The organism is Streptococcus lutetiensis, assembly GCF_900475675.1.
Classification (GTDB): Bacteria; Bacillota; Bacilli; order Lactobacillales; family Streptococcaceae; genus Streptococcus; species Streptococcus lutetiensis.
Genome location: NZ_LS483403.1, coordinates 1,728,966 through 1,786,636 on the forward strand (window position 1 = coordinate 1,728,966; position 57,671 = coordinate 1,786,636).

General features: G+C 35.9%; 52 protein-coding genes, 7 pseudogenes and 1 other annotated feature (2 of these 60 cut by a window edge). Of the genes and pseudogenes, 28 read left to right on the plus strand and 31 right to left on the minus strand.

The window, feature by feature from the left end; translation table 11 throughout:
- Together DQN23_RS09490 and DQN23_RS08685 are read right to left on the minus strand one after the other, a co-directional pair.
- A pseudogene (locus tag DQN23_RS09490) lies at positions 1-117 on the minus strand (hypothetical protein) (it extends 338 nt beyond the left edge of the window).
- Positions 117-332 (minus strand): HhH-GDP family DNA glycosylase, encoded by a 216-nt coding sequence (locus DQN23_RS08685; protein ID WP_111713050.1) that lies wholly within the window; start codon positions 330-332, stop codon positions 117-119. The pseudogene DQN23_RS09490 and the gene DQN23_RS08685 overlap by 1 nt, the downstream one beginning before the upstream one ends.
- A gap of 321 nt (positions 333-653) precedes the next feature.
- Between DQN23_RS08685 and DQN23_RS08690 the strand changes: the two genes are divergently transcribed.
- From DQN23_RS08690 to DQN23_RS08700, 3 genes and pseudogenes are all read left to right on the plus strand, one after another.
- On the plus strand, positions 654-1,574 hold the full coding sequence (locus DQN23_RS08690; protein WP_020917613.1) for a helix-turn-helix domain-containing protein: 921 nt from the start codon (positions 654-656) through the stop codon (positions 1,572-1,574).
- 20 nt (positions 1,575-1,594) lie between these two features.
- A pseudogene (locus tag DQN23_RS09620) lies at positions 1,595-2,712 on the plus strand (Fic family protein).
- A gap of 182 nt (positions 2,713-2,894) precedes the next feature.
- Positions 2,895-3,704: a hypothetical protein gene (locus DQN23_RS08700; RefSeq protein ID WP_020917614.1), complete on the plus strand. Its 810-nt coding sequence runs from the start codon at positions 2,895-2,897 to the stop codon at positions 3,702-3,704.
- A 939-nt stretch (positions 3,705-4,643) separates the two neighbouring features.
- Here DQN23_RS08700 and DQN23_RS08710 read toward each other — a convergent pair.
- The 3 genes from DQN23_RS08710 to DQN23_RS08720 form a co-directional block, all read right to left on the minus strand.
- Positions 4,644-5,525 (minus strand): diacylglycerol/lipid kinase family protein, encoded by an 882-nt coding sequence (locus DQN23_RS08710; protein ID WP_111713051.1) that lies wholly within the window; start codon positions 5,523-5,525, stop codon positions 4,644-4,646.
- Positions 5,526-5,601: 76 nt separating this feature from the next.
- Positions 5,602-6,654, minus strand: coding sequence for a TIGR00341 family protein (locus DQN23_RS08715; protein WP_020917615.1), 1,053 nt, complete (start codon positions 6,652-6,654; stop codon positions 5,602-5,604).
- A gap of 42 nt (positions 6,655-6,696) precedes the next feature.
- Positions 6,697-7,068, minus strand: coding sequence for a hypothetical protein (locus DQN23_RS08720; RefSeq protein ID WP_111713052.1), 372 nt, complete (start codon positions 7,066-7,068; stop codon positions 6,697-6,699).
- Between the two features lie 698 nt (positions 7,069-7,766).
- On the opposite strand from DQN23_RS08720, the gene DQN23_RS08725 reads away from it, so the two are divergent.
- The 5 genes from DQN23_RS08725 to DQN23_RS08745 all read left to right on the plus strand — a co-directional run bounded on the left by DQN23_RS08725 (position 7,767) and on the right by DQN23_RS08745 (position 9,678).
- Positions 7,767-8,006 (plus strand): GlsB/YeaQ/YmgE family stress response membrane protein, encoded by a 240-nt coding sequence (locus DQN23_RS08725; RefSeq protein ID WP_020917618.1) that lies wholly within the window; start codon positions 7,767-7,769, stop codon positions 8,004-8,006.
- A 61-nt stretch (positions 8,007-8,067) separates the two neighbouring features.
- On the plus strand, positions 8,068-8,634 hold the full coding sequence (gene amaP, locus DQN23_RS08730; RefSeq protein WP_111713097.1) for an alkaline shock response membrane anchor protein AmaP: 567 nt from the start codon (positions 8,068-8,070) through the stop codon (positions 8,632-8,634).
- 11 nt (positions 8,635-8,645) lie between these two features.
- Positions 8,646-8,816 (plus strand): DUF2273 domain-containing protein, encoded by a 171-nt coding sequence (locus DQN23_RS08735; RefSeq protein ID WP_020917620.1) that lies wholly within the window; start codon positions 8,646-8,648, stop codon positions 8,814-8,816.
- Positions 8,817-8,830: 14 nt separating this feature from the next.
- Positions 8,831-9,391 (plus strand): Asp23/Gls24 family envelope stress response protein, encoded by a 561-nt coding sequence (locus tag DQN23_RS08740; protein ID WP_020917621.1) that lies wholly within the window; start codon positions 8,831-8,833, stop codon positions 9,389-9,391.
- Positions 9,392-9,474: 83 nt separating this feature from the next.
- Positions 9,475-9,678 (plus strand): CsbD family protein, encoded by a 204-nt coding sequence (locus DQN23_RS08745; RefSeq protein ID WP_020917622.1) that lies wholly within the window; start codon positions 9,475-9,477, stop codon positions 9,676-9,678.
- 202 nt (positions 9,679-9,880) lie between these two features.
- Here DQN23_RS08745 and DQN23_RS08750 read toward each other — a convergent pair.
- The 3 genes and pseudogenes from DQN23_RS08750 to DQN23_RS08760 form a co-directional block, all read right to left on the minus strand.
- Positions 9,881-11,232, minus strand: a pseudogene (locus DQN23_RS08750) (IS3 family transposase).
- A gap of 78 nt (positions 11,233-11,310) precedes the next feature.
- Entirely contained in the window at positions 11,311-11,664 is a 354-nt protein-coding gene (locus tag DQN23_RS08755; protein WP_111713053.1) for a DUF1304 domain-containing protein, read from the minus strand.
- Between the two features lie 219 nt (positions 11,665-11,883).
- Positions 11,884-14,211 carry a YhgE/Pip domain-containing protein gene (locus DQN23_RS08760; protein WP_111713054.1) on the minus strand — a complete coding sequence of 776 codons (2,328 nt, stop codon included), beginning with the start codon at positions 14,209-14,211 and terminating at the stop codon, positions 11,884-11,886.
- A 131-nt stretch (positions 14,212-14,342) separates the two neighbouring features.
- On the opposite strand from DQN23_RS08760, the gene DQN23_RS08765 reads away from it, so the two are divergent.
- Entirely contained in the window at positions 14,343-14,879 is a 537-nt protein-coding gene (locus tag DQN23_RS08765) for a TetR/AcrR family transcriptional regulator (RefSeq protein WP_171009913.1), read from the plus strand.
- A 104-nt stretch (positions 14,880-14,983) separates the two neighbouring features.
- Here DQN23_RS08765 and DQN23_RS09505 read toward each other — a convergent pair.
- The 8 genes and pseudogenes from DQN23_RS09505 to mnmA all read right to left on the minus strand — a co-directional run.
- A pseudogene (locus tag DQN23_RS09505) lies at positions 14,984-15,548 on the minus strand (IS3 family transposase); the annotation flags it as partial.
- Between the two features lie 138 nt (positions 15,549-15,686).
- Positions 15,687-16,298, minus strand: a complete 612-nt coding sequence (rpsD, locus tag DQN23_RS08775; RefSeq protein WP_004233633.1) for a 30S ribosomal protein S4 — start codon at positions 16,296-16,298, stop codon at positions 15,687-15,689.
- A 256-nt stretch (positions 16,299-16,554) separates the two neighbouring features.
- Positions 16,555-16,827, minus strand: coding sequence for a Veg family protein (locus tag DQN23_RS08780; RefSeq protein ID WP_004233634.1), 273 nt, complete (start codon positions 16,825-16,827; stop codon positions 16,555-16,557).
- A gap of 24 nt (positions 16,828-16,851) precedes the next feature.
- The gene (gene dnaB / locus DQN23_RS08785; protein ID WP_111713055.1) at positions 16,852-18,213 is read right to left on the minus strand and encodes a replicative DNA helicase; all 1,362 of its coding nucleotides are present in this window, start codon (positions 18,211-18,213) and stop codon (positions 16,852-16,854) included.
- A 33-nt stretch (positions 18,214-18,246) separates the two neighbouring features.
- Positions 18,247-18,699, minus strand: a complete 453-nt coding sequence (gene rplI / locus DQN23_RS08790) for a 50S ribosomal protein L9 (RefSeq protein WP_058814338.1) — start codon at positions 18,697-18,699, stop codon at positions 18,247-18,249.
- A complete protein-coding gene (locus DQN23_RS08795; RefSeq protein WP_058832890.1) occupies positions 18,696-20,675 on the minus strand; it encodes a DHH family phosphoesterase in 1,980 nt (659 codons plus the stop codon). The genes rplI and DQN23_RS08795 overlap by 4 nt, the downstream gene beginning before the upstream one ends.
- 109 nt (positions 20,676-20,784) lie before the next feature.
- Entirely contained in the window at positions 20,785-22,689 is a 1,905-nt protein-coding gene (gene mnmG / locus DQN23_RS08800) for a tRNA uridine-5-carboxymethylaminomethyl(34) synthesis enzyme MnmG (protein WP_058832891.1), read from the minus strand.
- Between the two features lie 308 nt (positions 22,690-22,997).
- Positions 22,998-24,119 carry a tRNA 2-thiouridine(34) synthase MnmA gene (gene mnmA / locus DQN23_RS08805; protein ID WP_111713056.1) on the minus strand — a complete coding sequence of 374 codons (1,122 nt, stop codon included), beginning with the start codon at positions 24,117-24,119 and terminating at the stop codon, positions 22,998-23,000.
- A 258-nt stretch (positions 24,120-24,377) separates the two neighbouring features.
- On the opposite strand from mnmA, the gene sdaAB reads away from it, so the two are divergent.
- From sdaAB to DQN23_RS08820, 3 genes are all read left to right on the plus strand, one after another.
- On the plus strand, positions 24,378-25,049 hold the full coding sequence (gene sdaAB, locus DQN23_RS08810) for an L-serine ammonia-lyase, iron-sulfur-dependent subunit beta (protein ID WP_039696101.1): 672 nt from the start codon (positions 24,378-24,380) through the stop codon (positions 25,047-25,049).
- 11 nt (positions 25,050-25,060) lie between these two features.
- Positions 25,061-25,933: an L-serine ammonia-lyase, iron-sulfur-dependent, subunit alpha gene (gene sdaAA / locus DQN23_RS08815; RefSeq protein ID WP_020917633.1), complete on the plus strand. Its 873-nt coding sequence runs from the start codon at positions 25,061-25,063 to the stop codon at positions 25,931-25,933.
- 88 nt (positions 25,934-26,021) lie between these two features.
- Positions 26,022-26,657, plus strand: a complete 636-nt coding sequence (locus DQN23_RS08820) for an HAD hydrolase-like protein (protein ID WP_020917634.1) — start codon at positions 26,022-26,024, stop codon at positions 26,655-26,657.
- 28 nt (positions 26,658-26,685) lie between these two features.
- Here the strand turns inward: DQN23_RS08820 and DQN23_RS08825 are convergent, their stop codons facing one another.
- From DQN23_RS08825 to DQN23_RS08840, 4 genes are all read right to left on the minus strand, one after another.
- A complete protein-coding gene (locus DQN23_RS08825) occupies positions 26,686-27,354 on the minus strand; it encodes a transglycosylase SLT domain-containing protein (RefSeq protein ID WP_111713057.1) in 669 nt (222 codons plus the stop codon).
- A 252-nt stretch (positions 27,355-27,606) separates the two neighbouring features.
- Positions 27,607-28,206: an aggregation-promoting factor gene (gene apf / locus DQN23_RS08830; protein ID WP_020917636.1), complete on the minus strand. Its 600-nt coding sequence runs from the start codon at positions 28,204-28,206 to the stop codon at positions 27,607-27,609.
- Positions 28,207-28,457: 251 nt separating this feature from the next.
- The gene (locus DQN23_RS08835; RefSeq protein ID WP_020917637.1) at positions 28,458-29,627 is read right to left on the minus strand and encodes a tyrosine-type recombinase/integrase; all 1,170 of its coding nucleotides are present in this window, start codon (positions 29,625-29,627) and stop codon (positions 28,458-28,460) included.
- A 130-nt stretch (positions 29,628-29,757) separates the two neighbouring features.
- The gene (locus tag DQN23_RS08840; RefSeq protein ID WP_111713058.1) at positions 29,758-30,336 is read right to left on the minus strand and encodes a helix-turn-helix transcriptional regulator; all 579 of its coding nucleotides are present in this window, start codon (positions 30,334-30,336) and stop codon (positions 29,758-29,760) included.
- A gap of 319 nt (positions 30,337-30,655) precedes the next feature.
- On the opposite strand from DQN23_RS08840, the gene DQN23_RS08845 reads away from it, so the two are divergent.
- The 11 genes and pseudogenes from DQN23_RS08845 to DQN23_RS08895 all read left to right on the plus strand — a co-directional run bounded on the left by DQN23_RS08845 (position 30,656) and on the right by DQN23_RS08895 (position 39,243).
- On the plus strand, positions 30,656-31,303 hold the full coding sequence (locus DQN23_RS08845) for a BRO family protein (protein WP_020917639.1): 648 nt from the start codon (positions 30,656-30,658) through the stop codon (positions 31,301-31,303).
- Between the two features lie 389 nt (positions 31,304-31,692).
- On the plus strand, positions 31,693-31,941 hold the full coding sequence (locus tag DQN23_RS08855; protein WP_020917640.1) for a hypothetical protein: 249 nt from the start codon (positions 31,693-31,695) through the stop codon (positions 31,939-31,941).
- Positions 31,942-32,149: 208 nt separating this feature from the next.
- A complete protein-coding gene (locus DQN23_RS09115) occupies positions 32,150-32,305 on the plus strand; it encodes a hypothetical protein (RefSeq protein ID WP_020917641.1) in 156 nt (51 codons plus the stop codon).
- On the plus strand, positions 32,298-32,438 hold the full coding sequence (locus DQN23_RS09120) for a hypothetical protein (protein WP_020917642.1): 141 nt from the start codon (positions 32,298-32,300) through the stop codon (positions 32,436-32,438). The genes DQN23_RS09115 and DQN23_RS09120 overlap by 8 nt, the downstream gene beginning before the upstream one ends.
- A gap of 4 nt (positions 32,439-32,442) precedes the next feature.
- Positions 32,443-32,718: a hypothetical protein gene (locus DQN23_RS08865; RefSeq protein WP_052317436.1), complete on the plus strand. Its 276-nt coding sequence runs from the start codon at positions 32,443-32,445 to the stop codon at positions 32,716-32,718.
- A gap of 16 nt (positions 32,719-32,734) precedes the next feature.
- Positions 32,735-33,007 carry a hypothetical protein gene (locus DQN23_RS09510; RefSeq protein ID WP_228380503.1) on the plus strand — a complete coding sequence of 91 codons (273 nt, stop codon included), beginning with the start codon at positions 32,735-32,737 and terminating at the stop codon, positions 33,005-33,007.
- A 1,061-nt stretch (positions 33,008-34,068) separates the two neighbouring features.
- A complete protein-coding gene (locus DQN23_RS08875; protein ID WP_020917644.1) occupies positions 34,069-34,491 on the plus strand; it encodes an ArpU family phage packaging/lysis transcriptional regulator in 423 nt (140 codons plus the stop codon).
- Between the two features lie 429 nt (positions 34,492-34,920).
- A pseudogene (locus tag DQN23_RS08880) lies at positions 34,921-35,921 on the plus strand (IS30 family transposase).
- Positions 35,922-36,072: 151 nt separating this feature from the next.
- Positions 36,073-36,972: an IS30 family transposase gene (locus tag DQN23_RS08885; protein ID WP_111713059.1), complete on the plus strand. Its 900-nt coding sequence runs from the start codon at positions 36,073-36,075 to the stop codon at positions 36,970-36,972.
- A gap of 365 nt (positions 36,973-37,337) precedes the next feature.
- Positions 37,338-38,147: pseudogene (locus DQN23_RS08890) on the plus strand (IS982 family transposase).
- A gap of 28 nt (positions 38,148-38,175) precedes the next feature.
- Entirely contained in the window at positions 38,176-39,243 is a 1,068-nt protein-coding gene (locus DQN23_RS08895) for an FUSC family protein (protein ID WP_058814347.1), read from the plus strand.
- Here the strand turns inward: DQN23_RS08895 and DQN23_RS08900 are convergent.
- The 8 genes and pseudogenes from DQN23_RS08900 to yfmF form a co-directional block, all read right to left on the minus strand.
- Positions 39,194-40,880: pseudogene (locus DQN23_RS08900) on the minus strand (IS1182 family transposase). The gene DQN23_RS08895 and the pseudogene DQN23_RS08900 sit on opposite strands and share 50 nt — an antisense overlap.
- A 677-nt stretch (positions 40,881-41,557) precedes the next feature.
- Positions 41,558-42,352, minus strand: a complete 795-nt coding sequence (locus DQN23_RS08910; protein ID WP_020917652.1) for an energy-coupling factor transporter transmembrane component T family protein — start codon at positions 42,350-42,352, stop codon at positions 41,558-41,560.
- The gene (locus DQN23_RS08915; RefSeq protein ID WP_020917653.1) at positions 42,345-43,187 is read right to left on the minus strand and encodes an energy-coupling factor transporter ATPase; all 843 of its coding nucleotides are present in this window, start codon (positions 43,185-43,187) and stop codon (positions 42,345-42,347) included. The genes DQN23_RS08910 and DQN23_RS08915 overlap by 8 nt, the downstream gene beginning before the upstream one ends.
- Positions 43,163-44,002, minus strand: coding sequence for an energy-coupling factor ABC transporter ATP-binding protein (locus DQN23_RS08920; protein ID WP_020917654.1), 840 nt, complete (start codon positions 44,000-44,002; stop codon positions 43,163-43,165). The genes DQN23_RS08915 and DQN23_RS08920 overlap by 25 nt, the downstream gene beginning before the upstream one ends.
- Positions 43,999-44,553 carry a CDP-diacylglycerol--glycerol-3-phosphate 3-phosphatidyltransferase gene (pgsA, locus tag DQN23_RS08925; RefSeq protein WP_111713060.1) on the minus strand — a complete coding sequence of 185 codons (555 nt, stop codon included), beginning with the start codon at positions 44,551-44,553 and terminating at the stop codon, positions 43,999-44,001. Before pgsA ends, DQN23_RS08920 begins: the two co-directional genes overlap by 4 nt.
- A 12-nt stretch (positions 44,554-44,565) precedes the next feature.
- Positions 44,566-45,510, minus strand: a complete 945-nt coding sequence (locus DQN23_RS08930) for a helix-turn-helix domain-containing protein (protein WP_020917656.1) — start codon at positions 45,508-45,510, stop codon at positions 44,566-44,568.
- A gap of 65 nt (positions 45,511-45,575) precedes the next feature.
- The gene (gene yfmH, locus DQN23_RS08935) at positions 45,576-46,865 is read right to left on the minus strand and encodes an EF-P 5-aminopentanol modification-associated protein YfmH (protein ID WP_111713061.1); all 1,290 of its coding nucleotides are present in this window, start codon (positions 46,863-46,865) and stop codon (positions 45,576-45,578) included.
- Entirely contained in the window at positions 46,866-48,110 is a 1,245-nt protein-coding gene (yfmF, locus tag DQN23_RS08940; protein ID WP_111713062.1) for an EF-P 5-aminopentanol modification-associated protein YfmF, read from the minus strand.
- 86 nt (positions 48,111-48,196) lie between these two features.
- Here yfmF and yaaA point away from each other — a divergent pair, with 86 nt between their 5' ends.
- Complete coding sequence (gene yaaA, locus DQN23_RS08945) at positions 48,197-48,580, plus strand: S4 domain-containing protein YaaA (RefSeq protein ID WP_167394769.1); 384 nt, start codon at positions 48,197-48,199, stop codon at positions 48,578-48,580.
- Between the two features lie 2 nt (positions 48,581-48,582).
- On the plus strand, positions 48,583-49,677 hold the full coding sequence (gene recF / locus DQN23_RS08950) for a DNA replication/repair protein RecF (protein WP_020917660.1): 1,095 nt from the start codon (positions 48,583-48,585) through the stop codon (positions 49,675-49,677).
- A gap of 65 nt (positions 49,678-49,742) precedes the next feature.
- On the opposite strand, the gene DQN23_RS08955 is transcribed toward recF, so the two are convergent.
- The 3 genes from DQN23_RS08955 to trpS all read right to left on the minus strand — a co-directional run bounded on the left by DQN23_RS08955 (position 49,743) and on the right by trpS (position 53,582).
- Entirely contained in the window at positions 49,743-50,609 is an 867-nt protein-coding gene (locus DQN23_RS08955; protein WP_020917661.1) for a GRP family sugar transporter, read from the minus strand.
- A gap of 245 nt (positions 50,610-50,854) precedes the next feature.
- Positions 50,855-52,336 (minus strand): IMP dehydrogenase, encoded by a 1,482-nt coding sequence (guaB, locus tag DQN23_RS08960; protein ID WP_043895168.1) that lies wholly within the window; start codon positions 52,334-52,336, stop codon positions 50,855-50,857.
- Between the two features lie 223 nt (positions 52,337-52,559).
- A complete protein-coding gene (gene trpS / locus DQN23_RS08965; protein WP_020917663.1) occupies positions 52,560-53,582 on the minus strand; it encodes a tryptophan--tRNA ligase in 1,023 nt (340 codons plus the stop codon).
- Positions 53,583-53,638: 56 nt separating this feature from the next.
- Positions 53,639-53,845, minus strand: a binding site (T-box leader).
- A gap of 210 nt (positions 53,846-54,055) precedes the next feature.
- Between trpS and DQN23_RS08970 the strand changes: the two genes are divergently transcribed.
- From DQN23_RS08970 to DQN23_RS08980, 3 genes are all read left to right on the plus strand, one after another.
- Positions 54,056-54,928, plus strand: a complete 873-nt coding sequence (locus DQN23_RS08970) for a YitT family protein (protein WP_020917664.1) — start codon at positions 54,056-54,058, stop codon at positions 54,926-54,928.
- A 93-nt stretch (positions 54,929-55,021) separates the two neighbouring features.
- Positions 55,022-56,644, plus strand: a complete 1,623-nt coding sequence (locus DQN23_RS08975; RefSeq protein ID WP_004233679.1) for an ATP-binding cassette domain-containing protein — start codon at positions 55,022-55,024, stop codon at positions 56,642-56,644.
- A 94-nt stretch (positions 56,645-56,738) separates the two neighbouring features.
- Positions 56,739-57,671 carry the 5' end (the start) of a YfhO family protein gene (locus DQN23_RS08980; RefSeq protein ID WP_111713064.1) on the plus strand. Its footprint extends 1,644 nt past the window's final position, so 933 of the gene's 2,577 nt are visible here — the first part of the coding sequence; the start codon lies at positions 56,739-56,741; the stop codon falls past the right edge of the window.

A 57,671-nucleotide genomic window follows, 5' to 3' on the forward strand; every position in this document is an offset into this window, starting at 1 on the left:
TTCTTTAAATTGAGTACCAGTCAAGCTTTCAATTTTTAATCGCCACTTTTTCAGTGTTGAAACTGAGTTAAGACCGTCAACCCTATCCACAACTTCTTGATAATCATATTCATTCATTAGCTTACCTGTGTTTTCTGATTGAGAAAGTCGGTCACAATCTGCAAGGCTCTAGATTCAATCAATCGTTCAAATCCCGTACTCTTGATAAGGCGATAGAGTTCTCTGTCATCTAAATCTTTGCAGTCCTCTGGTTTGATGAAAACTTTCTCTTGTGTCTCTGGCGAGTAGGCAACCCACTCCACCATTTGTAGTTCAATACTTGTTTGATTCATAATTACCCTCTTTTCTGACGTTTGCATCCAACTAGCATTTATCCGAAATATCTGGTATAATTACAGTAATTAGATTTACTGTCCTTGAACGATGTACCAGATTGTTCAAGGATTTTTTCTACCTTCCTTTCTTTTTTGATTGTTAAGTTAGCTCCTTTCTATCAATCATATACGATTTTATATACGATTGCTGTAAATTTTTTGAACAATCCTAATGCTCATTAAAAATGATATACGAAAACATATAAGATGCCAAGTATTAACCACAAAAAATGTACGATTTTATAAACTACTATGTTATAATGGTCTGAGAGGTAACTTATGTTTGAAATACTTAAACCTGATAAAAAGGCTGTTGGGAAAAGATTGAGGCAAGTCAAGGATGAGTTAAATTTGTCTTTTACAGATTTTGGAAATCGTCTTGGACTAAAAAAATCAACCATCAACGCATATGTAAGAGGAGATAACTTAGCGCCTCTTGAAGTTTTAGAAAAAGTATCAAAAATCTATGGAAAACCTGTAGGTTGGTTTTACTATGGAGAATTGGAAGAATATATTGAACTTTACCTTAGAAAACTTGGTTATGGTACATTCCTAGATGAATATCCTGAGACACCGTTAAAGATAAAGGATGAGCTTTTTAGGATTAAAGCAAATCCAAAACAATTAATCACAACTAACGGGGGAGTAACCATTGGAACATTTGAGAATCCTAATTGGGAAAATGACTTTGGTTACCCAAATGAAGGCTACCTAGATGATATCTTTTTTGAAATGCTTTGTGAAACTCTAAAGAACTCAATTAGACAGGAAGCTCAAACCTACCTAAGTCAGCAAGAAGGACTTGACGATACTAAAATCAAAGAACTCTCTAATTACTTTGCCAACCAAATCTACATCTCATATGATTTTGTCGGAAATTTAGAAAATCTTTCTAAAGATAAAATCAAGCAAGAAGTTAAAGAAAGCTATGAACGTCTGCTTAAAGATTCACCTCAAGCCGGTGTAGAAGTTAGCTATGATTCCAATTACCTACTTGGTTTTCTAATAAATACACTTGCGGATAGTCAAACAACAAGGCAATTACTTTCAGATATGTCACAAGCAACAGTCGGTATGCCTTTTTCACAATTTCATGAGGGACATGAATTAGTTGAGGTCATTCAATCCGTTAGACCACGCCTGATAGAACTTTATAACAATACAACCTTTGACGATTGGACTGACTGGTCTGAGAAATAACTTTAGAGAGGAAGATAAAAATGGATAGATTTAAAAATATACCCAAACCACATTTACCACAAAAACTCCCTTTTGACTATACTTCAATATATACTGACCCTCAAATTATTAAGTTAGTCACTAAAGCCAATATTGCTATTGGTACTTATGAAGGATTTTTAGAATCCATCATTAATCCTATGTTGCTGATTTCTCCCTTGCTTAGCCAAGAAGCCGTTCTCTCCTCAAAACTTGAAGGAACTCATGCTACTTTGGAGGACTTACTTAATTATGAGGCAGGCAATAAAGTTGATATTGAGCGTGACGAATTGCATGAGATTATTAATTATCGAAAAGCACTCTTTTACGCCTTAAAAACATCTCTATCATCAATGACAACGATTCTAAAGGCTTGCCTTTATCTAATAGAATTATTAAAGAAATGCACAAAATTCTTCTGGATAATGTTAGAGGTAGTAGTAAAAATCCTGGTAATTTTAAGAGAAGCCAAAATTATATCGGTAGCGTAGCTTCTATATCATATACTCCTGTCCCTGCAGAACAAACACCAGAATACATGTCTAACTTAGAGCAATATATCCATTATGACGACTTAGACTTATTGGTTCAGTCGGCAATTATTCATGCTCAGTTTGAAATGATTCACCCTTTTGAAGACGGCAATGGACGAATCGGGCGATTGCTCATACCACTGTTCCTATATTATCAGGAACTCCTTTCTTACCCAACCTTTTATATGAGTTCATACTTTGAAAAAGATAGGTCTCTTTATATATCTCACCTGTCAAATATTTCAAAAAACAACAACTGGAAAGACTGGTTTAAATACTATCTAGAGGGAGTGATATTGTCCGCAGAAGAGAGCACAAAAAAAGCTCAAGACATACTGAGCCTATATAACATCATGAAGGAACAAGCCATTCCCAATCTTAATTCTGTGTCAGGTATCCAGCTTCTTGACTTTATATTCTCAGCTCCAATCTTTAAGGCAGAACAAGTTAGTGAACACCTAAAAATTTCTAAGAGAACTACCTACACTTTACTGAATAAGTTAATTGACGAAGGTTATCTTTCAACAGATAATGCTCAAAGGAATAAAACCTACTATTGTCCTCAACTTCTTTCAATCGTTCAATAAAGTATCTCTTAGTGAAGTAATATTCATTTTTACTTCACTTATTCATTTCTTAGTGAAGCGAAACCCGTTTTTACTTCACTTATTTTTCGTTATGTGAAGCAGAGTTGGTTTTTACTTCACTTAGCAAGTGACTTATCATTTATACCCTATTTACTTATACTTAAATAAAAGGAATTTTACCCATGCCCCAAAATAGGATAAACAATTTCATCAAAATAGGAGGCTTAATCTTAGTAATCTCTTTTCTACTATTAGTCCTTGATATAGTTAATCTTCCAACAAAACTTGGTTTTAATATAAAAACTTTAAATGTTGAAATTTGGAATATTTACGCCACGCTTTTAGGAAGTGGATTAACTCTATATGGCGTTCTTATAACAATTAACAGTCAATATGAATCACAAATAGAAGATACTAAACGGATTGTAAAGCCTATGATTGATGTGTCATCCGTTGACGAGTATAATTACAAGAATAAGTATATTCAATTTGACTTTATATTTCCCAAAGCATATCCAAATCTTCCAAGAAAGAATAATGTTGATACTCCAAATGTCACCATCTCTCTAGAAAATATTGGAACTAGGGAACTGTATAATTTATATATAGGAAATTTTGAAGCTACTTATTTTGATGATGGGGGCTATTATTATCAACTTAATCCAATCTTATATTCAGACCATCAGGTACAACTTAATCTTTTGTTTTATGAAAAAATTGGTTATCTTAAAGAATTTAATCAGGAAGATAAATTTCATTTGCTCATTTCTCCCATCAAATTTTCAACCTATTTTCAGGATTGCTTAAATAACTGGTATGAGCAATCATTTGAATTATGTATTTTCCACCAAGTTCAAGAAGACAAGTCAGATGAAGAAACTTCACTAACAGTTCGTATTGAAAGAGTAGAGATATATTCTGCCCCTAAAGAAATTTCTCCCGATTTACTTCCGTGGGTAACTAATCCAAGTAAGTTAGTCCATTTTTTGTGACATCACTTATAAGCCACCTCGCTCCTATGCAATTTATCATTAATGACCTAAATTTTATCTGATTTTTGTCTGATTGAAACTGAAGTAAGGTCAAAATCACTCTATTTCATCAATAATTGAAAGATTGAAAAGCCCATAAAATAAACGTTTCTGTTCATCATGAAACTTGCTAAATTACACATTACGCTTACTGAAGTTAAATAAGGATTCAATACGAATCAATACAAAAGAAAAACGCTGATTTTAAGCGTTTTTTTCTTTATTCAGAATGCGATATATTGCACTGTATTTCAATTCAAACTCTACCTTTTTCTTAATTGATTTTTGTTCATACTGAGCTAAGTCAACTTAACCATGATTAAATAATAACATTATATCTTATCTAATACTTTTCCTGTAATTAATATACTCGGTTAATGTCATAATTGACAAATTTCCAGATTTATCTTCAACAATATACAAATCATTTAGATATTCATTGCTATTGTTATCGAGAATACTTTCTGCTTCGATAATTTTTTCTATAGAGTCTTGGGGTCCATAGTCAGAAATATCGCATGACACTTCTAAATATATTGTTCCTTTACCAGTATTAGATTTAATGGTCAGTTTAGCATCAAGTATAACTACATTATTTTTTTATTTTAGAAATAATCTTAATAATAATATCTTTCAAAATATCTACACATAGAGCTATTTCAAGTTCATTTAAAAAGTCATTATTAACCAATATCTCGATAAAAGAATAGAACGAAGCATGAATCTGATTACCCCTAAGGAAAGCAACTTCAATATCATCACTTTTTGATCGTTCTTGAATTTCTAACTGCTCGTCATCTGTAAAAAGATCTGGAGCTTTAATTAGTATTTCCTTTGTTATAAATACCCTTCCTTAGATTAATTAAATAGAACTAATGTCTAATTATCAATATTAATACTCTATTCTTTCATGCCTGAAAACACTTCGATATGGTTCCCTAGTATTTTTATATCTACTGGAAGATTATCCGACTTATCTCCATCAACATCTGACTCTAACTTAACCTCTGAAGAAATCCTAATATTACGCGCTTTGATATATTCGATATTATCGTTACCTACTAGATCTCCTTTTAACAAATCTGGGATAGTCGATAGTTTAGAAATAATAGTTGCATCTTTTAAAATCAAGATATTTCCATATCCATCTGTATTTTCATCAAATAGTTTTTTGTCTGCATAGTAATTAGATAGAAGAACTAAGACCTGACTAGCTTCACCTTCATAATTGCCATTTTCGCTTTCAATACGAACATTAAATACATCGTCTTCCACAACGGACTTCATCGTATTGATTGCATATGCAAAGATACCGTACTTTGTTTTATCTTCAATATTAACGTTATGAATGGCTTCTGGTAAAGATCCAACACTAAAAATATAGCCAAAATAATTTTGATTAGCTTTTCCAATATCAATGGTTTTCGTAAAATTGAAATCAAGTTCTTCTATCGCTTGATCAATACTTTGGTTGATCTCTAAAAGCTTTGTGATTAGATTACCAGTTCCACCAGGAATAATACCAAGTTTTGGAATGTGATTTTTTTCAGCAATCCCTGAAATAACCTCATTTACAGTACCGTCTCCACCAAAAACAATTACTGCATCATATTTTTCTTTAGAGGCCTTTTCAGCAAATTGAGTTGCATCTTTGGCTTTTTGCGTAATCTTAGTTTCAACATAATCAAAATACTTTTTAGCCTTATTCTCCAGGCTCTCTTTATAATCTAATGCTGTTTCTCCTCCAGAAGTTGGATTAATAATTATCATTACTTTTTTCATTGATATTTTCTCCTATGGACTACTAGTGACAATACTTTTCAATGGTTTCTTATGCTTATCAAATTAATATCTCACATTACTTGTTGTTATTTGAGGATTCTTTATACTTATCCTTTTCTATTTGTTGAAGATCATCATCATTTTTATATTGAATAATGTAGTCGACTAATTCTTTTTCAGTTAATCTATCATTTGTTAATTGTGAAACCTGAATCGAGATATTTTTCAAACCATATTCATTTTGTTTGTTAATGATACTTTGTAACTCAGATTCTGAAAGATACTTACCTGAAATGGTTAGCTTTAGTGTATTGTTTTCTTTACTATATTTCTTTTTCAAAATAGTATGGTTTTCAAATTGATCAGATAGATAATTATTGATAGACTCATTGATTAGCGTATCTCTAACTAAGGTAGTTGCAGAAGCTAAACTTGGAATAATAAGAACAAGCGAGACTAAAATTAATATTTTTCGCATTTTAGAGGCTTCACGATTATGTTTAAAATAAGGATTTTTAATCATCATCACATTAGTGCCAATATATGTAGCAATCATAATAAAACTGCAGTTAATGGAGAACAAATATGACGCCCCTATCATATACTCAAGATTTCCTGTGGCAATAGAATACCCCACGGTACAAACGGGTGGCATAAGAGCAGTTGCAATGGCGACACCAGGAACAATGTTATTAGCTTCTTTCTTTCGTGCTCCAATAATGCCGGCTAATCCACCGACGAATGCGATTACAACGTCCCAAATTGTGGGCGAAGTTCTAGCAATAATTTCCGTACTTGCGTAAGAAATGGGCGAAAGTAAAAAATAAAGTGTAGAGGCTAAAAGGCTTACTGCAACTTGAATAAAAAGAACTTTAAACGATTTTTTGAGAAGTTTTGTATCTAATATTGCTAACGCAAAACCTACTCCAAGGATAGGTGTCATCAATGGAGAAATCAACATTGCCCCTATGATTGTTGGAATAGAATTCATATTCAAACCAATAGATGCAATCAACATCGCACACAATAAAGTGGTTAAGTCACTTTTTGATAATTCTAAATCCTCATAGATTTTTTCCCTAAATTCAATTAAAGAATAAAGTTTATCATCCTTCAAAATTTTTTCCATAACAGTACTCCATCTTTGTTAGTATAGTCACTTTTTAAGAAGTTAATCGGTATCGTTTGATCTCTTTTGTAAGGAAAGGATTTCCTGAAGAAATAACTTTTTAACTTCATCCTCTGATGATGTTTCGAAATCGTCAATCATTATTTTTGCAACTTCTTTACGAGAGCTTGTTCCATATTCTTCTTTCAATTCATAATCAATTCTCTCCTCAAAATTGGTATAAGGATATTGACCAAGTAGTGCATTGATACGTTGATCAAATTCATAATCAATCCACCACTTCTCAAACAATTCTTTGAAAGCTTGCAAATCTGGTTCAGAATCCCATAGGGCTAATGCATCCATGAAACCAATTTTATATCCATTAATTTCTGAGCAGAAACCAACGACCTCATCCTTATTAATTTTGGCCAATTCCTAACGCATTTCAAGCAAATTCTTGTCTACAAAGAGTCGTTCAAAACCCTCAAGCTGTTTACTAAATTCGTCTAATTTAGTGTAATCCTGACGATTCAATGTTTCTCTAATATCCATAATAATCTCCTTTTTGAATTTTAAACTACTACTGGAAATAACACAGTATCCTGTGTATGATTTAGGCTTTTTATTGGATGATACTTCATAAAGAAAAAGTATGTAAGTATTTATATATTTCAATTATACATTTTATTTCCACTTTCGTCACTCTCACTTCTTAGGGAGTTTTTTTAACGTTTTAATTGACTAAAAATCTTATGGATATACCAACATAATCAAATGTTTTATTAATGAATCATTCAATTATCGGAATGGTCTGATAATAATAACTATATATTTAGAGTATTTACAAAACTGTTCAAAAAACTATAAGAATCATAACATAAAACACTTGTAAGTCTATGCAATCATTTGCAAAAGCGATTGATGATTTTTATTCTATTTTTTTGTAAACGAAAACATTTTAATTGACTTATCATTTTGATTAACTTATACTGTTAATAACAGGTATATACTAACATTAATCTTATGATTGTTAAGATTAATATAAAAAATGTTTTAGCTAAAATGTAACTCTTTAGATTGTTTGGTTTCTCAAACAATCTAACTTTCCTCAACTTAGAAAGGGGGACATTATGCTTTGGTCTATTATCGTAGGAGGCTTTATCGGTCTTATTACAGGTGGTATCACTAAAAAGGGAGGCTCCATGGGAATAATCGCTAATATCTTTGCAGGTTTAGTCGGTTCATTTGTTGGACAATCACTTTTCGGTGCATGGGGACCTAGTCTAGCTGGAATGGCATTAATTCCATCAATCTTAGGAGCAGTCATTGTTGTTGCAGTAGTATCATTTTTCCTAGGGAAAAAAGAATGAACTTGAATCTTTTTGACAGGAATAGATTAAAGTTCAAATTCTGTTGATGAAAGGATTCGATATGTCAAAAACCAAAAAAATACTTTACCTTATTTTATGTATTTTAATCTTGACAATTTTGATTCCTATTTTGCTAGATTATCATAAAGTCAGTGGCTTAGGACTTCATTTAGTTGATTGGAAACAAATTTCCTTTTTAGACTTTTATCTTTCAAGATATGTTTTCTGGGGTACTTTAGTACTTTCAGCTGTAGTGTTGTTTCTAATGCTTGTTACACTCTTTTATCCTAAACAATATTTAGAGATTCAATTACCTGATGTTGATGGTGAACTCAAATTAAAAAATTCAGCTATTGAAGGATTTGTGCGTTGTGTGGTTGCTAATCACAATTTTATAAAGGATCCTACTATTAAGGTAAACAGTCGTAAGAATAAATGTTTAGTTCACGTAGAAGGACAAATGCTTGCATCGGACAACATTATTAAACGAACTCAAATAATTAAAGATGAGATTGCTAATGGATTGACACAGTTTTTTGGAATGAATCATCATGTAAAACTGTATATTTCTGTAAAAGAATACAAGCCAAAACCACCACGTAAAAAAACTGTTAGTCGTGTAAAGTAAGGAAGTAAAAAATGGAATGGTTAAAAAAATACCGATATCCATTTCTTTCCGGATTGGCAGGTGTTATCTTAGCTTGCTTCATCCTATCCTATGGTTTTTTTAAGACTTTATTTGTCTTGATTTGCGCCACTCTAGGAGTTGGAATTGGATATTATATTCAACAAAAACAATTATTTAAATAGTAAAGGAGATTCATATGTCAAAAGTAGAAAAAAAAGTAGAAGAAATAAAAGGTGAATTGACCTACGAAGATAAAGTCATTCAAAAAATTATTGGCCTTTCTTTAGAAAATGTTCCAGGTTTGCTGGCTATTGATGGAGGCTTTTTCTCAAACCTAAGTGAAAAACTTGTCAATACTGATAACGTTGCAAGTGGAGTCAATGTGGAAGTCGGTAAAGAGCAAGTTGCTGTTGATTTGAACGTAATTGTTGAATATCAAAAGAATGTTCCTGAACTATACAAGAAAATCAAAGAGGTTGTTGTTTCAGAAATTTCTAAGATGACTGATTTGGAAGTAGTTGAAGTTAATGTAGATGTTGTTGATATCAAGACTAAAGAGCAACATGAAGCAGACTCAGTAAGCCTACAAGACCGAGTAACTGGCGTTGTTGAATCAACAAGTGAATTTACTTCTGATAAGTTTGAAAGCGCAAAACAGGGATTGAGTGATGGCTTCTCAGCTGCAAAGGAAAAAGTTAGTGAAGGTGTTGGAACTGTCTCTGAAGCGACAGCTAAAGCAGAACCAAGAGTTCACTAAATTCTTTTATACCTAAAAATTTAAATGAATTGTTTAAAAACGTTCATTTTCAATAATCTGATTTTCCAATGGAGGATAACACTATGTCAGTAGAAGAAAAATTTAATCAAGCTAAAGGTACTATTAAAGAAGGTGTCGGAAAAGTAACTGATGATAAAAAAACTGAAAAAGAAGGAGCTGCTGAAAAAGTAGTTTCAAAAGTTAAAGAAGTTGCCGAAGATGCCAAAGAGGCTGTTGAAGGGGGTATTGAAGGCGTTAAAAATATGGTTAAAAAGGACGATAAATAATTCTAAAATCGATTGATTTTTCAATTAAAACATGGAAATTACTCTACAAGAAATTTAAGGTTGTTTTACTCCTAACTACTCACTTTTAAAACAACACCAAAAACTATGACAAATCCCTAACATTACAATATTATTCAGATGAAAAATCAGCTTTCTTTAGTTTAATTTGAGATGTACTAACCCCCAAAAGTTGGACACTTAATTATGATAAGGATTTAGTTCTGTATTGCACAGGACTGAGTCCTTTTAATTTTGTCTTGATACGTTTATTGTTGTAATAAAAAATATAATCCGTAATGGCTTGTTCTAGCTTATCAAGCGACTTAAAAGTCTTTTCATAACCGTAAAACATCTCAGACTTTAAGATGCCAAAGAAGGACTCCATCATGTCATTATCTGGACTATTTCCCTTGCGTGACATAGATGGACGAATCCCTTTGGATGCCAAGAAATCATGATAAGACTGGTGTTGATATTGCCACCCTTGGTCGCTGTGAAGAATAGTTCCTTGGTAAGAGGTAGCCGGAAATGCTCTTTTAAGCATGGTTTGAACCTGTTTTAAATCAGGTGAGCGTGACAAGGTGAATTCAATAATCTCACTATTGTATCCATCAAGAACAGGGGATAAATAGAGTTTCTCTCTAATATTTGGTAAAGCGAATTCAGTGACATCTGTATAACACTTCTCATAAGGCTTAGCCCCTTCAAACTGACGTTGAATTAGATTATCAGCTTTCTTCACAATCTCTCCCTTGTAAGACGAGTATTTACGCTTACAACGAGTACGAGCAGCGAGTCCCATGAGTTTCATTAACCGTTGAACCTTCTTATGATTGATAACAAATCCTCGGTTTCTTAGTTCTAAATGAATACGACGGTATCCATAATTGCCTTTATGGTCATCGTAAATAGTTTGAATCATCTCTTTGACCTTCTTATCTTTCTTAGCTCTATTAAACCGTTTCAACTGATAATAATAAGTAGAACGAGCTAGCTTAGCGGTTTTTAGTAAGAGGTCTAATCGAAATCCTCCTGAGACCAGTTCTCTAACTGTTTCCGCCTTTTGCGCTGTAAGGCTTCGTCCCTCAAGCGCAATTCCCTCAACTTTTTTAGATAAGCTACCTCGGTACGCAGACGCTCATTCTCTTCCAGAATATGCTCTAGCTCAGTCATTTCTTTACAAGTTTTCTTTGGTTTACGTCCCATCTTACTCGGTCTCCCTCGTTGTTTCTCAACAATAGTATACCCGTTTTTCTTGTATTGTGCTATCCAATTGGTGAGTAGGGATTGTTGGGGAAGAGCATAATCCAGTGATACGGTGAGCTGAGATTGACCTTTAATAAGAACTTTATTAATGGTTTCCTACTTTAATTTAGAGGGATAATACTTATTTTTCCCTTTTTTAACAACCTCAATACCATGTTTATTCATAAGCCGTACCATGTACTTAAGATTGGATAGACATACACCGTACTTTCGACTAATATAAGGCCAAGAAAAACCAGCTTGTCTTAACTGATATATTTCTAGTTTATCTTCATAACTTAATTTCATACAAAAACACCCCAATTGTTAGATTTTTTTCTGTCTAACTTTTGGGGTGCAGGTCACAATACGGTACCTTTTATTTTATTAAAATAAAAATGTTAACAAAGCTAAAATAGCTAGGCCACCTTGCTTAAGTATGATTTTTTTATCAGCCGTCAAGCTACCATAAATTGCTGCCAAAATAACGTTCAAAAGAAAAATAACCACAATACTAATATTTTCTGTAAAGATACCGTAAAGTAAAAATACCGCAATCAAGCCATTGTAAACACCTTGATTTTTAAATAAATTACTTACAGACTCACGTTCTAACTCTTCTTGCGGTAGTCCAAAAACACGCGCTGTCGCAGGTGATTGTGTTGTAACTGTTTCTAAATACATAATATAAAAATGTTCCAAAGCAACCAATAATGACAAAATAATAGTAATAAGTGACATCGTTTCCTCAATCTAAATAGCAAATTAATTATTTATATCGCTGTAAATATATTGTAAAGAAAGGCTGTCTTAATCAGCATTCTCTAGTTAACTCTTTAAGTGTATAAAAGTTTCCTTCGTTTTTCAAATAATCTGATTGTAAAAACTGAGAACATCGTTTACAGCAAAAAAAGATTGAAGAAATTGTCCAAAATGAACGTTTTCCTCAATCTAGTAATCTTAATTTCCTGTTTTTGGTTGTCTGTAAATGATAAGCCCAAATACCATGAAAACAACAAGGAATGCTGAAAGAACACCGACTTGTGTACCAATTGAACCTGTCATCGAAATGGTTTGACGTAAACCTGTTACAATGTAAGTCATTGGCATATATGGGTGAACAACTTGGAAGAACTTAGGACTAAGCTCGATTGGATATGAACCACCTGCAGAACCGACTTGAAGTAATAACATAACAAGCGAAAGGAATGAACCGTAACGATTATCCCAACCAACTAGAGCCGTTACAAGAGCCATTAATGTCCAACCACCTAAGATGATAAGGAAGATTGTTCTCCATTCATAGTTGGCCTCAAATCCAAGGAATTGAATAGCACCATACAATACTAACGAACCAACAGTTGAAATCAATCCATTAATAAAGAGTTTTTGTTTGGCCCATTCAAAACGATTTTTCACTGGGCGTCCTGACAATGAGCTGGCAAAGATAACGTTCGTTGAAAGGGCAACTACCATAAGTGATACCGCAATCATGTAAGGTGCCATACCAATACCATTTACTTTCACGCTATCATTGTCTGTTTCTTTTGTTGATATAGGATTGGAAACCAACTTGGCGTTCTTATTTGTTACAGAAACAAGTGATAATTGCTTACTTGCATCTGTAAGTGAAGAGGACAATGTTGAAAGACCGCTTGTCAAGGTTGTCAAGCCACTCGTCAACGTGCCACTGCCAGCAGCTAACTGACTTGAACCAGAAGCTAATGCTTTTGCACCAGATTGCAATTGAGAAGCGCCACTTGTTAGCTGAGTATTATTAGCAACCAATTGGTTAGCACCAGAAGCGATTTGCGAGACAGCGTTTGTATAGGTTGTTGCCCCTGTCAACAATTCATTTGCACCACTACTTAATTTTGTGTTAAGTGTTGAGATTCCTGAAGCAATTTGACTACTTCCAGGGACAAGTTGTGTTGTAGTAGCCGTATTAACCTGATTTAAACCAGTAGATAATGTTGTCAAAGCCTTAACAGAACCAGGCAAAGCTACATTTGACTGATTGGCAATTTGAGAAACTGCCGTCTGTAACTCAGTTACCTTACTTGATAAAGGTAATAACGCTGTTAAAGAAGCCTTCATTGTTTGAACATCTGTTAAAATTTGCTGTGCTTGTTGACTAACACTATTTCCTGAAGTATTCAATGCATTGACTAACTGAGCTCGTTGTTCTGGATCTAAACTTTGATAAGCAGTAGTTGCTTGAATAGCAGTCAATCTGGCTGAACTGTCCTTTTCTTCTGCCTCCAAAATTCCCTGAGCTTGTGAAGCAATATCACTTAAAACAGTCGAAATTTGTGTGATATCAACATTAGTAGAAATCTCAGAAACTGAAGCATTTAATTGTTGAATTCCAGCATTTAATTGAGGTAAACCTGAAATTAATGACTGAATATTTTCAGTTTCTTCTGCCGAAAGTGTTGTAGAGGTTGCCAGTTGCTGTAAACCATCTGTTAAACTATTAGCCCCATCAACTAGTCGTTGTACTTGTGTAGAACTTTCTTTTAGCTGAGCGATACCACTGATAAGAGCCACGGAGTTACTATTTAATTCATTTGCACCACTCGCCAAAGTTGATACACCATTTGTATAAGTTGTCAAGCCGCTTGAAAGTGTTGCTGTTCCGTCTGCTAAAGTTTGGCTGCCTGATGCTGCTGTGTTGAGATTATCTGTAATGGTTTGACTACCAGATTCAAGCTGTTGGCTTCCTGAGAGCAATTCATTGCCACCGTCACTTGCTTCTTGTAAACCATCTTGTAAACCAGACATGCTCTTGAATACAGCTTTTGTATAAGTTTCTGTGATATTTTCAGAAACAGTATCTTTAAGCTTGGTCATCGCAGATTCACTCATTTTAGAAGCGACAAAGCTACGTCCAGCTGTTGTTTGATACTTAATGTTTAATTTCTTCGGATTATCCGTTAATAAGCTAGAGGCTTTCTCTGACAAATCTTCTGGTAATGTGATAACCATGTAGTAGTCGCCATCCTTTAAACCTTTATCAGCTTTTTTCTGGCTGACAAAGTGATAATCAAGGGCTTTATTTATAGACATGCTGTCTACCATGTCGTCACCGATTGTTAATTTCTTGTCATTAAGCGTTGCTGTCTTGTCCTTATTTACAACTGCCACTGGTAAGTTATCTAAACTACCGTAAGGGTCCCACATAGAGCCTAAAAATGACAAGTTATAAAGAGCTGGAACAAGCGCAACCCCAATCATTGTTACCCAAAGTTTGGGACTTTTAATAAGTGCTTTAAATTCTTCTAACATATTTTCTCCTAATTTAGACACACTGTTCAAAAATTATGATAAAATATATTATACAAGGATATGAAATAATTTCAAGACAAAAGAAGGAGATTTTGGACATTCTGTCTAAAAGTGTTCAAAAGAGATTGTTTATGGCACATGACAACCGCAAAGCAAATACTAAGAGGGCTATTCAAGAAGCTATGGTTAGCCTCTTAAAAACAGAAAGTTTTGATGATATTACAACGATTAAGTTAGCTAAAGAAGCAGGTATTAGCCGCTCTAGCTTCTACACTCATTACAAGGATAAGTTTGAGTTGATTGATTCTTGCCAACAAATGCTCTTTAATCAGGTTGAATACATTTTTGAAAAACACGAAAGCAATAAAGCTCAAGCCTTTTTGAAAATTTTTGAATTTCTAAAACGTGAGCAGCTCTTATCTGCCTTGATTTCAGCTAACGGAACTCGTGAATTCCAAGCTTTTATCATTAATAAAGTACGTATTTTCATTAATACTGATTTACAAGACCGTTTTGGCCGTGAAGAATTGAGTCCTGTTGAAAGAGAGTACAGCAGTATTTACTTCGCCTATGCCTTTTTCGGCCTTTGCCAATCTTGGATTGCTAAAGGTAAAAAAGAATCACCACGCCAAATGACTAACCTCATTCTAAAACTTTTGCCGCTTTAACAAAAACCACCATAAATGTACTGACCCCCAAAAGTTGGACAATTAATTATTGAAAGGATTTAGTTCTGTATCGCACAGGGCTAAGTCCTTTTAGTTTAACTTTAACGAGGTAAGGCTAAAATCTTTAGTAACATCGCTAGAGAAAATTTCTCACTCAACTCTTGGATGAGTCGTGTTGCTTTTCGCGCTCTGCCTCTTCCCTCAAGCGGTAATCTCTCAACTTTTTTATCACGGCATTCTCCGCTCTAAGGTATTTCACTTCTTTTTGAAGTCGCTCTAGCTCTGACATTTCCTCTGAAGTCTTTTTCGGCTGACGTCCCATCTTACTTGGTCTCCCTCTTGTTTTCTCAACAATAGTATACCCATTTTTCTTGTATTGTGCTAGACAATTGGAAAGTGTTCCTATGTTAGGAAGGGCATATTCAAGAGAGACTAATATTTGAGAGCGACCTTCAAAAAGGACTTGATTGATAATTTCTTGCTTTAGTTCAGGGCAATAGTACCTATTTTTGCTTTTTTAACAATCTCTACGCCATATCGTTCCATAAGCTTAACCATGTAACGTAGATTTCTAGGATTAACATCATAGGTTTGACCCAGCTGAGGTCAAGACACACCTTGTTTTCTGAGTTTATAGATTCCTAGTTTATCTTCATAAGTTAATTTCATACAAAAAGCACCTCAATCGTTAGATTTTGTGTCTAACTTTTGGGGTGCGGTTCAAAAAAGGAGGCTTTTTTATATTCAATAAAAAAACAAAAAAACCACGGAAAAACCGTGGTTTTAAATACTTCAATAAACAGTGAATTAAAGCATTTTGTTGTAGTATTCAACGATAAGAGCTTCGTTGATTTCTGGGTTGATTTCGTCGCGTTCTGGAAGACGAGTCAATGAACCTTCAAGTTTTTCAGCGTCGAATGATACGAATGCTGGACGTCCAAGAGTAGCTTCAACAGCTTCAAGGATAGCAGGTACTTTAGCTGATTTTTCGCGAACTGAGATAACTTGACCTGGAGTTACGCGGTATGAAGGGATATCAACACGTTTACCGTCAACAAGGATGTGACCGTGGTTAACGAATTGACGAGCTTGACGACGAGTAGTTGCAAGACCTAGACGGTAAACAACGTTGTCAAGACGACGTTCCAAAAGAACCATAAAGTTGAAACCAAGAGTTCCACCTTTAACTTTAGTAGCTTGTACGAACAAGTTACGGAATTGTTTTTCACCTACACCGTAAGTGAAACGAAGTTTTTGTTTTTCAGCCAACTGCAAACCGTATTCAGAAAGTTTGCTACGGTTGTTAGGACCGTGTTGACCTGGCACGTAGTTACGACGTGCTAATTCTTTACCTGTACCTGTAAGAGACAAGCCAAGGCGACGTGATTGTTTCCATGATGGACCAGTATAACGTGACATTTAAAATGTCCTCCTATAAAATAAAAATTTTGTAGGAAATAACAATTTAGAGAATCCTGATTCGTGCAGTTGACTTTCATCTAAACAGCCAAGATTACTTTTCCGACTTCTAGAAGCTTTTCCATAAAAAGAAAAACTGTAGAAGAGTCAACTGTTGACGAGCTTCATACTCTCCCGCTATTATTTCACACGGAACTTAGTTTAACATAAAAAAAAGGCTCTGTAAAGCCTTTTGTATGCTAATTCTAAGATTAATTTAATCAAAATAACGAATCAATGTTTTTTCAGTTAAAATATCTGAATATGTATATGATTCAACGTAAGAATTATTGATAGCACCTGGAACATCAGAATTTTCATTGTATTCAACGATAAATAATGATGGGTACACTTCAGTTAAACGACCGATTTTATTTTTTTCACGTTTACGGCCATTTTCTAGTGTCAATTCAACCAATTGACCTTCGTGTGCTTTAATATCCTCTTTAATTTTCTTCATTTTAGCAACATCTGCAAATGCATCGCTCATATTTTACTGTACTCCTTAATTTTATTAATGCTCTTCAAACTGCGCAATACTAGAAAATTTATTGTATTCCTTCTGGAAAATGAGTTTTACTGTCCCACGCGCACCAGAACGGTTTTTTTCCAAGATAACTTCAATGGTATTATCTTCAATAGCCTCATCGCTCTCTTCACCCTCACGGCGATAGTAATCATCACGATACAAGAAGGCTACAATATCGGCATCTTGTTCGATAGATCCTGATTCACGAATATCAGACAATACAGGACGCTTATCTTGACGCTGTTCAACACCACGAGATAACTGACTCAATGCGATAACTGGTACTTTCAATTCTTTCGCCAAGATTTTCAATTGACGTGAAATATCAGAAACCTCTTGTTGACGGTTCTCAGGACGTGTCCCTGTAATCAACTGAAGATAGTCAATCACAATCAAACCAAGGCCACCTTCAACCTCTTGTGACAACTTGCGGGCACGTGCTCGAATTTCAGTAATCTTGATACCAGGCGTATCGTCAATATAGATTGGTGCATCAGCCAAAGCTCCCTGAGCAATGGTAATGTTATTCCACTCTTGATCGGTTAGCTGACCAGTTCTAAGGTTGTGAGAATCAACCATCCCTTCAGCAGCCAACATACGGTCAACCAAACTTTCAGCACCCATTTCCAGAGAGAAGATAGCTACAGGTCTATTTTGCTTAGTCCCAACATTTTGAGCAATATTCAAAGCAAAGGCTGTTTTCCCGACGGCTGGGCGGGCAGCTAGAATAACTAACTGATCTGGGTGTAAACCTGTCGTAATCTTATCCAAATCACGGAACCCTGTTGGTAAACCAGTAACATCGCTCGTTTGACGTGAACGAATTTCCAAGTTCTCATAGTTAACTTTCAAGACATCCGAAATCTTACGGAAACCACTACGGTTGCTGTGCTCATTAATTTCAATAAGTGCTTTTTCAGCCCCAGCAATGACATCTTCTGAATCGGTTGCCCCTTCATAAGCAAGGTTTACAGTCTCTGTCAATCTAGAGATGATGTTACGCAACATTGCTTTTTCAGCAACAATCTTAGCATAATATTCAGCATTGGCACTTGTCGGTACACTGTTGACCAATTCAACAATATAAGACAAACCACCAATATTTTGTAGATCTCCTTGGTCATCAAGAATCGTTCTTACAGTCGTTGCATCAATAGCCTCATTACGATCACTCAAAGTAATCATAGCTTTAAAAATAACGCGATGCGAGTATTTGTAAAAGTCATCTGGGCTAACAAATTCACGAACAGTAATGAGTTTATCTGGCGAGATAAAAATAGAACCTAAGACAGATTGCTCTGCTAATAAATCCTGTGGCTGAACTCTCAATTCCGGCTCTTCTGTCAATCTTTTCACCTCCCCTAATAAGCTCAAATATTATTATGCTTCTTTAATATTTAATTTGATTTCAGCAGTAACTTCTTTATGTAATTTCACAGGTACTTCAACAGAACCAATTGCACGAATTGGATGATCCAAATTAATCGCGCGTTTGTTGATTTTTAGACCAAATTGTTTTGATAATTCTTCAACAATTTTCTTAGCAGTAATTGAACCGAATGTACGTCCATCAGGTCCAACTTTTTCAGTAAACTTAACAATAGTTTCTTCTTTTTCAAGCTCAGCTTTAAGAGCTTTAGCTTCAGCCAAGACTTCAGCTTGAGCTTTTTCTTCTGATTTTTGTTTACCTTTTAGTTCACCAATTGCTTGGTTAGTAGCTTCTTTAGCAAGATTTTTCTTAATCAAAAAGTTTTGAGCATATCCTGTTGGAACTTCTTTGATTTCGCCTTTTTTACCTTTTCCTTTAACATCTGCTAGAAAAATTACTTTCATCTCTCTGCCTCCATATTTTCTCTTAAATCATTTTCAATCACATCAAGTAAAGCACTCTCTGCTTGGCTCACTGACATATTTTCCAACTGACATGCAGCTAGGGTAAAGTGACCACCACCACCGAGTTCTTCCATCATGCGCTGAACATTAATCTTACTACGGCTACGTGCTGAAATAGCAACTTTATTTGGAGCAACTTGCACTAAAACAAATGTTGCTTCAATACCAGCTAAAGATAGCATGGTATCAGCCGCCTTACTAGCAACCACTTTACTATAATTGACACCATCACGCCCGCTAGCAATGATAATGTTATCGTAAATTTTTCGGCCTCTAAGGATTAATTCATTAACCAATCGATATTCCTCAAAATCCGTTTGAGAAATATTTTGAATTTCAATACTATCACTTCCGTGAGCTCGAAGATAACTTGCAACATCAAATGTTCGACTTGTAACGCTAGCTGAGAAATTCTTCGTATCAAGCATAATACCTGCCATCAAGACACTCGCTTGAATTTTACTCAAACGCTTCTTAGCATTCTGGAATTGAATCAATTCTGTAACTAACTCACTAGCACTGCTTGCTCCACTTTCAATGAAAGTGAGAACAGCATTTTCTGGAAAGTTTTCATCACGACGATGATGGTCTACAACAATCACATCTGTAAACTTATTGTAAAGTTTTTCCGATAAGGTCAAATCAATCTTAGAATGATCGACCATAATTAACAATGAGCGCTCTGTCATCATTGACATCGCCTGCTTAATAGTAATAAGTCGTGTCCTAGCATCTTCTTGCAATCTTTTAACAGCACGCGTAATATCAGGACTCATCTCATCTGGATTGTATACAACATAAGATTCTTTGTTGATATTACTTGCGAAAAATTGCATACCTACAGCTGAACCAAGAGCATCCATATCTATGTTGCGATGACCTACAACGAAGACACGGTCAACCCCTTTGATATGGTCTGAGATAGCTGTCATCATGGCACGCGTACGCGTACGTGTACGCTTGACGGTAGATACTGAGCCACCACCAAAATACAATGGTTTCTTATGCTCGTCGTTTTCACAAATAACAACCTGATCACCACCACGAACAAGTGCCGTATTCAAATTCTGCAAAGCAACTTGTCCAATTTGTTGATAATTATTATCACCATAAGAAACGCCCATACTAAGCGTTAATGGCAAATTATGTTCTTCTTTAGCTTGTTTTCGAAAAGCTTCCAGAACATCAAATTTATCGTCAATCAAACTACTCAACACAGCATAATCTGTGAAAAAGTAGAAACGGTCCATGTCGACACGACGATAAAAAATATTTTTTGACTTTGTAAAATTCGAAATAAAGTTGGCGATGAAGCTATTGATTTGTGAAATCTCAGCATCTGACAAATCATCTGTTACATCATCATAGTTGTCGATGGAAATAATCCCAATAACTGGACGCAAAAAGGCTGCATCCCCCAACTGACGATTTCCCATAGATGTATCAAAGAAATAGAAAATCCCTGTTGAAGAATCGATGTAAGATGAGTACTTATTGCCATTTAACTCAAATGTCTGAGTGGCATCCCCTTCTCGCTTAGCCCCAATAATTCTACGAATGACGTCATCCTCAAACTCTCCTTCTTCACTAGTAAAAATGAGCTCTGCATATGGATTAAACCATTCTACCTCATTTGTTTCTTGATCAAACTGAACAACACCAACTGGCATTTGCTCTAGAAGATGTTTTAAACCGACTTCTGTTTGGTTGTTTAATAATTCAATTTGTTCAAGTTCCGATAGCTCGTAATTTTCTTTTTGGTAGTAAAGCAAAGCTACAAGTAAAGAAAGCGCTAAAAAGATTGCAGCTAAAATAGCTGACTCCGTCTGAAAAAGTCTGACACAGATAGCCAAAATGCCAAATAAAATAAGGCCAATCATGACTAAGTGGATAGTTGCAAATCGAAATCTTTTCATTGGTTAACCTCTTAGCTTACAATTATACCATAAAATAGGCTTAATTTATAGTAGGAAAGCAGAAAAGCAACCCCAGTCAATAAGGGCTGCTTTCTTGTTTTAATGATGCTTAATCTTCTTGATTGCGATGGTGTTTTTGTTTACCTTCCAAGTAAACCATCAAGATAGAAATATCAGCTGGGTTAACCCCTGAAATACGGCTTGCTTGTCCGATAGTTTCAGGATTAATTTTCTTGAATTTTTGACGCGCTTCTGTCGCGATAGAATCGATATCATCCCAATCAATATTAGCAGGGATACGTTTTTCTTCCATGCGTTTCATCTTAGCCACTTGATCAAGCGCTTTGTTGATGTATCCTTCGTATTTGATTTCAGTTTCCAAAAGTTCAATTACTTTGCTATCTAGTTTTTCTTCCGCAGGACCGACAAAACTTGTTGCAATTTCATAATTGATTTCTGGACGACGCATGAATTCTTTAGCTGTCAAGGCATCTGTCAATGGTTTGAAACCAAGTGCTTCAATACGCGCATTAGTCTCCTTGATAGGCTTGATTTTAAGGTTTGACAGTCTTGTCAACTCGTTGTCAAATTGACGTTTACGGCTCAAGTAACGTTCATAGCGTTCTTCATCGACCAAACCAACACGGTGACCAATTTCAGTCAAACGCATATCGGCATTATCATGACGCAAAATCAAACGATATTCTGCACGACTTGTCAACAAACGATAAGGTTCCAAAGTTCCTTTTGTTACCAAGTCATCAATCATAACACCAATATAAGCATCACTACGTTTTAGAATCATTTCTGGTTTACCTTGAACTTTAAGAGCGGCATTAATACCAGCAACAATCCCTTGTCCTGCAGCTTCTTCATAACCTGAAGTACCATTGGTTTGACCTGCGGTAAAGAGTCCAGAAATTTTCTTAGTTTCAAGTGTTGCACGCAATTGGTGTGGCAAAACGATATCATACTCAATCGCATAACCTGTACGCATCATTTCAGCATTTTCAAGTCCTTTAATTGAGTGAACCAATTCTTTTTGAACATCCTCAGGAAGACTTGTTGACAATCCTTGAATGTAAACTTCTTCAGTTTCACGTCCTTCTGGTTCTAGGAAAAGTTGGTGACGTTCTTTGTCCGCAAATCGAACAATTTTATCCTCGATAGATGGGCAGTAACGAGGACCTACCCCTTTAACAATTCCTGAGAACATTGGGGCACGATAAAGGTTTTTATTGATAATATCGTGGCTTGTTTGGTTAGTATATGTCAACCAGCAAGGAATTTGATCTTTGAGATAATCTTCATCATTTGACATGAATGAGAAATGATTTGGTTTTTCGTCACCTGGTTGAATTTCTGTTTCGTCATAATTGATAGAACTTGCTTTAACCCGTGGTGGTGTTCCTGTTTTGAAACGACCAATTTCAAGACCAAGCTCTTTCAAGTTATCAGCAAGTCCGATAGAAGCCAAGCTGTTATTAGGACCAGATGAATATTTGAGTTCTCCTAAAATGATTTCTCCACGAAGAGCTGTACCTGTAGTGATAACAACTGCTTTGGCTGAAAATTTCTGGTTAGTAGCTGTACGAACACCAACAACTTTTCCATCTTCAACTAAAACTTCTTCAATCATTGATTGACGTAAAGTCAAGTTTTCTTGTTGTTCAACAGTATACTTCATTGTACGTGAATAACGGGCCTTATCAGCTTGAGCACGAAGAGCACGCACAGCTGGACCTTTACCAGTATTAAGCATTTTCATTTGGATATAGGTCTTGTCAATGTTTTTACCCATTTCTCCACCAAGGGCATCGATTTCACGAACAACAATCCCTTTAGCAGAACCTCCGATTGCAGGGTTACATGGCATAAAGGATAACATTTCCAAGTTGATTGTAGCGAGCATTGTTTTACAACCCATACGAGCTGCAGCCAAACTAGCTTCGACACCAGCATGCCCTGCACCAACAACAATTACATCATAATTTTCAGCAAATTCATGTGTCATGATTTTAATTACAATATCAAGTAAGCCTTAGCCAACTTTTAATCAAACAAAATGGTCAAAAAATTAGCTAACCTACTTAAAGCATTCCTTTCCAAATATAAAATGATTTCTAAAACACAAAAATGATCAAAGCTTTGAAAATGTAAACCAAAAAGGCCTACAATTCCCATGAGCTTTGACCATCATCGTCATTGTTATGATTATTGTATCAAATTGAGTTAAAAAGTCAATTTAATTGCTGATAATTTTTCAAGCAATATTGACCAAATTAAACAACAATTGTCAACCTTTCTTTACAGAATTGTCAATTAGATGTATTGGCAAGCAACGCCATTTTTATAAGCCATATCGATGATTCCACCACCTAGGCATTCTTCACCGTCGTAGAATACAACAGCTTGACCTGGTGTGATAGCACGTTGTGGTTCATCAAAGACAACTTCTGCTTTGTCACCTTTAACATGAACAGTAACTTTTGAATCAGGTTGGCGATAACGGAATTTTGCAGTAACTTCCATTGTAAATTCTTCAGGCATATCACGTGTAAAGTGAATACTTGAAGCGTCAAGGCTAGTTGACATTAATGATTCATGGTAGAAGCCTTGTCCAACGTAAAGAATATTTTTTGAAAGGTCTTTTCCGACAACAAACCAAGGAGCATTGTCGCCACCTTGTTGACCACCAATACCAAGACCTCCACGTTGACCGATTGTGTAATACATCAAGCCAGCATGTTCTCCCATATCACGGCCATCAACAGTCATCATGTGACCTTTTTGAGCTGGTAAATATTGACTAAGGAATTGTTTAAAGTTCTTTTCACCAATAAAGCAAATTCCTGTTGAATCTTTTTTCTTAGCTGTTGCAAGTCCCGCGCGTTCAGCAATTTTACGCACTTCTGGTTTTTCCAAGTGACCAAGTGGGAACATTACTTTTTGCAATTGTTCTTGTGACAATTGACTTAAGAAATAAGTTTGGTCTTTGTTATTATCTGCACCACGAAGCATGTGAACTGTACCATCTTCATCGCGAGAGACTTGTGCGTAGTGCCCAGTTGCCACATAATCGGCACCAAGTGTCATAGCGTAGTCAAGGAAGGCTTTAAATTTGATTTCCTTATTACACATTACATCTGGATTGGGCGTACGTCCTGCACGGTATTCCGCAAGGAAGTATTCGAAGACACGATCCCAGTACTCTTTTTCAAAGTTAACAGAGTAATACGGAATACCGATTTGGTCAGCAACAGCTGCTACGTCTTTGTAATCTTCGGCTGCTGTACACACACCGAATTCATCTGTGTCATCCCAGTTTTTCATGAAAACACCAATAACGTCGTAACCTTGTTCTTTCAAAAGAAGAGCAGTTACAGACGAATCAACGCCTCCACTCATACCAACAACAACACGTGTTTTTGAATTATCTGTCATGATAATCCTCCCATCAAGATATTTTTTTCGAACATAGGCTTGAAGGGCCCAGTTTTTCAAAAATCGATTTGAAGGTCGATTTTGAGCGCAGAAATCCACGCGAAGACTATTATAACATGAATTTCCACTTATGTGAGGCATTTAGACTTATTTTTAAATCTTTTTCTCATTTTCTATAAAAGTAAGCGATTTATTATCGTTTACCCAATTCCTTTCCTTTGTTATAATAAGTAAGCATAGATTCTAGAAGGAGTAGATATGAAAAATCTAAAATTCCAATCCGTCTTTGATATTATCGGACCTGTTATGATTGGCCCATCAAGCAGCCACACTGCTGGTGCTGTTCGTATTGGAAAAATTGTTAACTCTATTTTCGGAGAAATTCCTGATTCCGTAACATTTCATTTATATAATTCATTTGCTAAAACTTACCGTGGACACGGAACTGATAAAGCACTCGTTGCTGGTATCCTAGGAATGGATACTGACAATCCAGATATTAAAAATTCATTAGAAATTGCTCACCAAAAAGGGGTACGCATTTATTGGGATATTTTAAAGGACAGTAATGCCCCTCACCCAAATACTGCTAAGATTACCGTTGAAAAAGGTGATAAAAACATGAGTATCACAGGTGTATCAATTGGTGGAGGAAATATTGAAGTTACTGAACTTAATGGATTCTCTGTTTCTCTTAAAATGAATACCCCTACTCTCATTATCGTTCACCAAGATATTCCTGGTATGATTGCAAAAGTAACAGATATTCTTTCTGAACACAATATCAACATTGCTCAAATGAATGTGACCCGCGAACGCGCTGGTGAAAAAGCCATTATGATTATCGAAGTTGACTCACGTGATTGTCATAAAGCTGTGGAACAAATCCAGCACATTCCGCACCTACACAATGTCAATTTCTTTGACTAGAAAGGAAAAGAATGTTTTATTCTATTAAAGAATTAGTTGAACAAGCCGATAAAGACTTTAACGGCAATATTGCTGAGCTAATGATTTCCACAGAAACAGAATTAAGCGGACGTAGCCGTGATGAAATTATTCATATCATGAAGAAAAATCTTCAAGTTATGAAAAATTCTGTCACTGATGGACTCACTCCTAGTAAATCCATTAGTGGGCTGACAGGCGGAGACGCTGTCAAGATGGATGCCTACTTGAAATCAGGTAAAACCTTGTCTGATACAACCGTTTTAACAGCTGTCCGAAACGCAATTGCTGTCAACGAACTAAACGCCAAAATGGGGCTTGTCTGTGCCACTCCAACAGCAGGCTCTGCTGGATGCCTACCTGCTGTCTTAACAACGGCTATTGATAAATTAAACCTCTCTGAAGAAGAGCAATTAGAATTCTTATTCACTGCTGGTGCCTTTGGGCTGGTTATCGGAAATAACGCTTCTATTTCTGGTGCTGAGGGTGGCTGTCAAGCCGAAGTCGGTTCTGCTTCAGCCATGAGCGCAGCTGCTCTTGTCAAAGCTGCTGGAGGATCTGCTTACCAAGCTAGTCAAGCTGTAGCCTTTGTTATCAAAAATATGCTAGGTTTAATCTGTGACCCTGTCGCTGGCCTTGTCGAGGTTCCTTGTGTTAAGCGTAATGCACTTGGATCTAGTTTTGCCTTAGTTGCTGCTGACATGGCCCTGGCTGGCATTGAATCACAGATTCCCGTTGACGAAGTTGTTGATGCCATGTACCAAGTAGGCTCTAGCTTACCAACAGCCTTTCGAGAAACTGCTGAAGGTGGCTTAGCTGCTACACCTACTGGTCGTCGCTTACAAGCTAAAATCTTTGGCGAATAGACGCTAGTATTCGAATACTATTTATTTGGTCCCTTGCTAATTGACGGATTTGTCAATCATTATTGACAAAATTTACAGGAGAGTAAACATGAAATCTATCTTATTTGACCTTGATGGAACACTAGTAAATTCAAGCCCTGGTATTAAAGCAGCATTTAATTATGCTTTCGAAAAGTTACAACTACCTTTACAAACTGACAAACAGTTGTCAACATTTATCGGACCTCCTCTAGAAGTCACTTTTGGTCATTATTTTGAGCAATCCGATGAGGTTAACCATGCTATCAAAACTTTTAGAGATTACTATGGTGAAAAAGGAGTCCACCAAGTCTCTCTTTACACTGGTATTGCAGAAGCTCTACAAGAATTAAATGACTTAAATTACTCACTATTTGTTACCACAAGTAAGCACCAACCTATGGCTAACTTGATGTTAACAGAGCTTGGTATTATTTCACACTTTAAAAAAGTCTATGGGTCTACTCCCGAGTACTTCCATAAAGCTGATGTGATTAAGGCCTGTCTAACTGAACAAGGCATTCAAGCGCATGAAGCTGTTATCATTGGTGATACGAAGTTCGACATGATTGGTGGGCAAAAAACAGGAGTTCGCAGACTTGGGGTAACCTGGGGATTTGGTAGCTTAGAAAGCTTACAAGAACATGGGGCAGAAAGCATCTGTCACCATCCATATGATATTAAAAAAGCACTATCATCTTTATAGGGTGATTAGTGCTTTTTCTTCTATTAAATTAGTATCCCCAAGCTGATAGTCCTTGAGTATTGTAAACTTTAATTGCTGTTGCAATTTGATCTTGAACTGTTGCAGTTGATCCCCAACCTGGCATAGTCTGGAATAAACCAGATGCTCCTGAAGCATTGGCAACCGTTGGATCTCCATTAGATTCACGTGCAATGATAGCTTCCCAAGTTGATTGTGGAACACCTGTTGCGGCAGCCATTTGGGCAGCGGCATCTAAACCAACAGCACCTGCTGTATTACCATTTAAAGCTATTGAAGGTGCCGCTTGGGCTGTCGTTGAAGATGGTGTAGTCGCAGCAGCTACAGTCGTTGTATTATCAGTAGCTGGACCAACCTCAGCATAACTTGCTTCTGATTCTTGAACCTCTTCGGTAGAAGAGGCCTCAACTTCTTCAGTTTCTTCTGATGAGCTACTGCTTGATTCTTCTGAGTCTGCTGTAGTTGAACTGATACTTGTTGATGACACATCAGAGCTTTCAGAACTTGTTGATACAGCTTTCGCAGCTCCGGCTTCTGAGCGAGTTGTAATAGTTTCTGCGAACGCTTCTATTTTTGGAATAAGGACAACAACCATCGCTACAACTAAAATAGCTCCAAGGATGCTGACAATAATATTTCTAATTTTTCTATGTTTTGCTTTAGTAATTCTACTATACATGTTAAATAAATATATACCTCTCTAGAACTCCTGTTTCCTATCATATAATTTATTTATTACTCGCAGATTGAAAATATGTTAAAAATATTACAGAGATATTGAGATTAACCTCGTTTTTACTATGAAAACGCTAAAATTCAAGCTTTTGTAGGCATAAAAAAAGCTTGAAGATAAATTCTTCAAGCTTATCTATCTAATACTGGTAATTCGCTAAATAGTAAATAATATTAACTCTAAGAAAAGTCTCTTATCTTAGTACCAACCGTTGGCATTCCAGAATGCAAGGGCTGCTGACCATGAACCGTAACGTCCTGCTACGTATGAATCGGCAACACGTTCTTGGTTTTCAGCTGACAAGTCACCATTTAGGTATGACATTGTCAATTGGTAACGACCATAATATTGACCGTTTTGAGCTGTGTAGCTACCGCTTGATTCGCGTTGAGCAATGATTTCTTTAGCTTGAGCGTCTGAAGTACCCAAGTTTGATGAGTAAGAAGTAGTTGTTGTTTCAGCTTGTACTGGTGCTGCTGCCACTGAGTTATCTGTAGCAGCTGGAGCTGCTTCTACGGCTGCAGTTTCAGTTGTAGTTGCTGCTGCAGTAGCTTCTGAATCTAGTTCCAAGATTTGACCTACAGTGATGAAGTCAACGTTAGCGATTTTGTTAATTGAAGTCAATTTTTCAACTGTAGTGTTGTAAGTTACAGCAATTTCAGAAAGTGTATCACCTGATTTTACTGTGTATGAATCAGCGTTAGCAACTGCTGGGGCAATAAGTGCTGCTGCTGCGGCTACACCGGCAAGACCAAGTTTAATAGATTTCGATTTAGTTTTAAAAATATTTGTTTGCATTATATGCTCCTTTTTTTGTTTCAAAAATTAGTACAGGCTATATAATACAGACTTAATGTTACTCTGGCTTTAGAGTTATATTAAAAATATTACAATTAGATTCTTATAATATAAAGAAAACGCCTACAGATTAGGCGTTTTAGCTTTCTTTAAGATAAAATAAGAGAATTCCTAAAATTCATTCATAAACCTTATGAAATCAAGATTTATAGTAAGCGGTATTATTTTAGTGTTATGTAATTTAATATATTCTATAAACTCGCCATGGCTTTTTCAAAGAAATTAACCACCTCTTTTTCTGTATCATCGAATAAGTGACTATAAGTATCCATAGTCATAGCTAGGGTAGAATGACCGAGACGTTGTTGTAATTCTTTATAGCTGATACCAGCGTTTAAAAGTAAACTTGCGTGTGTATGGCGAAAAGCGTGTAATGTAAGGTAGGGCAAACCTGCTAATTTTAAATGTTTTGTTAGTGTTTTTTGTAAACCCTCACGGCTAGGGTAAGCGTGGAGACCATTTGAAAAAACATGTTCCGCCATTTTACCACCATAACCGTGTTCTATAAAACATTGGTGTTGGCGTGCTTTATAAAGGCGTAACATTAGAACGGTGTTCCTATCAATTGGGATTTTTCTATATCCTGCCATGGATTTAGGGCTATTTGTTTCCATACGAGACCAGACAATAGTTTTATTAACGTCAATATAACCATTGTCTAAGTCAATATCAAACCATTCAAGTGCTACAGCCTCCCCAATACGTAGACCAGTTGCAAGTAAAGTATCATACAAAGTCTTATGGTAATAGTTTCTAAAAGTATTTGGTAGTTTATCCAAGTAGTCTTTAAATTGTTTCAATTGGTTGGTCTCAAAATACTTTAGTTCTTTCTTTTGGGAAATATTTTTCTTGTTTTTAGGTACGATAATGTTATCGGCAGGATTTACGGTTATCAATTGTAATTTAACAGCATATTTTAAAATACGCTTATTAATAGACAAGATTATTTTTAGAGATACCGAACCAGGGTTAGGGTTGTTAGCTATTTTATTAACGAAAACTTGAACCATTGGGAGTGTGATTTTTTCTACCCTAATATCACCGAACACAGGTAAAAGGTACGTTTTTAGTTCGCTAACTGTTTGGCTATATGTTTGTGGTTTAACTTCTAACTTATGGTTTTTTAACCACAGTTCACTTAGTTCACGGTAGTTCTTAACACTCACACTCTTATGGCGCGTGTATCCATTTTCTTTAAATTTGTTTATTTTGAACTCACGTTTTTGTTTGAGTTCTTTTTTTGTAGGTGCTGAAATAGTTGTATAGACTTGTTTCCCAGTCATGCAATCAATACCTAGATAGATTTGTTCACGGTACACAGTAATACCGTTTTTCTTTGTGATTTTCTTAATATTTACCATTTGTAACCTCTTCTCTTAACTACAGCAGGCAGGCTATAAAGGTTTTAGAGTCTGAGGTTTTAGAGCCATTCAAAATAGCATGGTAGCAAATAAATATTATCCGCCCTAATCGTTATCGGTTGGGGTGATTTTATAAAGTGCTTTCTGGGTCGTAACCTTTTTCTTTATAAAAGTCATCAATCCCTTTATTAGATTGGAACAAGTCACCTAATTCTTTATATCCATTTTCTATAAGATATTTTTTAGGGTTGGCTTGTTGGAGTACTCTTTCACGGTCAATATGAGCTACTGTACTAATGTTTAAACTTGAAATCTGTTCTAAGAGTACCTTTATTTCATTGTCACTAATAACAAAATCATATGAACGCAAGAAATTAATAAAATCTTTTCTAATTTGCTTATCGTACTCTTTTTGTAAGTCATTATGACGTTTAAAGCTAAGAGAAGAAACGCCACCGCTACCATTATCTAAAAGTATTTCATCATTATAATATGGCTCTTTTTTATCAGAATAGCCCAGTAAATAGGAAACAGAAACATTGAACAGTTTAGCTATTTCATTGGCTTTGTCTGCTTTTATTTCATGTTTGCCATTTTCCCAGTTGGAAACAGTCAGTTTTGTAACTCCTAATAGTTCCGCAAGGTCAGCTTGTCTCATTTTATGGCCGTTATGTACGGCGTTATTCCTTATTTCTTTTAATCTATTCATATATCTAAGTACCTTTCACGTTAGATTATAACACAAAAAAAGTATAAAAAATATATTTTGTCTCTTGGCAATATATAGAAAACTATGTTAAAGCAATTCGCCGAAACCAAGCAGACATGCAACTTACAGCGAAACAAGCAGGGGAACAGATTGGTGTGAACCATATCACTTATAGGAAGTTACGCTCGGGCGGGGAAGTTAGAACAAAGACTTTTGAGAAAGCCATGGCTTGATTGGTTAAAGATTATTAAATATAAAAAAGCGTAAAAAATCCCTAATATTCAAAATTACAATAATGGGATAAAGGAGGAAATTTTATATGGAAATTATTAAACGAGAAAAAGGGGAGTTCGGAGAGATTAAAATTGACTTCTATTTGAACAAAGATAGAGCAATCTTAGTTACTATCGAACAGTTGGCACAAGGGTTTGGTTACCAAAGTAAAAGAGCAGTTGAAAAAATGTTAGAGCGTAACCCATACCTAAGGGAAAGTCAGTATTCAATCGTTACTAAGGTACCCTACAGTACGGGCGGTACCCAAGAAACACGTTTGTTCAATAAACGAGGTATCTTTGAAATTGGCATATTGTCCCGAACTGAAAAAGGTAAAGTTTTCCGAGCTTGGATATATGACTATATCGAAGAATTAGAGAAAGAAAACGCTAATTTTCGCTTTCAACGAGCCTTAGAGAAACCAACACACAAAACATTGAACGAGGCTATCAGTAAATGGGACAACGCTCCTAAAATGGCTTTCCCAACGGTTAACAACTTACTTCTAAAACTATCAACGGGTAAGAATAAAGCAAAACTAACCGAGGATAGAGGTGGTAAAACGGGGCTTGATTGCTTAACAAGCGTGGAACTAGCAAAATATCAAGCTTATGAAAAAGCGGTTATTTCAATGATTGAGCTGAACATGGAATACAGTGTTATCCGTGATACATTGTCACAAGTTCAGTTATGAAAGCAACAAAAAAGGCTTGAGTGACAGCTCAAACCAAAATGAAACTTGAAAAATATTAGATAAAATAAAACACTACAGCGGGCAGGCTATGAGGGTTTTAGGATTATCTTCTATGCTTATATTATAGTATAGGAACAGCGTTATATCAATGCTTAAGGCGTTTTTAGAAGGGTAATCAGATGAAACTGTTATTTGAAAAAGTGAACGATTATGACTATAACAACACGGGTCAATTTAAGTGTTATTACATGCTAACAACACCTAATAGGGATAAGTTTTGGCAGGGTAAAAAGTTCCCCGAGTGGGAATTGGATATCCTTGCGAGCGAGGGTAAGACTATCAAAATTGTTAACACTATTGATTTACATTTAGATTAGAGAGGGCAGAATATGAGAACAGATGAATTAAAAGAACTTGAAAAACTTGGATTTGAATTAAGTGACTTACTACCAAGATTAGAGATGATACAACACGCTAGTGAGGCGGTAACAGCACTGAACCGGAAAGCAGATAACACCACTACAGCATATTTTGCTACCAAAGTTCTTTCGAATATTTACACGCAAATGCAAAAATTGAGCGCTGAAATTGATGACATTGCTTTTAAACTAATCAACTTTGAGGAGGAGGCAGAATAATGATTTGCCAAGAAATCAATTTACCAATTTGGGACAGTTGGTTCTTATGGAGTTTTGGTTGTTAGCGTTGGTTTTATTGCTATATATCAAGCCCAGAGAGGACGTTAAACAAGAGACTAAAGAAACCACACACAGACCACGTCAAAGAGCGATACGGGGCTTACATTCCAACTGTATGGCAAACGTTACAACTAAGGAGGTATAAGGAATGTACGAGCAAGAAAAAGACTTTATTTATAACATGATTGACCTAGCAGATAATGCAATTTTACAAGGTGATAAACACCACGCGCTAACTAGCCTTTACTTTATCAAGAAAGGTTTAGAGAGTTTGATTGTAGGATTGGGGGCAGACAATGACTGATAAAGAATTATACAAGATTGCTATTTGTATCGAGAAACAAGCAACGCCCGAGGAATTAGAAGAGTTTAAGCGATTAAATGCGCGTGACCGTTTGAATTGGGTTACCCGACAAATTCGAAAAATGGAGGTATGACCGTATGGAAATTAATCTCCTAAGCAATGAAACAGAGCAAGCATTAATAGGTGGTATTTTAACTAAGGTTGGTACTTATCTAGAACGATATGAAAGCTTAGAGAACCCATTAGGGATAATCTCACAGCGTGAGGCAACCGAACGCCTAGAGGTATCTTATCCTACTTTGAGACGTTGGGAGGCTAGAGGGCTTAAACGTTACACGCCTCCTATTGCTGATACTAAGTTGGATAGAACTTTTGAAAGTATCGCTAGAAAGGAATATTCAACAAGAATTTAAGGAGGAATTATTATAAGTGCTATACATTGAACAATTGGAAGAAGAAATTAAAGAAGAGCAACAAAATAGCGATAAGCAACCTAAAACAATGAACGAGCTTTACAATCTACCAGGCAAACAAGAAGGGTTTGATGGAATCGCCTTTCTTGTTTTCAATTGCTTAGGAAGCTTCTTGATGATGTTAGAAGATGATGAATTACATTGTCAACCAAAGCCAATCGAGGAAGATAGCGACTTGGATAATGAAGCTAATAAAACACTAGCCTATGACGAGTTAGTAAAGAAGTAGAGGATAGCGACAAGGGAGCGCGTGAGAATGCTCATGATGATACTATTCATGAGTATATTGACAAACGAACAGAACAACTAAAGGAACAAGCAGCGTCTGAGGAATTAGCTCACAAGGTTGCGTTATATGAGAGTGAGTTGTTAGATTATGCAGAACGTTTGTTAAGTGATGAACCATTGAACGCAAATAGTGAAACAGCAATCGGAACGTTTGATATGTTAGATGATGAAGCGATTGACTGATTCAAGTCTGTAGACGTTGATAATGAGTATCAAGGTTTGGAGTATTACAATACAAGTCTAAACAAAGAAGATTAAAGCAAAGTCTGTTATCATAGTATCAACAGACGAGACAGCAAAGGCAAGAAAAGAAGCTTACTGATTATCAGTAGGCTTCTTTTCTTGGATAGTGAAACGAACCGTGAGAAAACACGCGCTTACCTTGGTTATTATTCGGAAATACCCCATTAATTCTTAATGGGACTTGGTATTGTTTGTGTTCTACAACGCCACCCTTTTCTATGTGTGATTTTCCCTTTTTGAGTTTTCTAGCATGTTATTATTAGCCCCTAAAATGTCCTGTATGATGTTTTAAGTGATTGGGGTATAAATTATTTATATCGTCCGAGTGTTTAAACTGACCCCAGCCCCTATCTCGTACCAAGGAGAGCCACCACAAGGTGTTTTTCTTACACCGCAGACCAATTTTTCAGATTTTTAAGGGGTGTCATCACTTGCATTGAGTTTTGTTATTATGCTATTTGTTAGGTAACTAATAATATGATTAACTCAGTTTTTAGGTATCAAAAAAGACCATGGATAACCCACAGTCCGAAAGCGAATATTTGGTAAATTCAATGTAGAAAAAGCCCTGTCACGCAAGCCCTCGTAAATATGAAACGCTACTAAATATCATAACATTTTCTATATTTATTTTGGCTTTGTGCCAATACATATATTATAACACAAAAAGGTAGAACCGTCCTACCGCCTCCACAGAAAACCGTTTCATAGGCGTTAGAAAGGCTCTACCAGCTTACATTATAGCACAGGAGGCAGATAATGGAAATAGATAAGAAGCTGACAAATAGAAATGCTTATGAGGTTTTAAAATTGTATCGACGTTATTCCCGTATGGCTGGAGAAGAACTTATACCCAAAATAACAGATAACTACCTATTTGAGCTTAAAATGGTAGAGTTAAATATCAAAGTGGAAAGGCAGTTACAAGCTTTTAAGGAGCTACGGGTAATTACAGAAGCTATCAATAGCATTGATAAGCAATATTTAAGGCAAATTCTTATTGAGAAGTATTGCAAATGGCACAATAAGAAAGATTATATCATCTATGATGAACTGATGATGTCAGAGACTAATTTTTATCTGAAATTAGAGCGTGGGGTTCTTGAATTTGCCAGACATTATAAAAATGGTGAACTGTTAGTGTTTTCTTTGGAACAACTCACGCGCCACAATCAATTCTAAGTCTCACAGATAGCTTGTAGAATAGCTTACAGCAACCACAAAGACTTTCCGAGGGTAATTTTATACCAGACCAGTCTTTAGGTTAGAGTTAGCGCCTGTAGAACGTGTCTAGGAGCAAAAAAAGAACCTTGCTAGTTGCAAAGCTCCAAAATCAGAAAGTGTGATACATTAACGAATTTAGTTTATCAGTATCTAAAAAAGTTATTAAAAGATTATCAAGAACAATTATGTTATACCACAGCCAAACTAAAAAACCACCTTTTGAGTGCTAGTTTCTTGCCTGCTGAACTCGTAAAATTTACTCCCCCATTTACTCCCCCACAAAGAAATTGTATAAGGATTTATGAAAATAGAAAAAATTGAAAACGTTATAATATCAACGTTTATAAGCATTTATGAAAATGTGTGCTTATGTCATAGCACTTTACCATAAAGTCTCGTTATTCTCACTTATCACCCTCTGAGCGAGGTGAAACTAGTGCCTATTTGAAGATCGGGAAAAAGCCTGCTGAGATTGCCCGTCTATTAGGATGAAATTATTCGACAATTACCCGTGAGATTAAGCGTGGCACAGTAACACAAGTCCAAAATATAAATGGAAAACAAATTTATTATCAAACCTATTTCGCTGACAGTGGTCAACATATCTATGAAGAAAATCGAAAAAAGAATACCTACCTGAAATTGGATCAGTGCTCTCCGACTTTCTTTGAAAAACTAGATAAGGCTGTTAAATCCAATGTTCGTCGACATAGCGTAGATACGTTTGTTCATGAATACAAAGAGGAGCATCCAACAGAAACCATTCCTTCAACGAAGATATTATATTGCTATATCGCAGTTGGTTTTATTTTTATCAAGCCAATAGATTTACCAAAGATGGTGAGTATCAGAAAGATGTCTAAATATAAAACAACAGTCAATAAGAAGACCTTTGGAAAATCTATTGAAGAGCGTCCAGAAACGATTAATAACCATTCTGAGTTTGGACACTGGGATATTGAGCTAGTTCTCGGTAAAAAGACCAAAGGAGACGCTGTTATCATGACCTTGGTCGAACGTCAAACACGATTTGCCTTGGCGTGTAAGCTACCAAATAAGCAAGCAGAAACCATCAATGAAGCTATAAAAAACTCTTGGCTGAACACCCGATTACTTCTATCACATCAGATAACGGCTCTGAATTCAGTTGCCTATCGGATTTAGAAGAGGTTGATATTTACTTCGCCCATCCTTATTCCTCTCATGAAAGAGGAATAAACGAGAACTTTAACGGTCTTTTGAGAGAGTTTCTCCCTAAAGGACAATCTTTCAACTCATTAACCGAAAAGGAACTAGCACATTATATCAAAGCTATCAATGAGAGACCTAGACGACTTCATCATTACAAAACTGCAAAATTTCTGTTTGGGCTAGCCCAAACAACCTAACAATGGAAGGAAAGTTCTAAAATGAAGTTAGCCACCTAAGGGTATCAAAAAACATCTCAGAGAGATATAATTGTAATCACCACAACAACAATTAGAAAGACTCTGAGATGCAACACTAAAAAGTAAACATTTAACACTAACTGAACGTAGAATGATTGAACATTGGCCTCAAGAAGGGCTCTCAAATCGTGAAATCGCTAGGAGATTAGCTAAAGCTCCTCAAACCATTCACAACGAAGTCAAACGTGGTCAGGTTAGACAACAAGTGCGTAAAGGAAAATTTGAAGTGATCTACTCAGCTGATTTTGCTCAAAAAGCCTATCAAAACAATCGCAAACGTTCTGTTAAACAAGTCTCCCTAACCAAGGGACTCAAAGAAAAGATAACTCACTACATCGAACAGAAATACTCTCCCGAGATGATGGTAAAGTCAAAAGGGATACCTGTTCCCATCTCCACCATTTACTACTGGATTCATCATGGACACTTAGGATTGACCAAGGCTGATATGCTTTATCCTCGACAAGAGAAAGCTAAGAAAAAGCATGCTAGTCCCAATTTTAAGCCAGCTGGAAAGTCTATTGAGGAACGACCAGAAAGTATTAATAAGCGTGAGAATATCGGTGATTTTGAAATTGATACGGTTATTCAAACACGGGCAAAAAACGAGTGTCTGTTGACTCTAACCGATAGAAAGAGTCGTTATCAAATCATTCGAGTCATTCCCGATAAGTCCGCGGCTTCAGTCAATCAAGCTCTGAAAGCAATCCTCAAGGATTATCAAATGAATTCTATCACAGCTGATAACGGGGCTGAGTTCAGTCGTTTAGCGGAAGTTTTTGACCCTACTCATATCTATTATGCCCACCCGTATTCTTCTTGGGAGCGTGGTACTAATGAGAATCATAATAGACTCATCCGGCGTTGGTTGCCTAAGGGAAGCAAAAATGCGACTCAACAACAAGTCGCATTTATTGAAAACTGGATTAACAACTATCCAAAGAAACTATTCAATTATAAATCTCCTAAAGAGTTTTTACAGGCTGGCTAATTTGAACTTGAAATTTGGCCCTAACAATGGAATACTAGCCTATTCAAGAACTTGTTGCACTTGACTTGACAATGTGGTAATTATTTATTAATATAAAACTGGCACTTTTGGAATCGTATATTTTGTTAAAATGTAGAAAATTTGAGGCATTGTATCATAAGTAGACTGAATCTTAGTTATTTACTCTCATGGGAACTCCTTAAAATTGATTGCTTCAAATTTTTTTCTATTACTACCAATTATTAAGGAATTTTACTATATTTAAATACTTGAAGGAACCCGTGGTGCTAGTTCATTTCAAAACACAATAGAAAGCGCAAATGGACTATACTGTAAGTGATGAAACATACAGGAGGTTAGTCCAAATGAGCCACTTACAGTATACTGCTAAATCTCATCATTTACAATGGAATGTACACCAATTATCACAAATTTGTCATCGCTTCTACCAAAACTACTGTCCAGATTCCTTCAAACATCGGCATAATGTTAGTTTAGCCAAAGTTTCAGATGAATCAATTCTTATCTTACTTTTGTTACAGGCTGAACTAGGCATAACGTCACAGCGTCATTTCTACAGCATCTGCCACCTCTTTCCTTGTGGACAGCTACTAGAAAGAAGTCGTTTCAATTGTCGGTCAAAACAATTGATTTGGCTCGTCCAATTAATCCGAAAAGCTATGAGTGAAATGCTTCCATCTGATAAACTAGCCATTATAAATAGTTTTCCTTTACCACTTTGCCAACCTGTTTGCAATCATAGAGCTATCATTTTAAAAGGCTTAGCCGATATTGGCTACAATGCCTCTAAACATCTTTGGTTCTACGGCTTCAAAGTTCATATTCTGGTGACCTTATCTGGTTATATTGTGACCTCTGTTGTCACGCCAGCCCCTGTTCATGATATCAAGGTGGTCTATGAACTTATTAGAGGGATGTAAGCAATCGGCTATCCTAGGTGATTTAGGCTACCTGAGCAGTGAACACAAGAAGGACTTAGAACAACAAGGTTACTATCTATGGACGTCGTTTCGTAAAAACATGACAGAGACCGAAGAACATAACGATTGGAAAGTGATGTCAAAGAGACATTAGCTAGAATCCTAGCCGGACTACAGTTACGAATTGAACAAATTATTCTGGCTCATAACTTACGCTATTTTGAAATGAACTAGCACCACGAGTTTGAAGGAATTATTTTATATGCACTTTTACCAACTATTACAATTAGATCCTCTAACCTTAAAGCAAAAGATACATGATGTTGATAATAAGAAACAAAAACTTCAGCTTATAGCTTGTCTTTTTATAAGAGCAATTTTATTAGTCTCCTTTGCTATTTTTTGGATAAGCTCTCTAAATTTTATATTTGGTAAAGATACTTCATCGTTTTCACTTATTCTATTTTGTATTCTATTAACTTTACGTTTTGTACCATTTGGCTATAGAGTAGGTCATTCTCTAGTAGGATTAGGAATTGTTTTTATTATACTTTGGTTAGCTCCGTTCATTTCTTTAATAGCTTATCCATTTATCCAATTCATACTTCATTTCATTTGTTTATTGCTTTTATTTTTTATCACCGGTAAAGAGCCCCAAATGGGTAACCCCGGATTATACTCCTTTTCCTATCTATATTTAATTGGAACAGTACACTATATATCCAATACTCAAGTAGTACATTCCTTTTTTATTTTATTATTTTCTTATGGACTTTTTGCTATCATCTTCTATCATAAACATAAATTTTCAAATGAAAACATTTCCTTTATTCATATAATAAAAGAAAATAGACATATAAATAACAAAAATATTTGGTATTTTTACTATGCGTTCGGAATTAGTTTATTACTCTTTCTAGGAACTTATTTACGAATTGATAGATTTATGTGGTCGACTTTTGCTTGTTCCTCTCTATTTTCTGGATATAACACTTTTAAAATTTCTGAAAGAGCAAAAGAGCGAGTTATTGGAATCTTTGGAGGATCAATTTTATCAGGGTTACTTCTGCTTCTTATTCCAATAAATTATCTTGGAATGTTAGGCGGAATATGCTTAGGATTTTGTGCAACATATAAAAACAAAACGATTTTTAATTGTATTGGAGCAATCACTTCAGCAACATTAATATTTGGACTAAAAACAACGGTACTCCTACGAATAACACTTAACTTATTAGGAGTAGGGTATGCTTTTTTATATCATCTTATATTCGTAAATATTACTGGGTCTTTAATGAAAAAAGGAAAAAAGAGGTTGGGCAAAAACTAGCTTTAAAATAAAACCACACAACGATTTCAGTCTTGAAAACAATCAAGATGATAAAATCACTGTGTGGTTTTTGAGTGTTTAACGTTCTTAAGGATAGATTCTTAGCCAATTTTGTTAGATTCATACTCATGAAGAGAAATCCAATCTCTGAACAGCTTGTCTCCCTCTAACGTGGACTCTGCGAACGCAAAAAAACACTCTTCAATCTACCAAAAACGGGTTTGACATCGGTTTTCCGTTTGGCGTAGACACGAGAGCCTTCTTCGCTATTCAATTTTTCCTTTATGAGTTCTTTAAAGTAATTCCAAGTTGGATTGTAATAAATGTGTTTCTGATTGCCACCTTCTGTTTTGGTAAGTTCTTCTAACTCTGGTGTGTCTTGTATTTTTATCTGCCTCATAGATTTTAAAATCACGTTTAAAGCCATACTTATCACATCGACGAGCGTAGCTCTTAAAAGAATAAATCACTCCGTCTGGTTTCATAAACTGGTCGGTTTCTTCAAGATAATCCCAATTACAGGAATTATTAGGACTTTTCTTATATTTCCTCGTTAATTCTTTTTGATACATGCCATAAGGGATTAGAGGTGTTTTTCCAGCTCATCCATGATAAAAACATAGTTTTCTTCACTTCTATAACCTGTATCGGCTACAATATGTTGGAATAAGTCCAGAGTTTGGATAGAGTTTAGGAATGGCTTTAGAGTTCTAGTATCTGTTGGGTTTGGAAAAATGTTATAGGTAAGCACATATTGACCATTAGTGGCAGCTTGTACATTGTAGCTAGGTTTGAGCTGACCGTTCATCATATGATCTTCTTTCATTCGTATAAAGGTAGCATCATGGTCTGTTTTAGAGAAGGAGTTGCGTTCCTTAAGAATTTCTCTATTCTTCTCATAGCGCTGTTTACGAGGAAGGTAATCTTTCTTCAATTGATTACGGAGTTTCTTGATACGACGTCTCTTCTGTTTGTTAGTGGAGCCTCCTTTGATAACTTTGGGTTCTTCAGAAAGAGCTTTTTCAACTGCCGCCAAGGTCTGCTCTGTATCTTCTAAAAGGTGTACTAACCCTTCACTAGTTTCGCATTCTTCTTTGGAGAGAGCTAAATCTACCCCTTCTTGAACAAGGATGTCATAAAGTTCAGCGGTCTTCCCATTCAATGCTTCTTCGTACTTATTAACTGCTTTTTTCTAAGTAAACGAATAGAGATTGGCATCAGCTTCTAACTTGGTGCCGTCGACAAACAATCATGCCATTCTCACGCATGAGCAGGGTGAAATAAATAAAGTCAGTCTTAATCAAGCTATTAGCATGCTTACTAGAACGGAAATTATTAATGGTCTTATAACTCACATAGGTGTCCTGGCTTAACCATTTCATTGGAATCACTTCATCATTCATCTGAACCATTTTGCGACCCGAAAAGACCTGACGAGCATAAGCACAAAGCATCATTTTTAAAAGTATAGCGGGATGAAAAGTGGGACGACCCGTATGAGATTTTTCTTCCAGTAACACATGATTAGGAATACTATCCACAAAAAGACTAATGAATCTAGCTTCATAATTCATGGGAATGTCGCAAGCAAGATTTAGTTCTAAACTTAACTGATTTGTGTTATACTCTTTATACATAGTCATGGATTTCTAGTTGTTTTTTATTATTATAAACCATGACATAGGAAAACGAGTAGATCCAACTGCGGAAATACTCGTTTTTTTTTGTACTCTGAAGCTAGTTTTTGCCCAGCCTCTTTTTTGCTTGGATACAGTAGAAAACAGTAGGAATACAGTAAACAGGCTAGCGGTTAAAGCATTCGAAAATACCTCATTGATTTTTAATGGGGCTTGGTATCGTTCGTGTTCTACAACGCCGCCCTCTTCCGTACGAAAAATTCCCTTTTTGAATTTTTTAGAACGTCCTAGAACCCGCCTAAAAGCCCGTGTATGGCGGTAAAGGTATTTCATATGTAATTCATTCAAACTTATTTAAAATGACCCCGCCCCTATCTCGTACCAAGGAAAGCTACCACAAGGCGTTAGCTTGTATCACGCGCTTTTTTTCAGATTTTTAAAAGGAAGTTTAAATAAGGTTCTGTAGTGGGAATGGGAGCGCTCCCACGATCATTTTCATTATATCATAAAAGCACCCGTTAAGGTGCTTTTATCCTGCCTGCTGAACTCGTAAAATTTTAATGTGTTTTAATGTAACTAATACATTAAATTAGTGATTTTATATGTTTACGTATTTTAACAACAATAGCGATAAACGTTGATACAACAAGCTTTATTTATATTAGTGATTTTGTATATTAGTTCGAAAACAAAAATAAGAGAATTCCTAAAATTATGACAAGCAAAATGGTCACCGAATCTTTGATTTTCCATTGTAAAATTCGGTATTTTGTACGCCCATCTCCGCCTTGATAGCCACGTGCTTCCATGGCAAGAGCTAAAGCATCTGCACGTTTAAAACTTGAAGCAAAGAGCGGAATAAGGATTGGAATGATTGATTTAACCTTTTGAATGAGATTTCCTTCACCAAAATCAACCCCACGTGCTCGCTGAGCTTTCATAATACGTGTCGTATCATCCATCAATGTTGGGACAAAACGTAAGCTCAAAGACAGCATTAAGCCAATTTCGTGAGCAGGAACCTTAAAACGAACAAATGGCTTCAACAATGATTCCACAGCATCAGCAAGACTTAAAGGCGTTGTCGTCAAGGTTAATAGCGTTGAAAAGAAAATAATCAAAACAAAACGCATGAAAATTAATATTGCTTGATTAAACCCATAGCTAGTAATTTTCAAAATACCAAATTGGAAATAGGTCTCACCACCGTGTGTAAAGAACATTTGAAACAGGGTCGTGAATAAAATAATTCCAATCATTGGACGAACTCCCTTTAAGAAGAAGCTAAGTTTAATCTTCGATAGGAAGACAACCCCTAAAGTAAAAGCAATCATCAATAGATTGGTCACAAGGTTATTCGCCCAGAAAACAATGATAATGTATAAAATCATTGAAAGAAGTTTACTACGAGGATCTAAACGGTGAATTAACGAATCTCCAGGTACATAACGACCAAGTATTAATTTATCCATGTTTCACCACCTCTGCAAATTCATCTATAGTAATTGGTAAAGTTTCTAAATGTAAGCCGCGTTTAACAAGTTGTTGAGCAAATTTTGTAATTTTAGGAACACCAAGTTGTTTACTTTCAAGAAATGCAACATCTTGGAAGACTTCTTTAGGGTAGCCTGAGCGGACCAGTTTGCCACCTTCAAGAACATTAACATAATCAGCATAATTGGCAACATCATCCATTAAATGAGTCACTAAAACAATTGTCATGCCATTTTGATGCAATTCTTTAAATAAAGTCATTAATTCACGGCGTCCCTTAGGGTCTAGGCCAGCAGTCGGTTCATCTAAAACCAAAATCTCTGGTTCCATAGCTAGAATCCCAGCAATAGCCACACGACGCATTTGACCACCAGATAGCTCAAAAGGATTCTTTTCAAAAAATTCTTCATGAATTCCTACCATAGCAAGTTTTTCACGTGCTAACTGTTCAGCTTCTCCTATAGAAACACCAAAATTTTGTGGTCCAAATGCCACATCTTTAAGAACTGTTTCTTCAAAAAGTTGGCTTTCAGGAAATTGAAAGACCAGTCCAACCTTTTTACGGACGGGTTTTATTTCCTTATTTTTTGAGTTTGCCTTAATCTTAATATCATCAACAATGACAGCCCCTTCTGTAGGGATGTTAAGACCATTTAAAAGTTGCATAATTGTTGACTTACCTGACCCTGTATGACCGATAAAAGCCGTATATGAGCCTTCTTTTATAGTAAGATTAATGTCAAAAAGGGCACGCCCTTCAAAAGGTGTCCCCGCTTGATATGTGTAATTTACGCCTTCAAGAGTAATTCCCATAACTGATCTTCTAATTCCTTTTCCGTAAGATAATTCTCTGTAAATTCAAACCCTTTGTCTTTTAAAGTAGAGATAAGATTGGCTGAAAAAGGAATATCCAATCCCAAAGTCAATAATTCTTCTCCTCTAGCAAAAAGTTCGCGTGGGGTTGAGCTTGACTCAACTTTTCCTTTTTTCATGACTAAGACACGATCACTAAGCGCAACCTCATCCAAGTCATGCGTGATAGACACAACGGTCATATTATATTGATCACGAATCTCTTTGATTGTTTGAATTAATTCTAAGCGTCCTTCTGGATCAAGCATACTAGTCGCTTCATCCAAAATAATAATATTAGGTCGCATGGCAATGGCACCTGCAATAGCCACACGTTGTTTTTGTCCCCCTGACAAGTGAGCTGGTTCACGGTCTGCAAAAGCTGACATGCCAACTAATTCAAGGACTTCTTTGACACGTGCTTGCATCTCTTCTAATGGAATTCCCTTGTTTTCTAACCCAAATGCGACATCGTCTTCAACTGTCGCACCAACAAATTGGTTATCTGGATTTTGAAAAACCATTCCAATTTTATGACGAATGTTCCACACGTTTTCTTCAGTTAACAGTTCCCCTTCAACAAAGATTTGACCTGATTCAGCAGCTAAAAGCCCATCAATTAAGCGAACTGTAGTTGATTTTCCTGAACCATTATGGCCAATAATGGATAACCATTCTCCCTGTTTCACGTGAAACGATAAATCATCTAAGGTGTAATGTTCTTGATGATCAGTATATTTGAATTTTAAATGTTTGACGTCAATACTATTTGTCATTTAAATGTATCCTTAAAGAGGAATCCTGCCCCTTTGAAATAATCATATCCTGAGTAAATTGTGAAAATCAAAGCGACATAAAGCAAAAGTGTTCCAATCATTGAAAAATGCAAAAGTAAGAAAATAATTGAAAACATTTGAGTAAATGTTTTGATTTTACCAGGCATAGCAGCTGCTAAAACTGTTCCACCATTTTCAACAAGTAGTAAACGAAGACCAGTTACTGCTAACTCACGACAAATAATAATCGCAGCAATCCACGCAGGAACCATTCCCAATTCAACTAACATAATAAATGCTGTCATCACCAACATTTTATCAGCCAATGGATCAGCAAATTTACCAAAGTTTGTAACAACTTTCCATTTTCTTGCAAGGTATCCATCTAAATAGTCTGTAATACTTGCTAGCGCAAAAACAACTGCTGCAACAGCATGTCCAGCCACGCTATTCCAAATACAAAGAATCAAGATAAATACTGGAATCAAAATAATACGACCTAATGTTAACAAATTAGGAATGTTTTCTTTTTTTGTAAAATCGATTTTCATTTTCCTACCTTATTATTGAATATTAATTGTAATGTAACTTAATGTTGTGCTTGTCAAAGCTGATGTATCTACTGCTTGACCATTGATTGAAACGTTAACGCCTGCAGTGACCCCTAGTGTAATCACAGATGTTTTTGTACCTGCAGGAAGTGTTGCTGAATAACTTGAAACTCCTGTTGAAGAAAGAAGTGTTCCAGCATCGCCAGCTTCTGAATTACTTACAGAAACCCAACTGCTATCAGCACCAGCTAAGCTGATGTCAACTGTCAAACTATCTGTAACATTTGATAGATTAACCGTTAAATTGCTTCCGCCTCCTTCAGTTTCCATCTTCAATGATTTTTCTTCAGATGAAGAAGATTCACTGGTTGATGAACTTTCTGGAGTTGATGAGCTACTTGATGATGAACTGTGAACAACAGAGTAGCTTGGTTTTGCTTGATTGCTATCACTTTGAAGCTGTGTCCAAGTGACAAATGAAACAAAAGCTAAAATTCCTAAAGCAACTAAGCAAAGCAGAATAATCGGAAGATAAGTTGCTGTTTTTTCTGAACTTTTATAACGACTTGAACGTGAACCAACACCAAAATCATCTGTCTGTTCAGTCTCAGGTTTAGGTTTAGAAACTGAAACTGGAGCTGTTTTAGCTACTTTTTTATGACTTGGTACGATTATAATTTTCTCATCCTCAGCAACTACTGGTGCTGTTTCAATACTTGATGCAAATACTTGTGCTCGATAGCGCTTTAATAGTTCTGCTGCATCTACATCTACCAATTCCGCATATTGTTGAAGATAAGTTTCAACTTCATCTTTAGGAATTAATTTAAATTTTTCTAACTCTAATGCTAAAAGATGTGGTGAAGGAATTGCTGTTTTTTCTTCAACATCTTCTAGTGTCAAGTTTTTGGCAACTCGACCTTTTCTTAAGATTTCACCAATCGTTTCTTCTCTCATACAAGGTTTCCTTTAATAAAATATAGTCAGATTTATTATAGCAAATTTTAACAAGTATTTCGATTTTATTTTGGAAGGATTGTGAATTCTGTCGCGTCTGATTGACTTAAGAAATCATTTGCTCTTTTAAGAACTTCTTTAAAACTTAAAGTCTTTAATAATTTAGGAACTGCTAAATAAGTTTCCTCATCAGCAAGATGATTGATAAATTGCGCCGAAAGGTTATCAATTGAATCTAGACTCTTGAAAAAGTCTCCATACAATTCTTTTTTAACAATTTCAAAATGTTCTTCTGACAAATCCTCCAAATCACTAGACATTGCTACTTTGCTTAAATATTGTCGCAAATTTGTTGCCATAGCAATCGGCACTGACGTATCTAGAGAAATAATCAAAAATTGGAAATTTTGATAAACTTCAATCTCAAAATCAAATGAGTCATCAATCTGACCATTTTCATAAAGTTCTTGATAACATCTTGAGGTCCAACCCAAAATCATTGCAAAAAATAACCTCAAAGCTAATTCTTGACGTAAAGTAGATTCCCCTTCTGGTAAAATAGGACCTCTTAAGCCAATAGCTAATTTAGGTTGTGTCACTTCCATTTGAACAGATGCCTTCGGCACAACAGATTCGTAATCCAATTCTTGTCGCTCAAGATGATGAGCTGCCTTATTTTTTTCTTTTTGACTTTCTTGAATTTGCTTAAAGATGTCCTCCTTATCAAAATTACCAACGACTAAAAGTGTCATCTCCTGCGGAGAATAAAAGACATCATGGTTTTCTTTCAAATCCACTACTGAAATGTTAGCAATACTTTCTTGAGTTCCAGCAATATCTTGAGCAAGAGCCGTTTGAGGATATAAATTTTCAAGAATTCCTTGATAAAGTCGATAATCCGCATCGTCTTGATACATGTCAATCTCTTGACTGATAATCGATTTTTCTCGCTCAATTGACTCATCTGTAAAAGCAGTATCTGCCACAAAATGCTGCAACAAGTCTAAGTTTTCATTTAAATGATCTATCGTTGAAAAATAGAAACATGTTTTATCAAAGGTTGTAAAGGCATTACTGTTGGCACCGGCGTTTGTAAATAGCTCAGAAACATCTTGCCCATCTTCTAATTCAAACAACTTATGTTCTAGAAAGTGAGCAATCCCATTCTCATAGCATTTTTCACTTTTATCTAGTGTAAACTTATTGTCAAGGGAACCAAAATTAACAACCAACATGCCACAAGACTCTTGAAAATCAGTCTTAGGAATCAAAAAAACTTTCAATCCATTTTCCAGTACAGCAGTATATAAAGTTTCACCAAGTTCAGGGAAAACTTTTTCAACTAATTTCGTCACTTACTTTCCCTCCAAAAAATACAGTGCTTGCAGTTTAATATTTTTAGTTAGTTGCATCACATCAGCTTTATTAACCTTGTCAATGTTGTCAATCATATCGTCAACGCTGTAATGATTCTTCAAATATTGACCATTGTAACTACGTTCAATCAATACTTTTGGAGAGTCTCCTGCCAATTTTAAATTAACTTGCAGCATTTTCTTCGTTTGTTTAAGGAGTGCTTCTGAAAAGCGACCTGTCCTAATCGTTGAAAATTGTCTATTAATTAATTGCATCGCTCGATTGCGATTCTTCTTATCAATACCAGCGTAAACATTCAGTAAACCTGTAAAGATATCAAAATGACTTCCAATAGTATAAGCAAGTCCTTCTTTCTCACGAATCTCTGTAAATAAGCAAGAATGAGCAAAACCTCCAAACAAGCCATTAAAGACAAGAAGTGTAAAGTAATCCTTGTCACCATATCTAGTTGGAAAAGAATAACCTAACTGCAAAACAGATTGATTAACTTCTCTGACTTCTAATTTTTCTTGAACAATGTTGCTAAATTCTTGTTGGTAGTCAAATACTAAATCTTTTTGACGGTCTTCAAAAGGAAATCGATTGAATAATTGTAACATGCGATAATCATCAAACTCCCCTAATAAAAAGATATCCAAACGATCTTCACGAAGCATCTTTTGAAATTCTTGAAAAGCTGTGTAAGAATTTTCAACAACTGCTAATTCAGCTGTTCCATATTTTGATGTTTGAGAAGCTGGGTTCGTAAAGAAAAGTTTTTTAAGACCTAGCTCACTACTATAAAAACTATCATCCTTATCAGCTTTTAAATAATTAATTAAATTTGCTTGCTCAAGCTCAAATAATTTAGACTGATATTGCTCAACTGTTACAAGAGGTGAGAAAAGAACTTGATATAAAAATTCAATCACTTCTTCTAAAAGATTTTCCTTAGCCATTGTATATCGATTTTTCATAAATGATAATTCAATATCAATAATGTGAACTAGTCCCTTCGTTGACACTTTAGTTGATAAAGTGGCTCCGTATAAGCTTGCCAAGCGTTCTCTAAAGCGCTGAGCAGTTGGGTATTCGGCGTTAGCAGTTGCCAAAATTTGAGCCACTAAAACACGTCTCGCAACCGTTTTTTGATTAAAATCCCCAGAAAACCGAAAGGTAATGTGGTTCATTTTGAATTTTTCATTTTTGATTAGATGTAATTCAACACCATCAACTATTTTCATTACAAATTCCTTACTAATACACTTTATTAGCTAAAATTATACCACGTTTATGTTATAATTACTTGGATTACAAAATGGAGAAAACAATGGAATACAAATTATTTGATGACTATATTACTTTACAAGCTTTATTAAAGGAACTGGGTATTATCCAAAGTGGTGGTGCTATTAAAGGATACTTAGCAGAAACAACTGTCCTATTCAATGGTAAAGACGAAAAACGTCGTGGTAAAAAAATTCGTCTCGGTGATGTTGTAAGCATTCCAGAAGACGGCATCACTATCGATATTATCACGCCAACAGACGAAGAAAAGAAAGAACATCTTGAAGCCTTAGCTGAAAAAGCTCGTGTTGCTGCTATCGTTAAAGAATTAAACGCTAAAAATAAAAAAGATAAGAAACAAAATCAAGCGAAAAAACAAGCAAAGCCAACTAAAGAACACAAACGCGTTCGCTTCCCAGGAACTTAAGCATGTGGATTCAAAAAATAGCCTTAAAAAATTATCGTAATTATTTAACCAATGAGCTTGAATTTTTTCCCGGGCTAAATGTCTTTATCGGGAAAAACGCTCAAGGAAAAACAAATTTCTTAGAAGCTATTTATTTCTTATCTTTAACACGTAGCCACCGTACACGTTCCGACAAAGAGCTGATTCACTTTCAAGAAAAAGAACTTCGTGTCTCAGGTATTCTGCAACGCTCAAGTGGGACAGTTCCTTTGGAAATCAATCTATCAAGTAAAGGACGAGTCACTAAAGTTAATCACCTCAAACAAGCTAAATTATCCGACTATATCGGAGTGATGACAGTCGTCTTATTTGCACCTGAAGATTTACAACTCATCAAAGGAGCTCCGAGTTTACGTCGTAAGTTTATTGATATTGATTTAGGTCAAATCAAACCTATCTACCTATCTGATTTGTCTAATTACAATCATGTCCTTAAACAACGTAACACTTATCTGAAGACCGCTGAAAAAGTTGACATCAACTTTTTAGCAGTCCTTGATGAGCAATTAGCTGATTTTGGTAGTCGCGTAATGGAACATCGCTTAGATTTCGTCTCTAATCTCGAAAAAGAAGCCGACCGCTATCACTATGCCATCTCTAATGGCCTAGAACATTTGAAAATTCGCTATCTATCATCTGTGCCATTCCAAGAAAAAAGTGAAATCAAAGAATACTTCTTAAAAACATTGGAAAAGAATCGCAAACGTGATATCTTCAAAAAAAATACTGGTGCTGGACCTCATCGTGATGATTTGGAATTTTTCATCAATGACATGCCTGCCAATTTTGGTAGCCAAGGACAACACCGTAGTTTGATTTTATCTCTTAAGATGGCTGAAATTGAACTCATTAAGAATGTCACTGGTGATTATCCAATTCTACTTCTTGACGATGTCATGAGTGAATTAGATAACTACCGACAAACAGAATTGTTAAAAATGATTATTGCTGAAAATGTTCAAACCTTTATCACAACGACAAGTCTTGAACACCTTTCTAAACTTCCAGAAGAGTTGAAAATTTTCACTGTTAATCAAGGAACTATTGAAGAAAACTAAAAAAGCTGGCCTAAGCCAGCTTTTTTGTGTGTTTACAACTGAATTGACAATGTTGTCAATGATAATTAATAGGATTTAACAATTCCTAGTAATACAGCACCAAGAACAAAGCATGCTATACCAATTACCAACCAACGCATTTCTTTACGTGTTTTAGTTTCACCCAAGAAGAGGATACCACCCATAATTGAAATGATAACACCAAGTTGTGAGAAACTAAAGGCAATAGCAAGACCTGCTTTAGCAGCAGCAAGAAGCATGAAGATGTTACCAATACCCCACATCAAACCAACGATAGCGTTTTTGATAACAACTGTTTCAAATTTAACGTTAAATTTCATGAACATTACAGCACCAAGAACCATACCTACAGCCATTGGGAAGATAACAGCTAAAGCATCGAATTTCATGATGTTGTTAAACAAGATAGTGTATGAAAGGTAACCAACTGTTGAGTAAGTCAAAGCACGGAAACCTTTACCAAAGTCAGTAAGTTCACTAGTTTCAACTTTTTCAGCATCACGTTTACTTGTGAAGTAGAAACCGATAACCAAAAGAAGCAAAGCAATGATACCAAGTGTGTATTGAGCCGGTTTGCTCCATTCACCAAAGACAATGGCACCAATCAAACTACCAAATACAAGTTGAGCACCACTTGACAATGGGTTACCTACTGAAACACCCATGTATTGCATTGCACGGAATTGACCGTTTTGCCCCATAGACCAGAGCATACCACCGATAATTCCGACAACCCAAAGTGATACTGACATTTCTGGTTGAACAAACAACCATACAACAAAAGCAAATAAAAGTGCCCCTAAAGTCATTCCTAATGTTTGTTGATCTGGTTTACCTCCAATTTTGTTGCTGACAAACCCGATACTTCCCCATGCTACCATGGGAATTAATGCAAATAAAATACCCTGCATTTTTTCTCCTTTACGATATGTTTTACAGATTAGTAAACGTTGTTTACATTGTTGTAAATATATAATTAATCATTCGCTGTTTATGAAAACGCTTTTTCAGAAAAGTAAAAGAAAATTTCATGTTTTTTTGCGAACATAGTTACATATTCTATCATAAAACCTACTATTTTGTAAAGGCCTACACAAAAAAATCTCTGATAAGTTTGAAAACTCATCAGAGATTTAACGATTAACCTCAGTTTATCTTAGTGTACTGAGTAGTTTGGTGCTTCATTTGTAATTTGAACATCGTGTGGGTGACTTTCAATCAAACCAGCTCCTGACATTTCAACAAATTGAGCTTTTTCATGAAGAGCTGAGATATCTTCAGCACCAACATAACCCATACCAGCACGAATACCACCAAGAATTTGGAAGACGATATCGGCTACAGCACCTTTGTAAGCTACACGACCTTCAATTCCTTCTGGAACAAGTTTGTTAGCTTCGTTAACAGAACCTTGGAAGTAACGGTCGCTTGAACCTTTCTTCATAGCTGCAATTGATCCCATACCACGGTAAGTTTTAAATTTACGACCTTGGTAGATTTCAGTTTCACCTGGTGCTTCATCTGTACCAGCGAACATAGAACCAAGCATTACAGCATTACCACCTGCTGCCAAGGCTTTAACGATATCACCTGAGTATTTAATACCACCATCGGCGATAATTGTTTTACCATATTCACGCGCAACAGCTGCTGCGTCATAAATAGCAGTGATTTGAGGAACACCAACACCTGCAACGACACGTGTTGTACAGATTGAACCAGGACCGATTCCGACTTTAACAACGTCAACACCAGCTTCGTAAAGGGCACGTGCACCTTCTGCAGTTGCTACGTTACCAGCAATCAATGTACGTTCTGGGAAGTGTTGACGAATCTCAGCAATTTTACGAAGAACACCAGCTGAGTGACCATGAGCAGTATCGATAACAATAGCATCTGCACCTGCTTCAAACAGAGCTTCAGCACGCTCGAATGTATCTGAAGTAACACCGACAGCACCTGCAACTAAAAGACGACCAAATTCATCTTTAGCAGCATTAGGGAATTCAATAACTTTTTCAATATCTTTGATAGTGATAAGACCTGACAAACGTTCAGCTTCATCAACCAAAGGCAATTTTTCAATACGGTGTTCGTGAAGAATGCGTTCTGCAGTTTCCAAATCAGTTCCAACAGGAGCTGTTACCAATTTTTCACTTGTCATGTGTGCAGAAATTGGAGCATGGTAATCTGAGATAAAACGCATATCACGGTTTGTGATAATCCCTACCAATTTACGATTTTCAAGGGTTTCAACAATCGGAACACCACTAATGCGGTAACGTTGCATCAACTCTTCTGCTTCAGAGACAGAATGTTTAGGTGTTAAGAAGAAAGGATCAATAATAACACCATTTTCTGAACGTTTTACTTTACGGATTTCTTCTGCTTGTTCTTGAATTGACATATTTTTGTGAACAACACCAAGACCACCCGCACGTGCAATAGCAATAGCCATTTTACTGTCAGTAACAGTATCCATAGCAGCTGTCACGATAGGAATGTTCAATGTCAAATTTTTTGCAAGTTTTGTTTGCATGTTAACTTCATTTGGAAGAACATGACTTTCAGCAGGAATGAGTAGTATGTCATCAAAAGTGTAACCTTTTTTCAAAAATTTAGTGTCCCAATTTGACATTAAATAACCCTCTTTTCTATATATTTGTAGGGGATTTTTAACCCTAGCTAATTTTTTATTGTTACTATAATAACACGCTAAATTCATTTGTCAATAAATTAAATTCAATTTTTTCCAAAAATTCTTTCCTATATTAGACTGATGATTTTTGCAATTCTCATTTAAAACAAATGTTGTTATCTACCAAAAAACTCCAAGACATCGCCTCAGAGTTCTGTTTATTTTAGAAGTAGTTGATTCCCATAGCTGCTTTAACTTCAGCAAGTGTTTGACCGGCAACTTCACGCGCAGCTTGACTACCTTTTTCAAGCATATTGAAAACTTCGCCCATATCTTTAGCGTATTCCAAACGGCGTTCACGAATTGGTGCTAACTCACGTTCAAGAATTTCAAGAAGGTAACGTTTTGTTTTTACATCACCAAGACCACCACGTTGGTAGTGTTCTTTCATAGCTGCGATATCTGCTTGATCTTCTTCACGTCCAAAGATGTCAAGGTAATGGAAAACCATATTTCCTTCGATTTGTCCTGGATCTTCAACACGGATGTGATTAGGGTCTGTATACATGCTCATTACTTTTTTACGAACAGTATCAGCATCATCTGATAGATAGATACCATTTCCAAGAGATTTAGACATTTTAGCGTTACCATCTAATCCTGGCAAGCGACCAGCTGCTTCGTTTCTAGGGAAAATACCTTCTGGCTCAACCAAAACATCTGTTTTGTAAGTGTGATTGAAACTACGTACAATTTCGCGTGTTTGTTCAATCATTGGTTTTTGGTCATTTCCGACTGGCACATAGTTAGCTTTAAAAGCAGTAATGTCTGCAGCTTGTGAAATTGGGTAAACCAAAAATCCTGTTGGAATTGAGCTACCAAATCCTTTTTGAGCAATTTCTGTCTTAACAGTAGGATTACGCTCTAGACGTGACAATGAAACAAGGTTCATGTAGTACATTGTCAATTCAGCCAATTCAGGAATTTGACTTTGAATGAAAATCGTTGATTTAGCTGGATCAAGTCCTACTGACAAGTAGTCCAAAGCAACGTTTCCAACTGATTCTCTGATAATTTCAGACTCTTTAGCGTGGTCTGTCAAAGCTTGTTGGTCTGCCAAAAAGACAAACATATCATACTTATCTTCATTTTGTAGAAGAACACGATTTTTTAGACTTCCAACATAGTGTCCTAGGTGCAATTTACCTGTTGGACGGTCACCTGTTAAAATAATGGGTTTTGCCATATTATCACCTCAAAATTAATTTCAAAAGTAAAAAATAGCCCCACGTAGTTAAACTACGTGAGGGCGTTGTCAATACGCGGTACCACCTCAATTGATAGAACTAGTCTACCATCTCTTACCACTATATAAAAATTTACACAGTTCATGTAAAGATTATTCTTTTTTACCATCAGTCCATTCATGTAAGCTTACTACTGATTCACAGCACCATCAGCTCTCTAAAAGTACGCGTTTACATTACTCTTCTGAATCTTCTTCATTTTATGAAATTATAAGGTCTTTGTCAAGTTTATACAGTATTTTAGGCGCTTTTATATCTGAGGTATAATTATACATTTTATGTTTTAATCAAATTAAAAAGATTAGAAACTGTGTTTTGGAAGCACTCCTTTTACTAAAAAATCTTGACGTTAAGCCGCTTCTTTGCCATAATATAATCGTTTGTTTTTGTTATAACTAAAGAGGATTAAATTATGAAAAAAAGACTGATTGATTTTGGACTCGTAACTATAGGAGCCTTTATTGCTGCTGTCGGTTTCAATTGCTTTTTCCTTGAAAATCATATTGCGTCTGGTGGCGTTGTCGGATTAGCGGTTAGTTTAAAAGCTTTATTTGGCTGGAATCCTGGTAATTTTGTTATGATTACTAACGTTCCATTATTGTTAGCTTGTTTAATTTTCTTAGGAAAAGAAACCTTCCTTAAAACCATTTATGGGGCATGGATTTATTCTATTTTCGTCAAAGTGACTGAAAATCTGCCGAATCTGACTCATAATCCACTACTAGCTGCGATTTTCGGAGCTGTTATCTGTGGTTCTGGTTTAGGGATTGTTTTCTGGGGAAATTCTTCAACCGGTGGTACAGGTATCATCACTCAAATTCTCCACAAATACACACCGCTTCCTTTGGCAGTAGCCATGACTATTGTCGATGGCTGTAGTGTCGCTATGGGATTTATTGCTTTTGATCCTGATACAGTAATGTATTCGATTATTGCCTTACTCGTCATTGGATATGTCGTTAATAGTATCCAAACTGGTGTTACCTCATCTCGCAATTTGATGATTATCTCACCTAAAAATGACTTGATCAAAAACTATATCTCCACAGAAGCTGACCGTGGTGTCACTGAAATTCCTGTTACTGGTGGTTTTTCTGGCGACCATCAAACCATGTTGATGACAACTGTTTCTCGTCAAGAAGTTCCACGTTTAGAAAAAAATATTCAAAAAATCGATGAAGCTGCCTTTATCGTTGTGATGCCCGCTACACAAGTTATGGGACGTGGTTTCAGCCTTAAAAAATACTATAAACTCAACGAAAAAGATGCCATTTTACCAATGTAACCCAAACGTAACTCAAAGCCCCACTTCTCTAATTGAAAATTGGGGCTTTTTCATGTACAATGAGCTTATAGATAAATAATATGAGGTGAAAAATTGCTTACAGTTTCTGATGTATCACTACGTTTCAGCGATAGAAAACTGTTTGATGAAGTTAACATCAACTTTACAGCTGGAAATACCTATGGTTTAATCGGTGCCAACGGTGCAGGAAAATCTACATTTTTAAAAATCTTGGCAGGAGATATTGAACCAACAACAGGTCATGTTTCCCTTGGTCCAGACGAACGTCTATCTGTTCTTCGTCAAAATCACTTTGACTACGAAGAAGAACGTGCGATTGATGTTGTTATCATGGGGAATGAACGCCTTTATAATATCATGAAAGAAAAAGACGCTATCTACATGAAGCCTGACTTTTCAGATGAAGATGGTGTCCGCGCAGCAGAATTAGAAAGTGAATTCGCTGAGCTTGGCGGTTGGGAAGCTGAGAGTGAAGCTTCACAATTGCTCCAAAACCTTAATATTCCAGAAGACCTTCACTACCAAAACATGAGCGAACTTGCTAATGGTGACAAGGTGAAAGTTCTCCTTGCCAAAGCTCTTTTTGGTAAACCAGATGTTCTTCTTCTTGACGAACCAACCAACGGTCTTGATATCCAATCCATCACTTGGTTAGAAGATTTCTTGATTGACTTTGAAAATACAGTCATCGTCGTATCCCATGACCGTCACTTCTTGAACAAAGTATGTACACACATGGCTGACCTTGATTTTGGTAAAATCAAACTTTACGTCGGTAACTATGATTTCTGGAAACAATCATCTGAACTTGCTGCTCGCTTGCAAGCTGACCGCAACGCTAAAGCAGAAGAAAAAATCAAAGAATTGCAAGAATTCGTTGCTCGCTTCTCTGCTAACGCTTCTAAATCAAAACAAGCCACTTCTCGTAAGAAAATGCTTGATAAAATCGAACTTGAAGAAATTGTTCCATCAAGTCGTAAATACCCATTCATCAACTTCAAAGCTGAGCGTGAACTTGGTAAAGACCTTCTAACAGTCGAAAACTTGTCTGTTAAAATCGATGGTGAGACTGTTCTTGATAATATCAGCTTTATCCTACGTCCAGGCGATAAAACAGCCTTCATCGGACAAAATGATATCCAAACAACAGCTCTTATTCGTGCATTGATGGATGATATCGAATACGAAGGAACTATCAAATGGGGTGTCACAACTAGTCGCTCTTACCTTCCAAAAGATAACTCACGTGATTTTGCTTCAGGGGAATCAATCCTTGAATGGCTTCGTCAATTTGCTTCTAAAGAAGAAGACGATAACACATTCCTTCGCGGATTCCTAGGTCGCATGCTCTTCTCTGGAGATGAAGTTAACAAATCAGTTAGCGTTCTTTCAGGGGGAGAAAAAGTGCGCGTGATGCTTTCTAAATTGATGCTTCTCAAATCAAACGTTCTTGTCCTTGATGACCCAACTAACCACTTAGACTTGGAATCAATCTCAAGCTTGAATGATGGCTTGAAAGACTTCAAAGAATCTATCATCTTTGCGAGTCACGACCACGAATTCATCCAAACACTTGCTAACCACATCGTTGTCATTTCTAAAAATGGTGTGATTGACCGTATCGATGAAACTTATGATGAATTCCTTGAAAATGAAGAAGTTCAAGCAAAAGTTAAAGAACTTTGGAAAGACTAATTATCATGTCGTAATCTAAAATGACTTGACCATATTTTACATTATAGAAAAGAAACAGGTTGGGATTATTATCTCAACCTGTCTTACTAACATTATGAAACTAAAATCTTTTAAACTAACAAATAACACCATTTACTACCTAACAGCATTCTTCTTGCCTTTCGTGATTTTATTTCTAGCCCTTTTAGCTGAAAATATTTCCTTTAACGGTGAGACCACTATTTTAGCTAGTGATGGCTTTCATCAATACGTTATTTTCGCTGAAAATTTACGAAATATTTTACATGGTTCAGATAGCCTCTTTTATACTTTTACCAGTGGACTGGGCTTAAATTTTTATGCTTTAATCAGCTATTATCTTGGTAGTTTCTTCTCACCTTTTGTTTACTTCTTTAGCTTAAAAAGCATGCCCGATGCTATTTATCTCTTTACCCTGCTAAAAGTTGCTTGCATGGGATTAACTAGCTTTTATAGCCTACGCCAACTGTATCCAAAGGTATTAAAACCATTTACCGTTATCCTCTCAAGCTCATATGCGCTGATGAGCTTTGCTATTAGCCAGATTGAGATTAATATGTGGCTGGATGTTTTCATCCTTTTGCCGCTCATTATTCTAGGACTTAATCGATTGCTAAATCAGAAAAAATTCATCTTATACTACCTGACGTTAACCATTCTCTTTATTCAAAATTACTACTTTGGTTATATGGTTGCTATTTTCCTTGTGCTTTATTTTCTTATTCAAATCAGCAAGGAAAGCTGCTTGAAAGTAATTGGACGTCAATGGCTAGACTTTACAGTAGTGTCAATTTTAGCTGGATTGTCTAGTTGCGTAATGCTATTACCTACTTACTTAGACCTGTCAACGCACGGCGAAAAATTTTCTAGCTTTACAGAATGGTTTACAGAGAATTCGTGGTTTATAGACTTGTTTGCCAAAAACTTTGTTGGTGCTTATGACACAACAAAATTTGGCTCAATTCCTATGATTTATGTAGGGATTTTCCCGCTAATCTTAGCTATTATC

Excerpts from the sequence above, each read along its gene's own strand:
- DQN23_RS08725 (WP_020917618.1), top strand. The coding sequence starts at position 7,767 with ATGCTTTGGTCTATTATCGTAGGAGGCTTTATCGGTCTTATTACAGGT.
- DQN23_RS09115 (WP_020917641.1), top strand. The coding sequence starts at position 32,150 with ATGTACGAGCAAGAAAAAGACTTTATTTATAACATGATTGACCTAGCA.
- DQN23_RS08685 (WP_111713050.1), bottom strand. The coding sequence starts at position 332 with ATGAATCAAACAAGTATTGAACTACAAATGGTGGAGTGGGTTGCCTAC.
- DQN23_RS08710 (WP_111713051.1), bottom strand. The coding sequence starts at position 5,525 with ATGAAAAAAGTAATGATAATTATTAATCCAACTTCTGGAGGAGAAACA.
- guaB (WP_043895168.1), bottom strand. The coding sequence starts at position 52,336 with ATGTCAAATTGGGACACTAAATTTTTGAAAAAAGGTTACACTTTTGAT.
- rplI (WP_058814338.1), bottom strand. The coding sequence starts at position 18,699 with ATGAAAGTAATTTTTCTAGCAGATGTTAAAGGAAAAGGTAAAAAAGGC.
- DQN23_RS08845 (WP_020917639.1), top strand. The coding sequence starts at position 30,656 with ATGGAAATTATTAAACGAGAAAAAGGGGAGTTCGGAGAGATTAAAATT.
- DQN23_RS09120 (WP_020917642.1), top strand. The coding sequence starts at position 32,298 with ATGACTGATAAAGAATTATACAAGATTGCTATTTGTATCGAGAAACAA.
- DQN23_RS08840 (WP_111713058.1), bottom strand. The coding sequence starts at position 30,336 with ATGAATAGATTAAAAGAAATAAGGAATAACGCCGTACATAACGGCCAT.
- DQN23_RS08915 (WP_020917653.1), bottom strand. The coding sequence starts at position 43,187 with ATGGGAATTACTCTTGAAGGCGTAAATTACACATATCAAGCGGGGACA.
- DQN23_RS08910 (WP_020917652.1), bottom strand. The coding sequence starts at position 42,352 with ATGGATAAATTAATACTTGGTCGTTATGTACCTGGAGATTCGTTAATT.
- DQN23_RS08795 (WP_058832890.1), bottom strand. The coding sequence starts at position 20,675 with ATGAAAAGATTTCGATTTGCAACTATCCACTTAGTCATGATTGGCCTT.
- DQN23_RS08930 (WP_020917656.1), bottom strand. The coding sequence starts at position 45,510 with ATGAGAGAAGAAACGATTGGTGAAATCTTAAGAAAAGGTCGAGTTGCC.
- amaP (WP_111713097.1), top strand. The coding sequence starts at position 8,068 with ATGTCAAAAACCAAAAAAATACTTTACCTTATTTTATGTATTTTAATC.
- DQN23_RS08755 (WP_111713053.1), bottom strand. The coding sequence starts at position 11,664 with ATGTCACTTATTACTATTATTTTGTCATTATTGGTTGCTTTGGAACAT.
- DQN23_RS08875 (WP_020917644.1), top strand. The coding sequence starts at position 34,069 with ATGGAAATAGATAAGAAGCTGACAAATAGAAATGCTTATGAGGTTTTA.
- DQN23_RS08885 (WP_111713059.1), top strand. The coding sequence starts at position 36,073 with ATGATTGAACATTGGCCTCAAGAAGGGCTCTCAAATCGTGAAATCGCT.
- DQN23_RS08745 (WP_020917622.1), top strand. The coding sequence starts at position 9,475 with ATGTCAGTAGAAGAAAAATTTAATCAAGCTAAAGGTACTATTAAAGAA.
- DQN23_RS08735 (WP_020917620.1), top strand. The coding sequence starts at position 8,646 with ATGGAATGGTTAAAAAAATACCGATATCCATTTCTTTCCGGATTGGCA.
- apf (WP_020917636.1), bottom strand. The coding sequence starts at position 28,206 with ATGCAAACAAATATTTTTAAAACTAAATCGAAATCTATTAAACTTGGT.
- pgsA (WP_111713060.1), bottom strand. The coding sequence starts at position 44,553 with ATGAAAATCGATTTTACAAAAAAAGAAAACATTCCTAATTTGTTAACA.
- DQN23_RS08740 (WP_020917621.1), top strand. The coding sequence starts at position 8,831 with ATGTCAAAAGTAGAAAAAAAAGTAGAAGAAATAAAAGGTGAATTGACC.
- yfmF (WP_111713062.1), bottom strand. The coding sequence starts at position 48,110 with ATGAAAATAGTTGATGGTGTTGAATTACATCTAATCAAAAATGAAAAA.
- DQN23_RS08700 (WP_020917614.1), top strand. The coding sequence starts at position 2,895 with ATGCCCCAAAATAGGATAAACAATTTCATCAAAATAGGAGGCTTAATC.
- DQN23_RS08970 (WP_020917664.1), top strand. The coding sequence starts at position 54,056 with ATGAAAAAAAGACTGATTGATTTTGGACTCGTAACTATAGGAGCCTTT.
- sdaAB (WP_039696101.1), top strand. The coding sequence starts at position 24,378 with ATGAAAAATCTAAAATTCCAATCCGTCTTTGATATTATCGGACCTGTT.
- sdaAA (WP_020917633.1), top strand. The coding sequence starts at position 25,061 with ATGTTTTATTCTATTAAAGAATTAGTTGAACAAGCCGATAAAGACTTT.
- DQN23_RS08825 (WP_111713057.1), bottom strand. The coding sequence starts at position 27,354 with ATGTATAGTAGAATTACTAAAGCAAAACATAGAAAAATTAGAAATATT.
- DQN23_RS08920 (WP_020917654.1), bottom strand. The coding sequence starts at position 44,002 with ATGACAAATAGTATTGACGTCAAACATTTAAAATTCAAATATACTGAT.
- yaaA (WP_167394769.1), top strand. The coding sequence starts at position 48,197 with ATGGAATACAAATTATTTGATGACTATATTACTTTACAAGCTTTATTA.
- DQN23_RS08855 (WP_020917640.1), top strand. The coding sequence starts at position 31,693 with ATGAGAACAGATGAATTAAAAGAACTTGAAAAACTTGGATTTGAATTA.
- mnmG (WP_058832891.1), bottom strand. The coding sequence starts at position 22,689 with ATGACACATGAATTTGCTGAAAATTATGATGTAATTGTTGTTGGTGCA.
- DQN23_RS08780 (WP_004233634.1), bottom strand. The coding sequence starts at position 16,827 with ATGAGCGATGCATTTGCAGATGTTGCTAAAATGAAGAAAATTAAAGAG.
- trpS (WP_020917663.1), bottom strand. The coding sequence starts at position 53,582 with ATGGCAAAACCCATTATTTTAACAGGTGACCGTCCAACAGGTAAATTG.
- mnmA (WP_111713056.1), bottom strand. The coding sequence starts at position 24,119 with ATGACAGATAATTCAAAAACACGTGTTGTTGTTGGTATGAGTGGAGGC.
- DQN23_RS08765 (WP_171009913.1), top strand. The coding sequence starts at position 14,343 with ATGGCACATGACAACCGCAAAGCAAATACTAAGAGGGCTATTCAAGAA.
- DQN23_RS08865 (WP_052317436.1), top strand. The coding sequence starts at position 32,443 with ATGGAAATTAATCTCCTAAGCAATGAAACAGAGCAAGCATTAATAGGT.
- recF (WP_020917660.1), top strand. The coding sequence starts at position 48,583 with ATGTGGATTCAAAAAATAGCCTTAAAAAATTATCGTAATTATTTAACC.
- DQN23_RS08760 (WP_111713054.1), bottom strand. The coding sequence starts at position 14,211 with ATGTTAGAAGAATTTAAAGCACTTATTAAAAGTCCCAAACTTTGGGTA.
- DQN23_RS08895 (WP_058814347.1), top strand. The coding sequence starts at position 38,176 with ATGCACTTTTACCAACTATTACAATTAGATCCTCTAACCTTAAAGCAA.
- DQN23_RS08955 (WP_020917661.1), bottom strand. The coding sequence starts at position 50,609 with ATGCAGGGTATTTTATTTGCATTAATTCCCATGGTAGCATGGGGAAGT.
- DQN23_RS08835 (WP_020917637.1), bottom strand. The coding sequence starts at position 29,627 with ATGGTAAATATTAAGAAAATCACAAAGAAAAACGGTATTACTGTGTAC.
- rpsD (WP_004233633.1), bottom strand. The coding sequence starts at position 16,298 with ATGTCACGTTATACTGGTCCATCATGGAAACAATCACGTCGCCTTGGC.
- DQN23_RS08715 (WP_020917615.1), bottom strand. The coding sequence starts at position 6,654 with ATGGAAAAAATTTTGAAGGATGATAAACTTTATTCTTTAATTGAATTT.
- DQN23_RS08820 (WP_020917634.1), top strand. The coding sequence starts at position 26,022 with ATGAAATCTATCTTATTTGACCTTGATGGAACACTAGTAAATTCAAGC.
- DQN23_RS08690 (WP_020917613.1), top strand. The coding sequence starts at position 654 with ATGTTTGAAATACTTAAACCTGATAAAAAGGCTGTTGGGAAAAGATTG.